The following is a 57,671-nucleotide window of genomic DNA, read 5'->3' on the forward strand; positions in this document are numbered from 1 at the left end:
CCGATGGCAAGAATACGAACAAGGGAACGAAGGATAGCCCGTTTGCGACCCTCAACAAGGCGAATTCCGTGGTGAACGCGGGCGATACCGTGTGGATTCGCGGCGGCACCTACTTGCATACGGATACGTCGTATGTGAAAAACGACAACATGTTCGCGGGTATTCACCTGACCAAGAGCGGTTCAAGCGACAACAAGCGCATTCATTACCTCGCATACCCGGGCGAAAAACCGGTCATTGACTTCAGCAAGATGCCGATTGCCGACGGTTCGAACAACGTAAGGTACACTTCGGGTATCCTTATCCAGGCGCAGTACTTGCACTTGAAGGGGCTCGAAGTCAAGAACGTTCCCATGAAGGGCGAATCGAATGTGGGCGTGTACGTGTCCCGCAGCAAGCATATCTTTTTGGAACTGATTGATAGCCACCACAACGGCGGCTCGGGATTCTTCGTGAACGAGAAGGGCTCGGGAAGCGGTGGCGGGCATTTGTTCTTGAACTGCGACAGTCACGACAACTACGACCCCAACGGACGCCAGGGAGACGGCCAGAATGCCGACGGCTTTGGCGTGCACTACCAGCAGGGTGGCGATACGACGAAGTTCATCGGTTGTCGTGCCTGGTGGAACAGCGACGACGGCTGGGATTTTATTAGCCAGGAGTTCCCGGTGGTTATCGAGAACAGCTGGGCGATGGGCCACGGCTACAGCAACTACGGAACCGGCAAACCGAAGGATGGCAACGGCAACGGTTTCAAGGCGGGGAGCAGCAAGACGGGTGTGCGCCACACCATCCGCAACTGCGTCGCCTGGAAAAACAAGGCGTCGGGCTTTTACGCAAACCACAGCAGCGGCGGTAACGACTGGTTCAACAATACGGCCTATATGAACGGCACGGCGTTCAACATGTGGGCGAGCACCTGGGATGCAAACGACAACCGTACCGACGGCGTCGTGCTCAAGGGGAGCAAGGCTCACGTGATGAAGAACAACATCGCCTTCCCGAACAAGACGGCCTACATCGGCGGCGAATATGCGGCAGGCGAATACAATACCTGGAACCTGAATATTACCCCGAAGGAATCGGATTTTGTGAGTGTCTCTGACCCGAGCATGACCGTGACGGGCAAGGAACTCGGGCCTCTCGGTGGTGCGTTCGGGCCGCGCCAGGCCGACGGTAGCCTTCCGGATATCGACTTCCTGAAGCTTGCGAAAAACAGCCAGATGATTGACAAGGGCGTGAACGTGGGTCTCAAGTACGAGGGCAAGGCTCCGGACCTGGGCGCATACGAATACGGCTATGTGTCGCCTGTTATAGTGCCGGTCGATACCACGCCGAAGGATACTGCTGTAACGCCGATTGTCGTTCCGGTCGATACGTCGGTTGCGCCGGTCGATACGATTGCGGATTCTACGGAAGTTTCTGTGGGTGATTCGACGACGTTTGTGCGCCCGCTTCCGCAACGCAGGCCGAACATGCAGCAGCCGGGCCGCCTGTTCTACGTGAACGGTCGCTCGGTGAATGCGCTGCGTGCAGGTGACCGCAAGGCATCGAGAATCAGGACTTATTCAAAATAACGGGGGTGGTTTATGAAAAAGATGAGTTTATTCAAGATGGCGCTTGCCGGGGGATTGCTTGTTGCATCCCTTGCCGGTATGGCTACGGCGCAGACTATCGTAAATGACCGTTTCTGGAAAGATACGGACGGTAACTTTATCTATTCGCAGGGCGGTGGCGTGCTCCAGGTGGGCGATACGTTCTACTGGTACGGAGTCAAGTACAACGGCGCCGTTACATACGCGGCGAACCCTACCAAGAAAAACGACGATACCGGATTTGCGGGCGTCACCTGCTATTCCTCGAAGGATTTGGTCAACTGGAAATTCGAGGGAATCGTGCTGAAGCCGAGCGAAGCGGGCGGTGGATGGTTCGGGCGCATTGGCGTCGTGTACAACGCGAAGAGTAAGAAGTATGTGCTCGCGGGCCAGGGCGCAAGCCCGAGCTGGGAATTCGGCGAGTATTTTGCCACCAGCGATTCCCCTACGGGGCCGTTCAAGTTTGCGCGCGTGCAGCCCGAAAGCGAGATGACGTTCTTCGTGAACAATAATACTGGCGACCAGACGCTTTTCCAGGATGATGACGGCAAGGCGTACGTGATTGCGTCTAACGTGAAGGGCCGTACTAACTTGTATGTAGCACCGCTCCGTGAATCGGATTTTTTGGCGATTGACGGTTCCAGGACGGTGAATATCCACAAGAGTCGCGTGGGTGGCCGCGAAGGGAATGCCATGTTCAAGCAGAACGGCGTTTACTACTTCTGCTCTTCTGATTTGCACGGCTGGAACACTTCGCAGACGTATTGCATGTCGGCGACAAACATCCTGGGCCCCTACAGCGAAGAGTTCGTACTTGAAGGAACGCAGCACGACTTTAGTCACGTGACTCAGACCGGGTTCTTTGTCATGGTGAAGGGCTCGAAGGGTTCGTTTGTGGTGAACGCGGGTGACCGCTGGAGCGATTTCGCAGGGAATGGACTCGGTTACAACCAGTGGCTGCCTATTTCTTTCGAGACGGGCAAGCCCGTGTTCCATTCCCTGAGCGAGTGGAACATCAACGTGAAGGAAGGCACGTGGAGCGTGGGCGCGGGCAATAACTATTGCCTGAATCCGACATTCGAGGCGGATCGCGTGAGCCAGACGACCTTGACGGGCTGGAAACTGGACAAGGCCGATGCTAACAACATCAATTCCACATCCAAGAAACGCACGGGCCGCTGGGGGCTCTACCTGACGGACAGCAAGACGCTCACGCAGACATTGACAGTGCCCAACGGGAAGTACACCCTGAGCGCCTACGTGCAGAGTAGTGGCGGGCAGAGTTCTGCGAAGATGTTCGCGAAGGATTTCGGCAGCAGCGAGCAGAGCGTGTCTATTGCCGCGGCTGCAGGCAACTGGACGAAGAAGGCAGTGGAAAACATCACCGTGACGAACGGGAAGATTACCATCGGGTTTAGCACGGCGGGCTCTTCTAGCCAGTGGATTGCCGTCGACGATATCGAACTCATCAAGTCGGGCAAAAGCTACAAGGTGGCGCTCGATGCCGGAATTGGCGGGACGATTGCCCAGAATATTGCCGGCACGGAAATTCCCGAGGGCTCGAACGTCACGTTTACCGCGACACCTCTGGAAGGCTGGGAATTTGCAGGCTGGAGCGGAGATGCAAGCGGGCTCGACAAGGAATACGTTGTGGCAAGTCTCGCGAAGGATGTGAATCTTGGAGCCGCGTTCAAGTTCGTGGGCAAGGATTCGCTCAGGTACGAGGCAGAAAATACCGTATTCAAGCAGACGCTTTTCGAGGACAAGCATGAGGGCTTTTCTGGCAAGGGCTATGCGAATCTGGACAATGCGGTGGGTTCCTCGATTACGTTTGCGCTTTGCCTGCCCGAGGGCGATGAACGCAGTGTCAAGCTGATTTATGCAAATGGCGGGAGTGCCAACCGCCCCGTAAGCATTTCGGTAAACGGCAAGGTTCTGGTAGAAAGGCTGGACCTGGAACCGACGGGCGGATGGACCACATGGAACGATGCGGAATTGACGCTCAAGATTCCTGCCGGCGTAAACACCTTGGAAATTGCGTCGCTCACGGAAGACGGTGCCCCGAATATCGACAAGATTGAGTTCGTGCGGGCAGACTCCGGTACGACCGTATTGCGCAAGATTGCCCCTGCGGAAATATCCAAGGCCCGCACAGGCAAGCGGTTCTACGTGAATGGCCGCGCGGTGAATGCCCGGCGTGCTGGCAACCGCAAGGCAATGCAGCCCACATTCGCAAAGTAGTGGCACCGCAGGTGCCCGCCGTAGTCCGCGGACAACTGGAAATTTCTTTTACCCTACCCCCGGAGCAAATCCGAGGGTATTTTTGTGGGCAGAAAGGAGTTTTGTATGGGATGTTTGAACTCTGTTCGCGTATTGGGCCTCTCGGCGGCGCTTGCCTTTGCCGCATCGCCCGTCATCAAGGTCGATTTTGACATGAGCGGCCGCAATTCGAGCGAGGTTACGGAACCGAATTACGTGCCCTGGGTGGTTTCGGGTGTCGCTTCGAAGGACACGACGCTTTCGGGCGTGAAGGTGAATGTCGCCGGAAGCGCGAACCTCAAGGCCAACTGGTACAAGGCCGGGGTGCAGTCCCCGAGCTATGCGCGTCTTGTGTGCGACGGCGTGATGGTCGAAGGCGGTGGGGCGATTACGCTCACCTTCTCGAATCTTGCGGCAGGGACGCACAGCCTCCTTTTGTACCTGAACAATGTCGATGGAATTGCAGCAAGCAACAGCATCGATGTCTACGTGAACAACTCGAAGCAGACGTCGGTCAAGCCCACGAATCGTGCGCTCTCGACAGGCGAGGCGGCGATTGCCTACGTGACTTTTAATGTAAGCGGTACGGGTGCCTCGACCGCGATAAAGTTGAATACGGGAACGGTTACCCTGAACGGCTTTGAGCTGAACGTGCCCAATGCGGCGGCACAGGCGACAGGGCCTTCGCCTGCGGATCTGGATTATCACGCTCCGCACGAAAACGGAGCGCTGACGCTTTCGTGGACGGCGGCGAAGTCAGCCGTAAAGCATCGCGTCTATTTCGGGACGGATTCGGCGGCTGTGCTTGCGGCAACGCCCTCGAGTACTGCGGTTTACAAGGGCGAACAATCTGGAAACTCGTATAAGGTGAGCGGTACGACTCCGCTCCAGACATACTACTGGCGCGTAGATGAGGTCGATGCGAACGGAATGGTCACGGCAGGGAATATCTGGTCGTTCAAGCCGGGCCGCGTCGCGTTCGAGGGTGCCGAAGGTTACGGTCGCAATGCGGTCGGCGGGCGCGGCGGCAAGGTGGTGTACGTGACGAACCTGAACGATGACGGTGCAGGCTCCTTGCGCGAGGCGTGCACAGCAGAAATTGGCCCGCGTACCATCGTGTTCAAGGTGTCGGGAATGATCCAACTGAAATCGCGCCTGGTCTGCAATCAGGATTACGTGACGATTGCTGGGCAGACGGCTCCCGGCAAGGGTATTACCATCAAGAGCGCCCCCATCGGGTTCACGGGCAAGGACATGGTCATCCGCTTCATGCGCGTGCGCCTGGGCTACGGTGCTACCTACGATGGTATGGGGCTCACCGGTGGCGACCACAGCATATTGGACCATGCGAGCATCAGCTGGACGATTGACGAAGCCTTCAGTAGCCGAGGCGGCAAGAACCTTACGCTGCAGCGCACGCTGATTTCGGAAGCGCTGAACATTGCGGACCACCAGAACTATGCAGCGGGAACGGGGCACGGGTACGCGGCGACTATCGGCGGCGATATCGGCAGTTTCCACCACAACCTGCTTGCGCACAATGCAGGCCGCAACTGGAGCCTGGGCGGTGGCCTCGACGGGAACGGCTACTATGCGGGTCGCCTCGACATATTCAACAACGTTGTCTATAACTGGGTGAGCCGCGTGACCGATGGCGGTGCGCACGAGGTGAACTTCGTGGGCAATTACTACAAGGAGGGTGCCGCCACTACCTTGCACGGCTATACATTGCGTGCGCAGTTCGAAGGTACGGGCAAGGGCTCGCAGGCGTATTACTACCACAACAATATTCTTGAGGCTGCGGGCGGCAAGTTCACCTGCGACGGCACCAACGACAATTGCGGTCGCGAGTATTCGCTTTCCGGCGGGCAGGTGCTGGATTGGGAACCCTGGAATAGCAAGCCCTTCTTTGCCTCGTATGCGACTGTCCAGAGCGCGAAGGCCGCCTACAAGGATGTGCTGAGCGATGTGGGCCAGCGCATGCCGGTACTTGACAATCACGACACCCGCGTGATAAACGAGACCAAGAACGGAACCTACAGCATGAAGGGCTCCGTGGGCGGCATGGCGGGCATTCCCGACCGCGAAACCGACGTGAAGGATACGGCGAACATCAAGGGCTGGGAGCCATACCCGAGCGAGATCCGAGCCGACGACTACGACAGCGATTTGGACGGGCTTCCGGACTGGTGGGAAAATATGTACGGGTACAATCCGAAGTCGAAGAGCGGTGACTTTAGCGAAGCGAACAAGGACCGCCTGGGTGACGGCTGGACGGAACTGGAACGCTACCTGGAATGGATGGCACGCGCGCACTACACCTTCGCGAAGGGCGAAACCCAGGTGATAGACCTTTCGCAGTTTACCCGCGGTTACGACGGCGGAACCTACACCGTGTCGGCCCCGAGCGGTGTGACGGCGACCGTGAACGGTTCCAAGTTGACGGTGAAACTCGCCGAAAACTTTGCAGGTGCGGGCTACGTGCAGTTTACGCTGAAGGACAATGCGGGCGACACCTTTAGCCGCTACATCGGCGTGACGCAGGGCCTAGCCTTGAACGCCTCGCAGGGCGAACAAGACGAAAACGATACGACATCTATTGTCGCGGGCGATACGACTGCGACAGGAGATTCTACGACAACATCGTTAAGGCCGCGTGCGCAGAGAAAGCATGTAAATGGCCTTGGACGCATTTACGACACGCAGGGACGCCTCTTGAAGCAGCGAAAACATAGGGGCTTTTACCTAACGCGATAAATTTTTAGTATAATAAGATGAAAGGATGGTCGATTATGGGAATGTTTGGTACAAAAACGACAGTTTCGACGCTTTGCCTAACAGTGTTTGGTTTTATCGGGGCGGGTGCCGAGCCGCTGGCTTTCCCGGAGGCGCTGGGTTTTGGCGCGCAGGTCACGGGTGGCCGTGGCGGCAGCGTTTACCACGTGACGAACCTGAACGATGACGGTGCGGGTTCTTTCCGCGATGCGGTGAGTCAGGGCAATCGCATTGTGGTTTTTGATGTGGGTGGCATCATCAACATCAAGACGGCTGTTTCTATCAAGAGTAACATTACCATCGCGGGGCAGACGGCTCCGGGCGAGGGAATCGCCATTCACGGTGGCAAGCTCAGTACCGGCAAGCAGAGTAATATCATTATCCGCTACCTGCGAATTCGCCCGGGCGAAAATACCGCGTCCGAAAAGGACGATGCGCTGAACCTTTACGATGCGAAGAACGTGATTGTGGACCACTGCTCGGTGGAACTGGCCCCGTGGAACAACTTCGGCGGTTCCTCGGACAACGCAAGCTACCGTGTGACGGGCGTAACGGTGCAGAACTCGCTGATTGCAAACCCTATCGGGCAGCAGTTCGGGGCGCACATCGAATCGGTAGATGGCACTTGGGCGTGGTACTACAACGCCTTCGTGAACACGCACAACCGAAACCCGCTTGACAAGATCAACGACGTGTTCGTGAACAACATCCTCTACAACTTCGAGGCAGGCTACACGACGCATACGAGCACGCATTTCAATCACGACATCGTGAACAATTACTTTGTCTATGGTCCGAAGGGGAGTAACCCGTGGTTCCAGGTGGACAAGAACCAGAGCATCTACGCGAGCGGCAACATGATTGACACGGACCGCGACGGAAAACTGAACGGCGGGCCTTCGAACATTTACTATTATCAGGGCGCGGGCGAGGAACTTGCGAAACCCTGGAGCGAGCTGACGACCTCGGGCCCGATGCTCAGTGCAGCAAGTGCGTGGCGCTATGTGACGTCGCAGAGCGGCGTGCTCCCGTATGACGATATTGATTCCCTGATATGGCGCCAGGTGGGGACACTTGGGAAAGAAGGAGCCTTGGTGAAAAGCGTTGGCGCTATGGGGCTTAAGACCAATAACGGCTGGGGAGAGGTGATTGCGGGGAAGGCCGCGACCGATTCCGACAAGGATGGCATGCCGGATTACTTCGAAGAAGCGATGGGTTATGACAAGTCGAAAGATGACGCGATGACCAAAGAAAGCGATGGCTACGTGCGCATCGAGAAGTATATCAACTGGCTGGGCGCCATGCATGCGACGGTTGCAGGCGGCAAGTCTCTCGATTTCGACCTGCGCACGATTACGCGCGGGTTCAAGGATGTGTCGCCGACTTACAGCGTGTCTGCTGCGGAGAACGGAAGTGTGGAACTTGCGGGTGACGGCTATACGGCAAGGTTTGCGCCCAAGGCGAATTTCAGCGGGCTTGCCTCGTTCAAGTACACCGTGAAGGGCAACGACAATACCGAATATACGGGCCGCGTTGAGGTGCTTGTGGAAAAATCTGCCGGCGCAGATACTTCGACTGTGCAACCGCAGGACACGACTGCGCGCGATACCTCCGCGACCGACACGATGTCCATTGTCGCGGGTGATTCTACGGCGACGGATTCGACAACCCTTATTCGCGATATTCGCCGGACTCGCCCTGCCGACATGCGCGGGACTGTGCATAAGGAATACCGCGACCTGAAGGGACGTCGCTTTGATAGGCAAATCCCCTACAGGGTAATGTTCTAGAAATTCGCTTTTTCTGTCAGATTTGGCGCACGCTGGGCAAAAATCACGCTTTTTTGCGTTGCTGGCGGATTGCCCGGCCCGCGATAACGGCCACTTTTTTATCTTTTGGGCGAAAAAGGGCGCAGGGAAGTCCCCTGCGTTTGAATTTCGTCGTTTAACAAGCAATCGATCTGCGGGTTGCCTTTTGAGGTTTCGCCCGCCGGATCACAAAAAATGAAGGATATATGGCAAATCGTGTTGTAATCGGTTCCCAGTGGGGTGACGAAGGCAAGGCCAAGGTTGTTGATTTTCTGACTCTGGACGCAGACTACATCGTGCGTTTCCAGGGTGGCGCAAACGCTGGCCATACCGTAGAGGTGGGTGACAAGAAGTTTGTGTTCCACCTGATTCCTTCGGGCATTATGCACGACGACAAGATTTGCGTCATCGGTAACGGCGTGGTGCTTGACCCGGTGCAGACTCTGGCCGAAATTGCCGATCTGCACACCAAGGGAATCAATCCGGAAGGTCGTCTGTTCATTGCCGACAACGCACACGTGGTGCTCCCGTACCACTCTACCCTCGACAAGGCCAAGGAAAAGAAGGCTGGCAAGGGTGCTATCGGCACCACGGGCCGTGGCATCGGCCCCTGCTACAGCGACAAGGTGAACCGTATCGGCGTCCGCGTAGGCGACCTCATGGACGAACGCGAACTGCGCCCCCGTGTCGAAGCGATGGCCAAGGTCCACAACGAAGAATTCAAGGTGATGTACGACGTGCCCGAAATTGATCCGGAACAGGTCATCAAGGACTACCTGGAACTCGGCCAGAAAATCAAGCCGTTCGTGCGCGACGTGAGCGCTATGCTTTATGCCGCCGTGAAGGCCGGCAAGCGCTTGGTGTTCGAAGGCGCCCAGGGTACCATCCTCGACGTGGACCAGGGAACTTACCCGTTCGTGACCTCCAGCAACACGGTTGCAGGTTACGCAAGCTGCGGTGCAGGCATTGGCCCCACGGCGATTGACCAGGTTGTGGGTGTGGTGAAGGCTTACACGACCCGCGTGGGTAACGGTCCCTTCCCGACTGAGCTTCTGGACGAAACGGGCGACACGCTCCGTAAGATTGGTAACGAATACGGTGCAACCACGGGCCGCAACCGCCGCTGCGGTTGGTTCGATGCGACCGTGGTCCGCAAGGCTGCCGTGGTGAACGGCCTCACTCACTTGGCCATCACCAAGCTCGACGTGCTCGATACCTTCGATACCATCAAGATTTGCACCCATTACGAATGTGACGGTGAAAAGATTGAGAACTTCCCGAACCAGCTTTCGAAGGTTGGCCGCTGCGTGCCGGTCTACGAAGAAATGCCGGGTTGGAAGTGCGACACCACCAAGTGCCGCAAGCTCGAAGAATTGCCGGAAAATGCCCGCAAGTACCTGAACCGCATGGCAGAACTCGTGGGCGTGAAGATCGGCATGATCTCCATCGGTGCGAAGCGCGACCAGAGCATTATCGTTGATTTGGACTAGGATGGCGTAATCGCCAAAGAAAAGTGAGGTAGACATGGACAATACTGATGTTTGCGGCCTGCTGAAGGGCGTAGATCTTTTTTCTGAATTGACGGAAGAACAACTTGGCTTGCTTGCCAATTTGGTTGTTGTCCAGGACTTCAACCGCGACGAGACTGTGGTGCTCGAAGGCGACTGTTCGATGAAGGCTCTGTACCTGATTGCATCGGGGACGGTGCAGGTCTACATGACCGGCGTCGATGGGCGCGAGACGATTCTCAGTTTCTTGGAACGCGGGGATTTCTTTGGTGAAATGTCGCTCATCGACGGCGAACCGAGGTCTGCCTCGGTGCGCACCGTCACCGATGCGCAGCTGATGATCATTCACCGAGAGCCGTTCCTGACGCTGATTCGCCAGACCCCTGAAATTGCGATGTCGCTTTTGTCTGAAATGAGCAAGAGACTCCGTAAGGCGAACAAGCAGATCGGTTCCTTGTCGACTATGTCCGTAAGTGGCCGCGTGGCAGGCACTCTCCTGAACCTCATGGAAGAACGCGGCATGCGCATTCATACCGATAATGGTCAGATGGTGACGGTGATCCACAACCGCCCGACCCAGCAGCAGCTCGCAGATATGTCTGGTACCACCCGCGAAACGGTGAGCCGCATCTGCTCGATGCTTGTGAAGGCGAATGCGATTGCTATGACCGGCAAGGATATCGTAATCTTTGATGAAAACGCCCTGCAAGAAAAGGCTGCAAAGGGGTAGGTGAATCCTACACTACTATGAATAAACTAAAGACTATTGCGAACAAACTTTTGTCGTGGTTCAAGACGGCGCCCGTTGTCAAGGCGGTCGCAGTTTGGATCGTTGTTCTGATTGTGCTTGCCTTTGCGATGGACAAGCTGGTGATGCCGATTTTTTCGGGGCACTTCACTTCGACGGGTGAAGTCCCTAACCTAGAAGGTATGACGCAGGATGCCGCTGAAAAGGCTTTGGAAGACGCTGGTTTCAAGTACGAATGGCTTGAAGAAGGTCGCTACAGCGCGCAGGTCCCGGAAGGCCTGGTGCTGGTTCAGATGCCTGCCGCCGGGCGTACGGCCAAACTTGGCCGCACGGTCAAGCTCACCAAGAGCTTGGGACTTCGCGAAGTGGAAATCCCCGATTTGCGAGGAAAGAGCCAGAAACAGGCTTCTATTTCCCTGAGCCGAGCGGGCCTTGTACAGGGAGCCATTGTGAAAGGAGCGCACCAGAGCATTCCGCGTGGCGTCGTGATTCGTACGATTCCCTTTGCGGGCCAGAAGGTACGCGTGGGTGATACGGTGAAGGTCGTGATATCTGCAGGTGTGACGTCGGGCAATACGCTGCTTCCCGATTTTAGCGGAGAACTCATTGACAATGTTTACGCCAAAATGGATAAGCTCGGCTTCAAGGTCGGTAAGATCAAGCGTCAGAAGGACGAAGAAAATCGCCCCTCGGGTACGGTTATTGAGACTTCTCCCAAACATGGCGACTATTTGCCGCCGGACACCAAAATCGACTTTATAATCGCTGACTAGGAACGAACGCATGAAGTCCCTGCTCTTTTCGCTTGCGGTTGCGGTAGCGCTCTTTACGGCGGCGCTTTCGTGCGGCGGCTGCGCCTCGTCGGCGAAGAAGGGCGGAACTTTGACTGCAGCCGACTCGGCTGCAATCGCGATGGCTGTAAACGCAAAGCTGGACTCCATGCAGAAGGCGGCTGCCGAAGAGCCTGCCTTGCCACAAAACATCGACGCTGCGCACGAATCCTTCATCCGCGCCCAGGAAATGGAGCTCCGTGGCGAGAAGGCCCTGGCAAACGTGTTCTGGCAGCATGCGGCGGAATCGGATCCGTACAACCGCTACCTTGCCTTTAAACTTGCTGAAATTATTGCTGCACAGGGGGCGGATTCCCTGGCGCTAATCCAGGCACAGCATGCAGGAAGGCTCAAGGGCCGAGCGACGGCATCTCAGCTTGGACTTCTCGCTCACCTGTATGTTAAGGATGGATCGGCAGATTCTGCACGAAAGTATTTTAACGCGGCTCTCGATTCATCACGCTATCAGGACATGACGCTCCTGTATGACTACAGCCTGTTCCTTGAAGCGGTGCAGGACGGCAAGGAACTGGTCCGCGTCTATGACTTGCTTTTGCCGCAGGTAAATTACATGCCGACGCTTTTCCAGCGCCAGCTCAAGCTGCTGCTGGACCAGGGGAAGGATTCCGCCGTCGTGGAACTTTTCGAAAAGGGTCATGAGGCGACGGGTGATAAGAAGATGCTCTTGCAGATGGTGCAGGGCCTTGTTTTCCAGAAACGCCTGAAGGAAGCTCAGGCTATTGTCGACACGCTCACGGAATCGACGAAGGAAGACGAGTCGATGGTCGTGCTTTTGATGAGCGCACTTTCCGACACCGACCTTGCTGCCGCCTATGCGATGCTCAAGAAGAAGTACATCGAAGATGGCGTTCGTACACCTATCCTTGCAAGTTACCTTGGTTTCTACGAGCACAAGTTTGGCAACACGGATAGCGCCAAGGTGCATCTAAAGTATGCTGCCGAGAATATGGGGGATCAGCGCGTCCATGTGACGAATGCCTACCGCGCCTTGTCTTCCATTGCGTTGACGGAGAACAAGCCGAAGGATGCCGTGCGCTATGCTGAAATGGCAGATTCGGTCGCATTGGGTGGCGACAAGATCATGCTTGCGCTGACGTATGGCGCGGCGAAAATGTATCCGAAGGCCTACAAGATGCTGGATTCGCTGATCGCCGTGTGGGACAAGTGGACTCCGATGGAAGGCATCGCGGATTCCGTTTCGATGCAGCGCATGGAAACGGATGTGGAACGCAATAGGCGCCAATTCCGCAATGTGTACGCTCGCATCTTGGGTATGAATGCGCAGGAACTCCAGGAAAAAGATATCACCGATTCTGCAAAAATAAAGAAGGCGTTTGCCTTGCGTGAAAAGGCCGATTCCCTTTATAAGCTGTTGGCTGCCAAGGATTCCTCGGATATGGAACTTCTAAACCTGATGGCGATGAATCTGGAACGGATGGGAAAATTTGACGATGCTTTCAAACTGTTCGAAAAGCTCCTTTTACCGGAGAACGCCGCAAAGGTCGACTTGCCAGAAGTGCTCAATTACTATGGGTACACGCTGATTGAATTGAACCGCAGTCCCGAAGAACTCGACAAGGGAATTGCTTTGGTGAACGAAGCTCTTGCAAAGGATAAATCCCCTAAACCTACGGAAGCGTATCTGGATTCCAAGGCGTGGGGGCTTTACCGCAAGGGGCTCTTTGCCGAGGCGCTCGAAGTGATGAAGCTCATCAAGAGTCCCCGCTTTGACGAGGACTATGTCTATTGGGAACACCTGGCCGCTATCCAGGAAGCCTTGGGCATGAAGGCCGAGGCGACGGCTTCGTACAAGAGACTTTTGAAATTGCAGCCAAGGCATCCCGCTGCCAAGCGATTCCTGAAGAAGTAAGGTGACGGATTGGGAATGGGCGCTAGGTTGAAAATCAAGATTGTGTTTTTGCTTGCCGTGGTGGCCGTTCTGTTTGGCTGTGCGGGTCAAAAACCCGCAGTGGATTCTGGCGCATCGCCTGCTGGTATGGCTGCGGTCGAAGCTCCGCGCGACAGTCTGCGCGCAAAGTTCTTGCTCACGATTGTCCAGCAGGACAGCGCAACGGGAAAAGATGTCGCCCAGGAACTGGATGCGGTTATTTTCTCGGTTCCAGGCAAACGCTACCGCATGGAACTCACCGGCCCTCTCGGAATAGGTGTGGCGTCTCTCTTGTGGCAGGAAGACGGCTGGCAGATGACATTCCCGACGGAAAAGCTCTACATGAAGGGGGTGGGATACATGGTGGGGCTCCTGAACAACGATGAGCTTCCGCTGGTGCATATCCACCAGGTGGCAGACATCTTCGATGGGCGTCTGTTGCCCGAAGGCTACGAGGAAGTTTCACCCCCGAACGATTCGACGATGGTCGAGGGCGCCACTTATGCCCGCGAAAAACTGGGTCGCTCCTTTACATTCCAGAAAGAAGGCAGCCATGTCACGTGGCTATCTCGCATGGGTCGCGGCGGCAAGACTGAAACCATCCGATTCTATGATTTCAAGGAATTCGAAGGGGTCGAAACTCCATCGAGAATTATATTCGATCTAGATGGGGTTCGCTTTTTGGAAATACGTATCAAGAAGGTGACCCGCAACAAGTCATTCAGTTCGGGAACTTGGCGGTTGAACATTCCGAAAAGTTTCAAACGCGTTGGGGAATAAATTTTAGTGGCGAGGAGGTTGAATGAAAAAAGTTCTGTTTCTTGGCGCATTGATGGCGCTGCTTGTATCGTGTTCTGACGAAACCACGTATGTGGAGTACGATGCCGACCCCGTCATGGTGGAATCGTACAAGGAATTGTCCGACCTGGACGCCTCTGATTTCAAGAGCGGTACGCGCATCTTTGTCCGCGACGAAGACCGTTTCTATTCCTGGGATGGAAAATCCTGGAGCGAAATCGAAGAAGATCGTTCGTCTTCGAGCAGGTCGCCCTCCAGCAACGATGATTCCGACGATGAATCGTCCGATTCAAACGGCGACATCGAAAGCTCGGACGACGAAGAAGGTTACTCCAGTTCCCGCGAAGATGATGTGATGGTGCGCTCCAGTTCCTCCGAACAGCTGGTCGAGTCCAGTTCTTCTGCGGAAGAGTCCTCCAGCTCGGTTCGGGAATGTTGGCGTGAGATGAATAAGAATTACTCCTATGGCGAGTATGTTGACGAACGCGATGGATACCTGTATAGAACCATAGAGATTGAAGGACGAACATGGCTTGCCGAAAACCTGAATTACGATATTCCTGACCTTGGTGATACCGCAGATGCCTGCTTTGCTTATAACGATACGTTATACTGTGGAAAATATGGACGGTATTACACATGGTATGCCATGATGAATATTAGACCGGAAGAGTGTAGCGGTAATGGCGGATGTCCTGGATTGTACAGCTACCCCTATCGCGGCGTTTGCCCCGCTGGCTGGCATTTGCCCGATTCCATTGAAGTGGCGGAACTGATTGAACTGTTCGGCGGAATGAAGGCGGCGGGTGGAACCTTGATCGCCCATAGCTTTGGTTTTAATTTTCTGGGAGGAGGATATCAAAATGTCAAGAGCAATGGCGAACGCTATTGGTCAAATGAATTTGCTGGATACCCGAAGGGCTACCTTTATTTTGTAAGTGAAAGTGGCTTTACTAAAACTTTGAGTCCGGTGTATTATGTCGAATTTTACTACCGAGACCTGCAATTGACTTCAATAGGTCGAAATACGGCGATTCCGGTGAGATGCGTCAAAGACGATCCCGATGAAATTGAGCGTCGTAAAAATTTGGTGGTGGAGGAATAAATGCAAATGTTGCCGAAAAGTTTGATCGTCTTAGGGTCGCTTATCCTGTTGAATGCTTGTGGCGATGAAAAGACCGTTTATTATCCAAGCTCTGCAGTTTCTGAAATTGTAGACAGTCGTGATGACTTGAAAAAATGTACCGAAAAAAACAACGGCGATATTGTCTATGTCAGGGATGAATACACCGCCTATATTTGTGACATGGAAAAATGGGGAATCTACGAGGAATACGACGAACCGCATATAGGTGGTTCCGATGAAGATGAATTGTCTAGTTCTTCGGAAAAGTCCGATGGAAAATCCAGTTCGTCGCAATCTTCGAAGGATGGGTCTTCTTCAGGAAACGCTTCTTCTGATTCAGATGAAGACTCGTCAAGCTCCGAAGAGTCTAGTGTTTCATCGTCTTCTGAAGTTGAGTTGTCCAGTTCATCTGCCTTTGATTGTGCTGATGACTGGTATTGCCGCCATGTTGAAGAAAAGTGCGACGAATCGACAATTGACAGTTTTGCTGTCCTCCCTTATAATGACGAGGTCTATTACTATCATTGCAAGGCGGGAGGATGGATGCCTTCGGACCTGGTGGAGTATGACACGTTTGGAAAGCCCTGCACCTCGGATGCCGATACCGCTTGGGGAACCCATGACTTTTATGACCTTAAAGATTCCCTGAATCCCTATCGGAAGTTTTATGTGTGCAAAAAAGGTTCTTATAAGACTTACTATTCATTTGAAGAATCCAATTCAACCGTGTTGACGTTCTTTGATGGCATTGTATGCGATGATTTTCATCAGAATGTTGTGGTGCAAAAGAAGTATTCTTCGTTTGCGTGTCATGGAACTTCTTGGTATCTGGAAGACCAGTATACGGGAACGATGGTGGACGATCGCGATGGAAAAGTGTACAAGACGGTTGGAATTGGTGACCATATCTGGATGCAGGAGAATCTGATGTATAAGGATGTTCCGGCTGTGGAATATGGAACCTACACTGTTAAACAGGGGCCGCAATACAATTGGTACACGGCCGCAAATGTGTCTGAAAAGGAATGGAACAATAACCCGCTCAAAATCAAGGCTCCCATCCAAGGAATTTGCCCGGATGGCTGGCATTTGCCGACCTACAGAAATTTTTTGGAGTTGTCCGATGCAATCCATGGAATGGTAGACGATTATTATCACTCCAATAATATTTCTAGCGTCAAAAACAGTGTAAAAGCCTGCTATGTTGGCAAAAACTGGAGCTTGTTTACGAATAATTCTTTCGAAGGAAAGGATTGTATGAACATGAAATTTCTAACTGTTCCAAGGTTGGAGTCTAATGGACGTGTCGCGAAAAATGATTCTAACCATACCACTGCCATGTGGCGAAGTGATACATACGACGATTTTTATGCGGGATCTCTAAATTTGTCGAATGCGATGTACAACGAAACGTCGATGGCATTCAATGAAAATGCTTACGTCAGAATGGAAGCTTTCGAAGTGATTCGTTGTGTTAAGGACGAAGAAGGGGAACATATTTACAAGTCCCCCTACGACATTCCGCAGTAAGTATTGGCGAATATTTGCGAGCTGCGCTATTTATCCATCAGACAACGGATGGACATCTTATAGTTGCCTTTTTTGGACAGAAGCTCCATTTTCGTAGTGTCTGGGTAAAGCGTCAGAGCCCAAGCTTGGCTTTCATCGCGTTCTGACGCGCTCCAGTAGCAGGCGGCATTGTTCTGGTCGCTGCCTACGATGTTTCTTTGATGGGTGGCGGTTGCCCCAAAACCGAAAATGTCGGATCCGTAACGACGATAGGGCCATTCCTTGATGGATCTCAGGTCTTTGTTGAAGTCGGTGCCGTTTTCCCGAACATAGCTGAGTAGGGTTTCGAATTCTTCTTTTGTAGGAAGGTGCCATCCTTTGGGGCAAATACCTTGCCTTGGGAAAGCGTCGGGCGGAAGGCCGCAAATGTAACCTGACCGGCATGTCGCTTCAAGGGTATCAATGGCTTGATACCAGTGCTCGTAAAAGAAACCGACTTTAGGATCGGCCTCTCTAGGAGTACTCCACATGTTATACCTTAAATTTTCGGCCATCCAGGTTTGATCCCCGATGTCGACGGTCTTGTAGATATTTCCGTCTCGCTCGTCGGTAAACTCGCCATATTCGCCCTGGTAGCCGTACGGCTGTAGGGTGTCGTTGATGCAGCGGACAGGGAATGCGTACCTTGTCCATACCTTGCTAATTCTTGATCCGTAATCGGAGTCCTTGCTGATATAGAGCGCAAGTCCTGTTGTACCGTCGTCGTGTGTGCTCGAATCGCTTCCCCAGAGTTCTACGCCGTATTCAGATGCTCCGTCAAATTTTCCATCGTAGTAGCTGTAGGCAGTCGGCAGTGAAAATCCGTATAGGTCTTCGTAACCCCATTCTGCATTTGAAAGCAGATAGTACTTTGCCAGTGCCTTGCCCATGGACATTTCCAGGAGTTCCTTGAACTCGGCTGAGTCGGGCAGGTGGTACCCCGCAGGGCAGGCGGTCAAGGCGTCGTGCCAGGAGTAGCAGCGGCCCACGTCTTCACAGTGGTGGCAAAAGGAAGAATCTGTTTCATAATTCAGATTCTGCGCCATCCACTTCTGGTAACCGATGACGACGGTCTTGTAGGTTTGTCCGTCGCGGCTGTCGGTAAATTCCCCATAAGAAATGTCCGGATTCAAAAAGTCGTCGCGGGTGGGCCTGGAAGACGAACTGTAACTTTCTTCATAGTAGTAGCTGCTGGAAGAGTACTGCGTCTCGTATGAAGACGAGTAGCTGTCGGAATCGGAAGACGAGCCTTCGGACGAAGAGGATTCTTTGGACTTGGAGTCGCTAGAGGATTTGCCCTTACTGTCAGAGGAGGGATCTTCCTTGGCAATCCATTCGTAGCCATCGCATTCGTATTCGATGTCTTCGTCCTTTACGTAGACGTAGTCGCCCCTGTTGCCGCTGCTGCAAGCGATGACTTGGAGTTCTTTGGCCGATTGGATCTCGGCAAGGTGAATGTTGATGTCATCATCGCTGCAGGCGCAAAGAACCAACAGGGAAAATGCAAATGCTGCTTTGGACTTATTCATCGTTGTTCTCCTCGGGGTTCTTTATGCAGCGGACTGCAAATTGGCCGGTTTTTGAGTATTCGTCAAAGCTAACGCTGCCAGAGTATAGGCTTGCCACATAGGATTTGGAGACGCTTTCTTCTCCCGAGGTCCAGTAGGAAGAAGGTGAGGAATAGAGACTCCAGAAGGAACCTTGGTCTCCGCCGGATTTATATCCATGTTCCGTTGCCGAGAATCCAAAGAAATCGCCTTTGCCGGAACGGTCCCATGTGATATAGGATGAGTCGGTCATAAGAGCGTTGATGACTCTATATTTGTAGAGAGAATCGATCGTGATATTTGCAGAATTGTATCCTACGTTCTCCCAAAGGATTTGCCAATCTTTTATAGAGGGAATATGCCACCCCTCAGGGCAGATTCCCTGAGTGCTTGCTAGGGAACAGTACGCCGCATCCTGACAACGGTTCTTGTCGTAATCCATGGCGCCAGGCCAAGTGTAGAGTTTTCCGAAGCGTAAACATAATGTAGGCTCGTTACCGTAACAGGATTGTCGTCGGTTGTCTTCTATGTCGTAATTCAGGTTCTGCGCCATCCAGGTCTGTTCGCCAATGACGATGGTCTTGTAAGTTTTTCCGTCGCGTTCATCTTCGAGAACGCCGTATTGGCAGGTGTCGATTTCTGAATTGCGGCAGGGCTTGACGGGAGAAATCAGGTTGTATCCCGTGGCGCTGGAAGCGGGCATTTCGCTGGAAGAGCTTTCTTCGACATCCTCTTCACTTGAAGAACTCTCTTCTACCACTTCTTTGCTAGATGACGATTCCTCGATTTCTTCTTCGCTAGAGGAACTCTCCTCGTCGATGTCGAAGTAAGAGCTGCTCGAAGGGGGAGCGATGATGTCTAGGTCTTCGCTGGAAGAACTTTCTTCGTCATCGTCTAAATAGGAACTGCTCGAAGATTTTTCGGAAGACGACGAAACGAACAGTTCGACCCATTCCTTATTGTCGCACTCAAAAATCTGTTCGGTCTCGATGACATAGACAAATTCACCTTCAAGCGCGTTGTTGCACTTGAGAGTCTTGAATTTTGCTTCGCTGATATCGTTAGGACGATCCACATTCAGGGTGTAGAAGTCCTGTTCGTCGTCGGAACATCCTGTGAAAAGGATTCCTGCTGATAATGCAAGAACCACCGGAACAAGCAAGTTCAGGTTTTTGTGCATAAAATGATGGCCTTGGAAAAATTTGTATCTCATAACCCTTGGCGCAAATATATTAAATAATGTGGGGGTGTTTTGTGGTTTGTTCGACTTTGCGGTCTCGACTTTTGTAAATTAGGGGTATGAAGTTTAATGCTAAGTTTTTTGCATTGGTTTTTGGGCTTTTCTCTTTTGTGCCGGCTTTAGCGGTCGATACCCTGCAGGTGTATGCGATCCGCGTGCAGTTTGCCGAAGAATCCCCCGACAACAGCTTGACCACGGGAACGGGACTTTTTGATTCGGACAAGAACAAGAAGGGCGACTACAAACTGGATCCGGTGGGCAAGCGGAACAGCGTGCCCTACTGGAAAAAGCACTTTGAATTTGCGAATGCCTACTTCAACAAGGCAAGTGGCGGAAGTGTCGTTATCACGTCGAAGATTTTCCCTGAAGCGTCGAGCGCCTACAAGCTGAAAAAGCAGATTATCGACTACAACCGCACAAGCAAGATGAAGGGCGAAAAGACGGCCGAGTTTGACGAGGCCCGCAGCCGGGACTACCTGCAGTTCGTCTACGATGCGGTGATGGCTGCACACAAGGGGGACGATTCTCCGTTCAGTGAGCCCCTTCCGAAAAATCCGAATGTGAAACGCGCCTACATGATTATCCATGCGGGGGCGAGCCGACTCGTTGATGGTGGCAGCATGGGGACGCGCGGTGCCGATACGCCGGGCGACTTTATGGATGTGTATATCGAAAAGGACTATTGGCAGTATCTGCCCGATACGCTCGAAGGTACGGTCGTCCGCAAGGTGAGCGACGATTCGTCGGTCGTGGAAGGCCTGGTCTTGAAGGGCGCATCCGTCGATACGCTTCGTTCAATCATGGTCACGAGCGAGACCGCTTCGCAAGATGGTCTGAACTGGGGCGTGAACGGAATTATCGTGAACCAGATTGCCCGTGAGCTTGGACTCCCGAACACCCACGACGTGGTGAAGGGCATCAGCCGCCTGGGTTATTACGACATGATGGACTTTGCAGGCTACAATGCGGGCAATGGTTTTTTGCCTTCGCTACCAGCGGCGTGGGAACGCGCTTACATGGGCTGGACGCAGGTGAAGGAAGTGCGCCCTGTGGCAGGCAAGCCTGTGACAGTAGACATTGCCGCGGCGGGAACGGGTAAGGGTTCCGAGATCGTGAAGGTGCCGCTTTCTGCGAGCGAATACCTGCTGATTGAAAATCGCCAGCGCAGCTGGGACAAGAATGGCGAAGTATCCGTGACGCTTGGCGACCCCGACGAAAGTTCCGACACGATTGTCAAGACGGTTCCAATTGATAGCTTGAACCTGGTGTTCGAAGACAGCGTGTGTACTGATGGCAAGTGTAAGAAGAACAACAAGAAGGCTAGTGGCATTATTCTGGACATGAGCAGCTTTGACGCGGGACTTCCGGCGAGCGGCATTGTGGTGTGGCGCGTGAACGACTGGTACTTGCGTGAAACTTTACAGTACGGTGTTGCGAACTTCTGGGGTGGCGACACCCTGCGTGACCACCAGTTCGGGATTGCGATGGTCGAGGCCGACGGTATCTTGAGCATCGGCAAGACGTTCAAGAATGCGATTGGCGAAGATACCTACGATTACGGCTCGGGTACGGACTTGTTGCCGCACCTGCGCAAGCCCGCCAAGGATTCAAAACAGAAGTTCGACACGGTAAAGACAATCGGTGCTACGGGCTATGCGAACACCATGACGACGCAGGGTGGCTACACTGGCATCAAGATTTCTGTCAATGTGCCGAAGAAGGCTCGCGTAGAGAAGACGGCGAATGCGTTCATGGGCGATAGCGTGGTGAACTTTGGCGCTCAGACTATTAGCGTGACGATAAGCATTGACGATGGAAGCATCGATGGTGCCGAATTCCCGCGCAACATTGGCCTTGCCTCTGCCGTGCGTGGCGCCGTGTTTGTGGATGACCCTGAAAACGAAGGTGAAAAGCTTCTGGTAGTGGGTGCCATGGATGGAACGCTGCAGGTGTTTAGTGCCTTGGGCGATACGCTGTTCCCGGCAGATACGGTGGTCAAGCAGAAGACGCTTTCCCGTGACAAAGCCGAGCGCGAAGTGCCGCTGTACCGCGTGGGCGCAAGCTTTGGCCCGCTAGTCGGCATGGCCAGCGATGGCAAGGATGTTTACAGCCTACACAGGAATAAACTGGTAAGGACCCGCTTTGTGGGCGGCCTCCCCATACAAGATGAAATGCCGGTGGATTCCGCGACGGCAGGGCCCGTGATTCGCGATGGACAAATCTGGATTGCCAGTCGCGAAGGCATGGTGACGTACGATGCAGTCAAGTTTGAAAAGAAAGTGGCAGTAAACATTCGTGAATCCAATTCGTCTGCGTCAAAAATCTATACCGATATGGCCTATTGCGGTAAATTGTCCAAGACCGGCAACGACTCGTTTGCCTACGTGTCTGACGACGGCTCTGTGTTTACCTCTCGCGGGTCCAAGAAACTGGACGGCAAGTCCGGCGAAAGGTTTCGCATTGCCTGTACCGACATGGACCGGGACGGCGCAAGCGAAATCATTGCCGTGGGCAGTCGCGGGACGGTGGCGGCTATAAATTTTGACGAGGGCAAGGACTTTCTCAAAGCCCTCTGGACCAAGAGTTACAAGCGCGGTGCTGCAGGCACAAGTGGCCTGAAGGATGAAACTTCCGGCATCGCCATCGGCGATATCAACAATGACGGCTACCCCGAAGTGGTGTTCCTGGGAGACAACCTGGTGTATGCCCTGGACCGTTCGGGGCTTCCTGTTGCCGGTTTCCCGGTGAAAATTTCCCGCGGATCTCCCGTCTTTGGCTTCTTCAGCGACCCTGTGATTGTTGATGTAACCGGTGATGATGTTCCTGAAATTTTGGTGCCGAGCAGCGATGGCCTTGTCTATGCGGTGAACGGCAAGGGCAAGCTCCTGACCGATGGGTTCCCCATGGCGGCGGGCAGCTTTGAATACATCGACTCGACAAACATTATTCAGCCCATGAGCATCTTTGTGGCAAACGCCGTGTCTGACAAGAAGTCTGCGGGTCCCGAACTTTACGCTCTGCACCGCAATAGCCTTTCCGCATCTCGCCTGCGCAGGGCTTCTGCCGATGCGACTTTGTCGAATGCGGCGTGGACTCTTCCCGCGGGTGGCAACGAACGCACCGGCTTCTTTGACGCATCCAAGTTGAGTGATGTGAAGAAGGTCTCTGCCAAGGACGAAATTTCGGAATTTTTCATGTTCCCGAATCCGGTGCGTGGCGGCGAGGCAAAGGCTCGCTTCGAAATTGGCGCTGCGGCAAAGAACGCAACGCTCGAACTCTACGACATCACGGGTCTTTGCGTGTTCAAGCAGAAAATGTCCGATGTAAAGCAAGGCCGCAACCAGTTCGAGCATCTCGACCTGAAGCACCTGGGTTCCGATGTCTATACCGCGCGACTCAGGGTGAAGTTCGAAAGCGGCAAGACCAAGCAGAAACTCTACCGCGTGGGCGTGGTGAAATAGGGGGTGAAAATGAATCTTTTAAAAATTGGTTTTGCGTCGGTAGTTTTTTTGGCTTTGCAATTGACTGCCTGTACGGCAACGGGGGAATCCGAAGAGCTGCCCCACACCTATCTGCCCGATGAAATATCCAATGTCAGCGGGAATAGCAAGGATTCGACAGGAACTTCTGAAATAACGGGAGAGGATTCGACAAAATCCCTTCGGGATTATGTCGATATGGTCGATATCTCTGCAAGCCTCTTCACTCGCGGTAGCATGGAATACAAGGTGTCGGCTTATTCCATAAGCAAAACAGAAGTGACGCAGGGACTGTATCGTGAGATAATGGGAAGTATTGCGAAGGAAGATTCGCTTGGTGACAATTATCCCGTCTTTAATGTCAGCTGGTACGATGCGGTTCTTTTTTGCAATGCGTTGTCCAAGAAGGCTGGACTTGATACGGCCTACATTTATGAACCTGATGCTAAAAGTGAAATACTAAAGAATTTGTCTGTAAAGTATGATGCCGACGCCGTGCGCCTTCCGACTGAAATGGAATGGGAAATTGCTGCCCGCGCAGGGACTTCGACGACCTATTATTGGGATACGGATGTTGCTTCGAAGTATGCGTATTACGCACAACATACGGGTCCGGTTGCGGTGGCGGGCTATGAGCCCAATGCAGGTGGTCTGTACGATATGGCAGGCAATGTGGCCGAATGGGTGGGCGACTGGTTTGGGGCGTACCCGACGGAGTCCAGGGACAATTATACGGGACCTGCCGAAGGGACCTACAAGTGCGTCCGTGGCGGAGGATGGTCGGATAAGGCTCCCGCACTCGCTTCTTCTGAACGCGAAAAGAAGGTCCCTGAATATCGAAGTCAAACGCTCGGATTTAGAATTGTATATTCTGTCGGTTTTTAGAGCGCTTTTGTCTCGTTTCTGATCCCCTAAAACGAACAACCTTTTCTTTTTTGCTAAATTGAAAATATGACGAAAACAAACGCTGTATTTTCTTTTATTGCATTGTGGACTTTGCCTCTTCTTGCCACGGTTTCTTTTGTGGCCTGTGGTTCCGAAGAAAAGTCCGAACCCCTTCCGGACCTTCCTCCGATTGAAATCCCGAAGGATGTGTATGGCCTCTATTCGGGGCGGCTCCCCTGCGACGATTGCACTAGCCGCATGGTGCGCATGACCCTTGGCGAAGACAATACCGTCGAGGCAGTGCAGGTTATCCTGCGCGATACGATGACTACCGATACGCTCAAGGGAACGTATGTAGTGACCGACAGTACCATCAAGGTCTCGCTTTCCGAAGACAAAATGCATTGGAATTTCAAGCGAGCCAAGTTTGGCAACCTGACTTATTTGACTGCCGCCGGAACTGTCTATGAAGACGAAGATGGAATGACGGCCGACTTGATTCACATCTTTAAGGCGAAACAGCCGACGCTCAAGGCGATTCCGGATTCTTCAAAGTCCGAAACAGCTGATTCCGTTGCAGCATCAAAGGAGTAGTATGCAGTGTAGCGCCCTTGTCATTGACGATGAACCGCTTGCCCGCAAGCGGATGGTCTCGCTTTTGGAACCGTATTCTTCTGAGATAGAAATTCTCGGCGAAGCGGGCTCCGGTGCCCAGGCCGTCAAGATGATTCATGAAATGCTCCCCGATGTGGTGTTTCTGGATATTCAGATGCCCGACATGGACGCTTTCGAAGTGCTCCATTCGCTTTCGGCTGATGATGTGCCGCTTGTGGTTTTCACGACGGCCTACGACAACTTTGCTCTCAAGGCTTTTGACGAAAATACGGTCGACTATTTGCTGAAACCCGTGGATCCCGAACGCCTGGCCGTTGCCATCGAAAAACTGCGCCGGCAGATTCCACAGGTGGACGACACGACGGTTCCGCCGGGCTTTAGCTGGGAAAAACTTTGCAACTTGGTTGATATGAGCGCGCTCTATTTGCAACGTTTGCAGGTCAAGGTGGGTGACCGCATCGTGTTCGTGAACCTCGACGAAGTTATCCGCTTCCATAGCGAAGAAAAGTATACGACGGTCTATACGGTGAATGGCCAGTATGTGATAGACACTCCGCTGGTGGAACTCGAAAAGAAACTGGACCCGAGACACTTTACGCGTGTTCACCGTTCGCACATCGTGGCAATCGACTACATTGCCGAATGCCGCAAGGGCGATGCCGGCCGAATGATTATGGTGCTTCGCGACAAGGCGGCGACCCAGCTTGTTGTGAGCCGCTCGCTGGTGAAAAAAATCAGAAGCCTGTAAAGTATAAGTTTGGTGTGGCACCGGTTCGCTTGGCCATGGACAACGAATGAGGGCAAATTTTCTAAATTACTGCTGAATTTCTTGTCTTTAATTGCGGATTTGTATGGAAAAGGAAAGCAGGTCGTTTTCGTGGAAAAAGTTTGTGAAAGGGCTCCTTCGGGAAATCATTGTCCCGGTGGCGCTCGCGCTGATTGTGATCCAGTATGTGATTCAGGCGTTCCAGATTCCGAGTGGGTCGATGGAAGATACGCTGCATACGGGCGACTTTCTGCTGGGTCTCAAGTTCACCTATGGTTCTCCGATTCCGTTTAGCAACCAGAAGTTTCCCGGTTATACATACCCTGCGAAGGGTGACGTGGTGATTTTCCGCTATCCGGGTGAGCCTGAATACCCCGATGGCAATCCAGAACGCTACACGCACTTGTTCAATGCGCTCATGTTCGGCAACCTCTACTGGGACCACCAGCCGCTCGATGGACAGCCGCACTTGATTCATTACGCAGATGGCCCAAAGGACTACATTAAACGTTGCGTGGCGGTGAGCGGTGATACGGTGGCCGTTCATAAGGGGCGTCTCTATGTGAATGGGAAACTACAAGACCCCTTGCCGGGTCGTGGCAAGTATACAGCCGCTGCGCGTACCTATTCTCCGCGGGATGAACTCGAATCCTTCGTGGTGCCTTCGGTCGGGGACACCTTCGATGTGGCAAGCCTTCCGCTAGAAAAGCTGTGGTGGCTGCGTTCGCTCGTGGCTCAGGAAAATCCTGATGAACCGGTGGAACTTGAAATTTCTCTGTGGAAGGATTCCGTCGAGGTCAACAACTACGATTTCGAAGACTTCAAGGTGCCTGTCGAGAACGACCGCGGCTTAGCCCTCAACGAATTGTTCCGCCGTAGCCGCACCGTGATTCAGCAGCGTCTGACTCAGGGAGACACGGTTTCGGGCGTGATGTCGTTTGCCTACTTTAGGGAACTTGCCCGCATTGGCTACTTGCCGATGATAGACCCGAACCTTCGCGGAGGTTTTTTGCGCCCGGTCAGCTACATGGCGTTCGAAGGCTCGCTCCTGCGCGACCTGGAAGGCAACGTGGCGCTTCTGAACAAGGCCGAAGAAGATAGCGCCGGCACGGTGGAGACAATTGAAGTCGACGCCCCGCAAGATGGCGGCTCTACGGTCGAAGGCATGGCGGGCGATACGCTCGATGCGCAGGCATTGTCTAAGTTTGAAATTCGCCGCAGGTTGCTTCTGGGAGGCCGTCCGATCGAAACCTATGTGGTCAAGACGCCTCAGTTCTTTATGATGGGCGACAATCGCGACAATTCTGCCGATAGCCGCTACTGGGGCTTTGTCTCGCTCAGGAACATCCGCGCGAAGGCCTTTGTCATTTACTTCTCGTTTGAAAACGATGACGAAGCGTTCTCCCTTAAAAATCCGTTTACCTGGTGGCGACTTCCGTTCCGCATTCGCTGGGGGCGCCTGGGCAAGATTATCCAGATGATTGACTGATGCGTTCAATGGGAGAAAAGAGAGGCTTGGCTTCGCGCATGCGTTTGGCATCGCTGGTGCTGGTTACGGCACTGGTGTCACTTGCCTTTCTTTCGTGCGCAACGCAGGTGGCACCAGGGGGTGGCCCCGAGGACAAGCTTCCGCCGCGCGTGGCAGGTGTCTACCCTGCGCCGAACACGACGAACCATCCGAACGAGCTCATGGTAAAGCTTGAATTCGACGAGTGGATCAATGCGTCTATTCCGCGCGGAGCCGTATCGATTTCTCCACCGATCGACAAGAAGTTGCGCTTTGAAGTGAGCGGAAAGACCTTGGTGCTTTCTTCGCGGGCGGTACTCGATACGGGCACGACCTATACGGTGACCTTTGCGGGGGGCATCAAGGACTTGCATGGCAATGCTTTGGCGAAACCCTTTCAGATCGTTTTTTCGACAGGATCCATTATCGATTCGCTCTCGGTGTCTGGCCGCGTACTCGTGAATCAGGCGATGATGCGCAAGAAGGAATATCCGAGTATCGGCCTTTTCTTGCTGGGCGAAGATCGAGGCTCCAGGCATTACCTGGAAAAATACCGCGACACGACAACCAAGGAAATCAGCAAGGAACCGCTCCTGCTGAAGGAGCCGCCGCTGTATGTGACGCGCGCCGACAGTGCGGGGCATTTTACTCTCACTGGTCTAAAGGCGGGGCAGTACCGTGTGGTTGCCTTTGTTGACGGAAATGGAAACCAGAAGATCGAACTTTCTACAGAGCAGGTAGGGCTTTGGATCAAGGACCTGACCTTAACTCCTGAAACGATGGATACGCTCTGGCTTGCCGTGGCCGACATGGATACGACCAAGCTCGAACTTGAATCGGTGACCCAACCGTTTGCCAATGTGCTTGAGGCGACCTTTACCCGCAACGTGTATTTTGACTCCGCCTTTGCCGATACGGCCAACTGTCACTTGACATCGCCTGAAAACAAGAAACTTTATCCGAAGCTTGTCTATTTGGGCTCGACATCCAATAAGCCGCAGTTCTATTTTGACCCGGCACCGAAAGGCGATGTGCTCTACAAGTTCACCTGCGCTGCCGCGAGGGATTCCGCCTTCCGTCCGCTCGACACGCTGCGCAACGAAGCTGAATGGGAATGGAAAAAGATGGAGTCCGACACGCTTTCGCCGAAGGTGGCTGGCGTGAAGTCCAATTCGAAGGCGAAGGTCTTATTCCCCGACGATTCCCTGGTGGTGTACTTTAACAAGCCAAAACTCGATTCGCTTACGCAGACGTTCTATGTGCAGATCAACAAGGACACAACGCAGGTGCAGGTGAAGCAGCTTGACCCGGTGCGCTTTGCCGTCGAAAAGACTGCGCCTTGGCAGACCGACATTTCGGTGAATCTGCTGATGGGCTACATGGATACGACGCTTGCTGCCGCAGACAGCAACGGAAAGCGCGACACGGTGATTGAACTCAAGTACCAGAAGCTCCAGAAGTTCGAGACGGTGAGCAAGCTCAAGCTTGCCAAGCTGCAGGGCAAGATTCCGAACGCCACGACCAAGGCGCTTGTGCGCTTGCTTTCTGCGGAGACCAACCAATATTACTTGGAACATTGCAAGGCCGATGGAAGTTTCATTTTCAACGACCTTGTCGAAGGCGCTTATCTGATGGACTATTATTATCCCGAAGAAGGCAAGGACTTGCCGGATGGCGGTTCTGTGGAACCGCTGCGTTACGGTTCGCCCTGGCGCGCCATTAGCGACACGCTCAAGTTGAAGAACGGCGAAAACAAGCTGGACGACCTTGTTCCGCTTGTGCCTTCGCTGTAGCGGACTGGAAAATGGTGGCGGCATTCATGTTGCGTTTAATTGAGGAATCAGATGGAAAATAAATCTTTTGTTGCGCTTGACCTTGAAACGACGGGCCTCGACTTCGAAAAGGATGAAATCATCGAGGTGGCTCTCGTTCGTTTTGAAAACGGGGTCGAGAGCGAATCGGTCGATTACCTGGTGAAGCCTGTCAACGCGCAGCTTCGTCCTTTTATCGAAAACTTGACCGGTATCTACAATGCCGACATTGAAAATGCGGAACCCTTTGCTGCCGTAGCTCAAAAAATCTATTCGTTCATAGGCGACTTGCCTATCGTCGCGCACAATGCGATGTTTGACTCCAAGTTCCTGAAGCAGACTTTTGCCAAGGTGGGCATCTCGTTTGAGAACCATCCGGTGTGGGATTCCTTGACGGTTTCGCGCATCGCTTATCAGAATGTGCCGAACCACCGCCTGGATACCTTGGTGCAGGAACTCGGCATTGAACGGAGCCGCGCGCACAGGGCTCTCCCCGATGCGATTGCGTGTGGCGAGCTGTTCGTCATGGCGATCGACAAGATTCAGAATTCGGACCCGTGGCTTGTGGATGCCCTTGCTCGGATTGCCAGGGGTTCGGACTGGTCGCTGCTCTGGAAGGAGTCGGAGCCTGCTTCCGAGTTGCCCGCCTACAGGCTTCCGGATGTACCGCTCGAAGATGTCCCTGTCAAGGAGAGGGCGCCCCGCGTAAGCGAGTTTTTTAAGGAAGGCGGCCTCCTTTCAACAAAAATTGAAAATTACCAGGTGCGCCACAACCAGCAGGATTTCGCCTCGGTGGTGGAGCGCAACATGCACAAGGGCGGCCTTTGCGTGCTCGAAGCCCCGACGGGCTCTGGCAAGTCGCTTGCTTACTTGGCTTCTGCGGCCTGCAAGGCGGTGTCGGGCGAGCGTGTGGTGATAAGCACCGCGACCCGGGCACTGCAGGAACAATTGTGGAAAAAGGACATTCCGCTGGTAAAAGGACTGTTCGATGGAAAACTGAAACCTGCCGTGCTGAAGGGCCGTGAAAACTATCTGTGCCTTCGCAAGTTCGAGGAAGTCCTGAATGCCCCGGCAAACCTGCTACTCCCAGATGAAAGGGATTCCTTCATGGCGATCGTGCCGTGGGTGTTTTCTACAGAAACCGGTGACGTGAATGAGTGCAACTCGTTCAGCCAGGTCCGCAATCGTGTGCTCTGGTCAAAGATCTCGAGTTCTGCAAAGTCGTGCCTTGGTGAAAAATGCCCCCATTACATCAAGTGCCCTGCGATGGCCGCCAAGCGTCGTGCCATGAACTCCAACCTGCTCCTGGTGAACCATTCGCTGTTCCTTGCAGACATGTCGGTGGATTTTGCACTGCTTCCGCTTTACGAGCACATCGTCTTCGACGAAGCCCACAAGCTTCCGCAGGTGAGCCGTCAGGCTTTCGGTCGCACCGTTTCTTTCTTTGCCTTGAGAAATATCGTCAAGACTCTTGTGCCTTCGCGTGGCCCAAGCGGCTTGAACTCCGATGGCCTCCTTTCTGAAATTCAGGTGCGGATCCCCGCCACCGAAACGGAACTCCTTGCCCTTTGCGTGAACCTGTCCGAAACCTTGATGGAAACGGAGAAGGCACTGCACCGGTTCTTCATGAAGATTGGCAAGAAGCTTGCCAAGCAGAAGAATCAGCGCAACGGCTTTACCTATGTCTCGGGAATCATGGCTGAATACGATGCTGATCCGGCGGCGTTTTTGGAACAGGGGCAAAATGCGCTCAAGCTTTCGGAAAATCTTGGGGCATCCCTTGCCGCACAGAAGCCGCTCGCGGGTCTGCTCTCCGACTTGAATGGCCGCATGACGGAACTTTCTCGGTTCTTGCAAGACTTCGAGTTCTTGGTGAAGGCTGGCCGCGAAGACTGGACCTTCTTTATGGAAGATCCCTTCAATCCGCATACGATCAAGTTGCATGCCTGCCCACTTGAGGCGAGCAGCCCTTGGAAGGAAAAGTTCTATCCGTGGATCAAGTCGGCGACGTTCACTTCGGCGACGCTCTCGGTGCAGGGAGACCTGACCTACTATGTCCAAAAGATGGGTATGCCACTAGATGGCAAGAAAGCGCCGTTCCTGCGCGTCTACAGCGATTCTACGAGCAAGGATGACCGCTGCTCGATGATTGTCGCCAAGTATCTGCCGAAACCCTCGGTGCCTGAATACAACGATGCTGTCAACGAAACCCTTTGCGCGGTACTCCCGGAAGTGGAAGAAAATACGATGGTCCTCTTCACGAGTATTTCGGCGATGATGAAGGCGCAGGCGGCCCTTGCCCCGATTTTTGCAGAAAGGAACAAGTTGCTCCTTTGCCAGCATGTCGATGGAGCCCTCGATGGCCTTGTCGCCATGTTCCGTAAGTCCCGCGGAGCCTGCCTGCTTGGCTGCCAGAGTCTCTGGGAGGGGGTTGATTTCCCCGGGGATGCCCTGAAGCTGCTCGTTATCCCTAAGCTTCCGTTCCCGAATCCGGTGGATCCGCTGGTGGCTGGAATCGTGAACAAGCTGAAGGCCGAGGGCAAGAACGCCTTCAAGGAATTCTTTGTTCCTGAAGCCTACATGGAACTGCGCCAGGGACTGGGTCGCCTGATTCGTTCCGATGAAGATTCGGGTAAGGTGCTTATCCTGGACAACCGTGTTGTTTTGGAACACTACGGCAAGACTTTTGTCCGCATCTGGAACAATCGCCAGACCGTTGTGAATTCTGTCGAAGAGATAATGTCTGCTCTTAAGTAGCGGGCTAGTGTTCCATTTCGTCGCGGCGGTTGTACTGCAGCTGCGTGTAGTACCGGGTCTTCTCTTCCTGCATGGATCTGGTGATTTCGTCGATGAAGTCGTCCATGCTTTTTTGCGGGTTGTAGCTTTGGCTGCAGATGCAGGCGGAAAGCTTGTACGAAGTGCTGAAGGTGTTGACTTCGGTAAGGCTCGACTTGATGCGGGTAATGCACATGCTTACCGCCATTTCGTTCTGCGTGTTGATGAACACGATGAATTCGTCGCTAGAGTACCGCAGGATAATTCCCATTTCGCCGACGACGCGGCTCAAGATCTTGGACATCTTGGCTAGGACCTTGTTGCCTGTGAAGCGTCCGTAGTTCTGGTTGATGTTTTTGAAACCGTTGATGTTGATGAGAAGTCCCGTGACCTGCAGGTCCTTCTTTTTCTTGTAATCTTTGGCAAGTACGTCCAGGTAGGCGTAGTTGTAGGCGCCGGTAAGCTTATCCCTGAAAATCCGTTCACTGTGTAACGAAGCCAACACACCTGCAATAGAAATGGTAGCGCAGGGCGAAATGGCTGAAATTCCATAGACGAAGGATTGGGTGAGTGTCCCTGCAATCAGGGGGAAGAAGTAGATCCAGATGGGGAATGTCTTAAGGACGCCGCCCTTTCTCTTACAGATTAAGTAGATAATCAGACTGTCCAGCAGGAACCCGTAGGCGATGGCGATGTATAGCCAGTAGCCGCCTTTGCGGGAGTAAATGTTGGCGGCGGACACGTCAAAGACGATCGGTACAAAGTTGTTCAGGATGACGATGACGATGCCTGCGATCACGGCAATGCCAAGGATGTTCCTATGGATAATCGAGAAGCGGTAGCTGAGGTGGTCGGCGAGGAAAAGCAGCCAGAAAAACGGGCTGAACAGGTTGCTCATGTAAAGCAGGGCGTTGCTGCCGTAAACGACGATGCGTGCCCATGTCCCTGGATGTCCGTCTGCCGTGTAGGCGATGGGGTCAAGGACGCAGCTGCAGAATGCAAAGAACAATATGAGCTGAAGATATGCGTTTTCCGCCCCTTTTTCACGAAAGCGCCAAAGGTTCCCAATCATCAACACGACAATCAGGACAATGCCAAATATATTGGTCGCATAGACGGCTGCTAGTTCAAAAGTCTGCTGCATATTCACCCCATCTTTAATATAAATCAAAAAAAAGAAAAAATCAATATAATTTGTATAGGAAACGTTCTAAAACGGCTTTTTGGGAGAAGTAAACGAAGAGTGGGTTCCATTTTTTGTATTTTATGGTAAAATTGGAGATTTCTATGTCAAAGCTCATGCGTTCTATTTCGGGTATTCGCGGAATCGTGGGAGATACCCTTACGCCCCAGGTCCTTAAGAGTCATGTCAGTGCCTTTTTGCAGATAACCAAGGCGAAGCGCGTGGTCATCGGTCGCGATAGCCGCCCGACGGGCGACGCTATCAGCCAGTTTGTCGCGGGCATCTGTCGTCTGTCGGGCGTCGATGTTGTAGAAGTCGGTCTTTCGACGACTCCTTCCGTTGAAATCCTCACGACCGAGCTCAAGGCCGATGCGGGCATCATCATTACCGCAAGCCATAACCCGCTTGAATGGAACGCCCTCAAGTTCCTGAACAACAAGGGACTGTTCTTGGGACCCGACGATGTCAAGAAACTGTTTGAACTGGCCGATGCCGACAATTTCAAGTATCCCGATTACCGTGGCATGGGCAAGTACGAATTCATGAAGGATGCCGACGGCGTCCACGTGGACGGTACCCTCAAGATTCCCTTCGTGGATGTCGAGGCCATTCGCGCAAAGAAATTCAAGGTGGCGGTAGATGCCGTGAACGGTGCGGGCAGCTATATTGTGCCGCGTCTTTTGGAACAGCTCGGCTGCGAAGTGGTGCGTGTGCATTGCGAACCCGACGGAACTTTCCCGCGTGGCGCCGAACCGATTCCTGAAAACCTGGGCGACCTTCGCAAGGCCGTCAAGGATAACGGCTGTGCCGTCGGCTTTGCCGTGGACCCCGACGCGGACCGCTGTGCCCTGGTTGATGGACTTGGCAGAAGCATTGGCGAAGAGTACACGCTTGCCATTGCGACCGAAGAAGTGCTCAGCCAGAAGAAGGGAAGCGTTTGCGTTAACTTGTCTACAAGTCGCATGAACCAGGATGTCGCCAAAAAGTACGGCTGCGAATTTAGCCGCGCAAAAGTCGGCGAAATCAATGTGAGCTTGCAGATGATCGAAAAGGGTTGCGTCATTGGTGGCGAAGGCAACGGCGGCGTGATTCTCCCGGCGCTCCACTACGGCCGCGATTCCTTGGTGGCGGCAGCCCTTGTGCTCAGCTGGATGGCTCATCATAATGGCGGCCCCGAAAAGTTTGTCGCCGAAAACCCATCCTACGCGATGCCCAAGAAGAAGTTCGAACTGGGCGACAAGAAGGTGGCCGACATCCTCCCGAAAGTCAAGGCGGAATTTGCCGGCTGGGAAATGGACGAACGCGACGGACTGTGGCTTGGTCACGAGAAGTCCTGGGTGCATGTGCGCGCGAGCAATACTGAACCTGTCATCCGCGTGATTGCCGAAGCTCCGACGGCTGAAGAGGCCGAGTCGCTCTGCTCCCGTGTCGAAAAACTTATATAAGATAAGACCGCTCGCGCCCAATCGGACTAAGTACGTCCCCCGAGCGCTCGCTCTCGCCAATACGCCTCGTTAATACGAGGCATTTATGGCTCACATAAGACCGCTCGCGCCCAATCTTTGCAATATTGCATTCTACAAAAGGGCTCGCCGTGATGGCGAACCCTTTTGGTTGGAGTGTGTGTAGGTAACTTTAGAACTGTTCGAAGAATTCGTGAACAAGTGCCGGAACCCAAGACTTGGAGTTGTCCCCGTTGTCCGTTGCAGACCACTGGTGGTCGGCTCCGTGGCTACAGAACTTCACGGGGAAACGCGGGTCAACCGTCGTGAAGTCGTAACAGACGTGCTGGCCGTTGGTGTATTCCTTGAGCTGGGACTTTTCAGCGCTTGCATCGGTGAAGTTGCCGTTTGCGTCAGCCTTTCCGTTGTGCCTGAGGATTTCTACAAGGGCACTATCTCTTGCGCTGTTGTAATTGCACATGTTGTCTTGCTTGCCGTGGACCGCCATCCAGGCAATTGGCAGGTTCTGCTTCGGATATGCGCCTTTCCCATAATTAGGCAGCCAAATGTTATAGGCGGCGACCGCATAGACGGCGACTGCGCGAAGTCTGTTCTGCATTTCCCAAGAGAGAGAATTGGTGAACATGGCGCCGAAGCTGAATCCTGTTGCAAAGACGCGGGTCGTGTCAATGCAGTAGTTGTCTTCTAGGTGAGTAAGCAACTGGTGAATGAATTTGTGGTCTTCTTCACCGTTCCATGTACCGTTGTCATTGCCCTGCGGAGCGACAAAGATGTAGTTGCCTTCGGTGTCCTGCGCTTTCTGTGCGTAGTACGGAGAAATGTGGTCACGGTCTGCGCTAACCCAGGTAGCCATGTGGTTTGCTGAACTGCCCATGCAGTGGTTTGCGAAAAGGAGCTTGTAGGGCTTGTTCTTATCGTAATTTTGGGGGAAGGTCACGTAGTATTCGCGTCCGTTGATTTCGAACAATTGGGCGCTGCAGTCCACCGATGCGTTGGGCCACGGGTTGTCCCAAGTCTTCTTTTGGCACTGGTACTGCTTGGTTCCCTTGAGTACGGGATCCTTGCCGCAACCCTTACTCTTGCGCGGGGCGTTCTTGAGCGCATAGCCGAAGGTAAACTGTTCTTCGGTTGGTGCACTCTTGGTGAGCTTGATTTCGACATTCGTGTCGAGGCTCGAAAGCTTTACGACCAAGGTGTCAAAGCCGTCTGCGGTGACCTGGAGCGGTTCGCCGCCCGGAGCGACTTCCTTGAGAAGGGCCCTCGAACTAGCCGCACCGAAGGAACCGGAATAGTTGCCGCTTGCGTTGAAGCGGATGGTCTGTTGCGTACTTCCGAGCTTGACGCGGGCGAGATAGGTACCCTGCGCTTCGACTACGGCGCTCAAGTCGATGGAACCGGAACCTTGCAGAACCTTGTTGAAAACCTGGTTGCCCATCATGTCGAAAACCTTTACCTGCACCGGGCTGCTGCTGCCCTGCGTAAAGCTCAGGACGCCGCTATTCAGGCTGAAGTTCCCGGGCTTCTGTGCAGCGCGGATCGCCATGTCCTCTTCGTCTTCGTGAATCGTGAACTTTCCGTTATCGTCGGTTGTTGTGCTCTGATTCAGGTTTGTCAAGGAAACCTTGGCTCCAACGATAGGGGCCCTGTCTGAATCGCTCACGGTGCCTGTCAATGTGTAGGCTGAGGCAGTGCCGCAAAGTGCTGCGAAAAATGCTGTTGTGCACAGCTTGGAAATATGTTTACCCATTTTTAACTCCTTTATCCCCAAAAATATCTTCTACGGGCTTGTTTAATCTAAATAGAAATAGGACAACTGTTGACTAATTATCAATAAAAAATTGTTTACACGCTAAATCTTGAAAAATACGCAAAAAGGGCTCTGCAGAGCCCTTTTTGTTGTTTAAGGAGTGCTATGATTGGAAAATTTTTACACGATTTTCGCGTTTTGGCCCCGTTTTAGGGCTTAGTCGACCGTCAATTTACGGGCGGCTGCCTGCTGCTTTTTGGCAAGCTGGAATGACAACACGCCGTTTTCAAGGGAGACCTTGATATTTTCGGTGTCGATGTCGTCGGTCAGGCGGAAGCTGCGCTCGTAAGTGCACTTGCTTTCCTTGCGGGCACGGGTTGCCTTGACGGTGATGATGTTCTTTTCGACCTGGACATCCAAGTCTTCCTTTTTCACACCCGGGAGCTCGACTTCGAGCATGAAGCCATTGTCGACTTCGTAGTAGTCGGCCTTGGGCGTGTAGCTGCATTCGTTCTGGGCGTTGCAGGCGTTCAAGTTGTCAAGGAAGTTCTGGATGCCGTAGAAAGTGCTCGGAATAAACTGTGTCATAATTTTAACCTCTTTGGATGTGGGTCCAATCTTTGGCGGTTTGCCTCGGCTTGGAGCCCTGTTTTTGTCTTCACACCCCTAATAGCAAAAGGCGTGCCAACTTTGAATTTTGGGCCCTTTGCGGCTTAAGAGGGCCGTTTGTGCTAAGGCTGCACAAAAAGAAACGCCCCTTGTTTCAGGGGCGCAACATCTGTTGTTTATTTTTGATTAATCCAGCTTTCCCTGGTAAAGTTCCAGGAGCTTGCGCGACAGAAGGCTCGTGTACTTCGCGTTCGTGAGCGTAATCTGAGCCTTTTCTAGGTTGTTCTTCTGGGTGAGGAAGTCGGTGTAGGTGAGGGCGCCTGCGTTTCTCTGCTCTTCGGCGACGGTCAATGCTTCGGTCTCCGCTTGCACCTGGAGAATGGCCGCTTTCCATTGCATGTCGGCGCTGACGGCGTTCAGGTAGAGCTTTTCGATGCTGTTTTCGAGTGTCTTCATGTCTTCTTTAAGGCTCACCTGCGATTCCGTTTCGCTCACTTGGGCCTGCAGCACCTTGTTCGCGGTGGCGCCCCCGTCGATAATTGGAATGTTAATGCCGAGAGTGATCGAGTTCTGCCAGCCGTACTTGAGCTGGTCCTTGTAGGCGCCCGATTCCCAAGCCTGTAGCCCGGTGCTGGAGTTTGCACCGAGCGTCACGGTGATGGAGCTGCCCTTGCCGGCGACCTGGGTGTTCTTTTGCGCAGCACGCACGGAGACGCTGTCGGACTTGAGCCCCGGATGGGCGTTCTGTGCGTCATTTTTAATTTGTTCGAAAGCCGGCAGCGGCGGTAGCGAGTCGGGACTGTCGATGCCTGTTTCGGGGGCGCTCACCTGGAACTCGGCGGAGTCGTCCAGTTCCAGCAGCTGCCTAAGGGTTGTCTTGGCGGTGCTTACCGAGAGCTGTGCCGAAAGCTGCGCTACCTGTTTCTGCAGCACGTTGGACTGCGACTGGGTCAGGTCCTTCTTGGTGATGGAACCAGCTTCAAAGAGCTTGCTGTAATGCTCGAATTCCGCCTGGGCAAGTTCTACGGAAGCGTCTGCGGTACGCTGGTTCTCGTTTGCCGCGAGCAGGCTCATGTAGGCGTTGAGTACGCTTTCCTGGATGCTGCGTTCGGTCTGCAAGGTGGCTAGCGCCGTCGCTTCCTTGGAGAGTGTCTTGGATTCCACGTTCAGGCTCTTTGCCCCCCCGTCCCACAAGGTATACGATCCCGAAATGCCTAAGTTCAGGCGGTAGTGGTCTTCATTGTCGATGAAGGGGTGGTCGTAGAGCGTGTTCTGGATGCTTGCGCTTACGGTGGGGTAGTTGCCCGACTTGGCCTGCTTTATGGAGATGTCGGCGGACTGCTCGCGCAACTTTGCGGACTCGAGCTTCAGACTCGACTTCTTTGCCTGCTTGAGGCAGTCCTCGAGCGACCAGGTGCTCTCGGCGAAACCCGCCGTCGTAAGAACGGTCGTCGCCATGAATGCGGAGATGAGAACTCTGGTTATAATCATGCCTTTTAGATGCCTGCAAAAGACGAATCGTTGCGTTGGTGGAGACAAGATAACAAAATAATCTCCCCAACAAAAAAAGACTCCGTCGGGGAGTCTTCTTTTCGTGGACGGTACTGGATTTGAACCAGTGACCTCTGCCGTGTGAAAGCAGCGCTCTAAACCAACTGAGCTAACCGTCCGAGGTGCGAGCAAATATAGAAAAGATATTTGCTCCTGTCAAGGGGCGTTAGAGGTACTTGTCTTCTGCGGCACGGAGAATCGTGAGGAACTCGGCCGGGTCCTTGGATGCGATCAGGTCCTTACGGACGCCTCCGTCGGCCAAAAGGCGGCTCACCGAAGAAAGCGCCTTGAGGTGCGGTCCGACCGTGTTTCCGGGACTTACAATCAGGATGATCAGGTAGACTGGCTCGCCGTCGAACGAGGCAAAATCCAGGCCGTTTTCAATCGTAGCGGCGGCCATGCACATGCGGTCCACGCAGTCGATCTTGGCGTGCGGAACGGCGAGACCGCAACCGATACCGGTGGAACGGCTTTGTTCACGGGTCCAGACTGCATCGAAGATCTCGTCGCGGTGTTCCAATTTGTAGGCACTGCAGAGCGTGTCCACGAGTTCGTTCAGGATGGCTTCCTTGCTCGAACTCTTGGAGTTGATCAGAATGCAATTGTCGACAAACCTTTCGGAAAGACGCATAATGATATCCTTCTATAGTTTTCCGTATAGATATTTAGCAAAAAAAGGAGCCGTTTGGACGAAAAAATCCTTTTTGGAACGAAAAAATATCAAAAAACCTTAAAATTGGTTCAAAAAAGCCAAAATTTCCATCTGGGAGTTCAGGTTGTCGAACTGTTCCAAGGCGCGACTCATGGTGGACACCTCGATCTGTCCGGGAGCTTCGGCATGCCCGATGGACCCGTAAGTGAGGTTCGAACCTTCCTTGAGCGACCACAGGCGGCTTACTCGTCCCGTTTCCCCCATTCCGAAGGCTGCAAACATCTGGAACTTCTTGCCGAACTTCTTTGCGAACTTGTATAGGCGGTCGCAGTCGGTGTCGGAGTTGCTCATGGCGGCGATTTTTAGTCCCTGTGCGCCCACCCGCTTGACGTCGTCTGCAAAAGTGGCAAGTTCGACTTCGCTGGGAATACGAACAAAGTTGTGCTCCGAGACAAGGATGCTTACGCCCCTTGGGCGTGCATCGTCGTTCAACGCCTTGAAGTCCGAGAGGCAGTCGCGTTCCAGGTCGATCCATTCGGGAACCTGTCCTGCTCCAAGGATTTTTTCCCACAGGGCGATTCGCTCGACAGCTCGGGCGTCGGGAAATTTTCCGCCGTCGCGGTGCAGGCGGATGGTTCCGATCTGGAGCTTTCCAGGAGCGACGTTTCTCACCCTTTCGGAGAGTGTGGCCCAAGTCGATTCTTCGAAGAAATCGTAGCGGATTTCAATTGCTCCACAGCTGTCGAGGTCGAGCCTGACCGGATGGAACAGGTCCTTTTCGGCGGCTTCAAGAACATCGGGGCCAACGAGCCCTACTAGGTATTTTGTGGAGTTGGATGCCATGCCAACAAAGATAGTAATTCGTCGAAGTGGGCGAAAACCGTTTGACAATATGGTCGCGCGAGACGATAATATATTGAAATTTCTAAATTGTTACCGAACAAAAGGATTAATTATGGCAGATTGCAACGAAAAGAAAGAGAACGCCCCTTCCGAGATCATGAAGAAGGCTGAAGAATTCCTTGCCTCCAAGCGTAAGATTTTCTTGTGGGGCGGTGTCGACGACGAAAGCGCCGAACGCATCGTGAAGGAACTTTTGTACCTGGATTCCCTGAACCACGATGACATCTATTTCTTCATCAACAGCCCGGGTGGCGTGATTTCCAGTGGCCTTGCCATTTACGACTGCATGAACGCTATCCAGAGCGACGTGGTCACGGTTTGCTGCGGTCAGGCAGCCTCCATGGGTGCGGTACTTTTGACTTCGGGTGCGAAGGGCAAGCGTTACGCTTGGCCGAACGCCCGCATCATGATTCACCAGCCGCTCATTCACGGTGAAATTGTCGCCCCTGCAAGTGACATCCAGATTCAGGCCGAAGAAATGCTGCGCATCCGTAACATTACGGGCAAGATTCTCGCCGAAACTTCTGGCCACACCATGGAAGAAATCGACCGCGACACGGAACGCGACAACTTCATGAGTGCCGAAGAGGCCAAGGCCTACGGCCTGGTCGACAAGGTCGAAAGCATCGTTTAACGATTATACGGAAATTTTCGAATGGGACTTTTTTCTGCCATTAAGAGTGGCCTTGCCAAGACCCGCGACGCCTTGATGGGCGAACTCAAGGGGATTGTCGGTGCAGGCAAAATTACAGACGACACTCTTGAGGAACTCGAAGAACACCTGATCAAGGCCGACGTGGGCGTCGAAGCGGCGTTCCTGTTGACCGATGCGCTTCGTGAACAGGCGCTGGGCAAGTCGCTCACGACCGAACAGGTGCTAGGCATTATGCGAAGCGAAGCGGAACGCCTTTTGAAGGACCCGCCGCCGTTTGAACTCAAGGGCAAGCCGCATGTGGTGCTTGTGATTGGCGTGAACGGCGCCGGCAAAACGACCACGATCGGTAAGCTTGCCGCACGCCTCAAAGGCGAAGGCAAGAAGGTGATGATTGCGGCCTGCGACACGTTCCGCGCTGCAGCCATCGACCAGCTGGAAACCTGGGCCGAGCGTAGCGGTGCCGAATTCGTGAAGCACCAGGAAGGAAGTGACCCCGCGGCAGTGGCGTTCGACGCCTGCAACGCTGCGGTGGCCCGCGGCTGCGACGTGGTCCTCATCGATACCGCCGGCCGTCTGCACAACAAAGACTACTTGATGGAAGAACTCAAGAAGATTGTCCGCGTGATCAAGAAGGTAAGCCCCGACATGCCGCACGACATGTGGCTCGTGATCGACGGCAACACCGGACAGAACACCATCAACCAGACGAAGATTTTCAACCAGAGTTTCCCGCTCACCGGCCTCGTGGTGACCAAGCTCGACGGCACGGCCCGTGGCGGTGCGGTGCTCTCGATTGCAAGTTCGCTACAGATTCCTATCCGCTGGATTGGCATGGGCGAACGCATCGACCAGCTGGTGCCTTTCAGCAAGGCCGAATACGTGGAAGGTCTTTTCGAAAACGCTCTGGAAGAAAGGGAATAGTAACGGGACCTTATGAAGTTTAGCGAAAAAGAAGCAAACATCATAGTGGCCCCCGATCATGTCATGCCGGGCTTGTCCCGGCATCTCCTTTACGTTTTGATTTCTTTTGCGCTTTGTGGAAGTCTCTTCGGCTGTAGCGGCGAGGTTACGGTTGACCAGAAGTTCGTAGACTTGTTTGTCGAACTGCGCGTGGTCGAAATTACTTATGGCAAGGATTCTCCGATGGGTCGCCTGGTGCGCCAAGACGCCTTGAAGGCGGCGGGTTACACTCGCGAACAGTTCCTCGCCAAGACAGACGAAATCCTGAATGACGAACGCCAGTGGGTGCCGTTCCAGAAGGCTGTGACGGCCCGCCTGGATTCGCTGCTCGAGCAGCCTTCGGTAGAAACACCTGCTGCGTCGGGAAAGAAGCCCGTGACCCCGCCCATTAAAAAGCTGAAAACCTCTTCGGAAAAGGGGGGCGACGACTGATGCCTAGTCTGAAGAAGATCCTGCACCTGTCGCTTGTCCTGCTGGCGTTATCTTTTGCCGTTTCGGTGCCTGCCAAGAATGCGCCTGTCGCGCAGAAGGACGAGCCTAAGTCCTTGGTGCAATGGATGGACTACGGTGCCGCCCTTGAAAAGGCAAAAACGGAACCGAGACTGATTTTTGTGGACCTGTATGCGGACTGGTGCGTACCCTGCCGCATCATGGATGCGAATGTCTACAACAATCCGACGGTAGCGTCCATTTTGAATACGAAGTTCTATGCAGTGAAGCTTGACACCGATTCTCAGGACTCCATCGTGTGCGACGGCAAAAAAAATACGGTGCAACGTTGCTATTTTGATGTATGGGAGCTGCATGCCCTCCCGGCATTTGTGCTAGTCGCCCCCAAGGGCATGAGCATCTTGACGGTGACGGATTCCATGTCGCCCGAAGAGTTGCGGTATATGCTGTACCAGTTTCTTGAAAAGGAAAAGGAGTGGATTTCTCGATGAACGAACAGGCTCTGTTTTACATCCAGGTCGCTTTTTGGTTGCTGCTCTTTTTGCTGGTGCACTGCTACCTGCTGTTCCCGATGACGCTCCCGTTCGTGAGTGAAATCTTCAAGCGTCGCAAGTCTCCGGAACAGGGCGATGTGGATCTCCCGACGGTCTCCATTCTGATTTCGGCATACAACGAAGAAGCTGTCATTGAGCGCAAGATTCAAAATATCCTGGAGCTGGATTATCCCAAGGATAAGCTTGAAGTGCTGATTGGCGACGACGGCTCCGCAGATAGGACTGCCGAAATTGTCGCCCGCTATGCGGACCAGGGCATTACGCTGGTGAAGGCCCCGAAGAATGCGGGCAAGGCAGCCATGCTCAACCGCTTAAACAAAATTGCAAAGAACGACATCCTGCTTTTCTGCGATGCAAACACGATGTTTTTCCCGAATGTGGTGCGCAAGCTGGTGATTCCGTTCCAGGACGCTAAGATTGGTTGTGCCTGCGGACACCTGATTCTTTCGGACAAGAGTGGTTCAACGCTTGGCCGCGGTGAAAGTTCCTACTGGGATTTGGAATCGGAAATCAAAAAGTTTGAAGGCGTGCTCGATATGCTCATTGGCGGTAACGGCGCACTGTACGCCATTCGCCGAGAACTGTATACGGAACTGCCTGTCAAGAAGAGTGTGATGGACGACTTCTTTGTGACGACCAAGGTTCTTGAAAAGGGCTACTACTGTACTTTTGTTACAAGTGCCATCGGTACGGAACAGACTTCCAAGGAGTCAAGCGGCGAGTTTCGCCGCAAGGTGCGCATCGGCCGTGCAAACTTCAACTACCTGTTCTCTTACTTGCCCTTACTGAATCCGCTACACCCTCTGCTTGCGTACTTGTTCTTTTCCCATAAGATTCTGCGCTGGTTCTCGCCGCACATTTTGATTCTTTTGTATGTAGCCAATGCTTGTTTGCTCACTAGTGGACTTTTCTACCAGGTATTCTTTGGTGCAATGACGGTCGCTTTCTTGGTCGCTCTCTTCAGGATTGTGCCCAGCGGCTACTACTTCCTTTCAATGAACTATGCGATGCTCAAGGGGTTCTTCATGGCCTTCAAACGCGAAAAGAGCGGTGGCTGGGCTCGCGAGGCAAGGAGCGACGAATGAAAAAGTTTTTCTCGGCCTTCCTGTTTGCGTTAGCGTTTGCCGCCATTCCGGCGAACGCCTTTACCATGGATATACAGGGTGGAGTGGTGAACCATGTCAGCGAAATCAAGAATTTCAACTTGAACGTGTATGGACATTGGTGGTATCCGATCGACCAGATGCTATTCTTTGGCGTGGGATCGGGTTACCAGGAAATTGACAATGTGAGCCTGATTCCTGTTTCGGGAAGCGTCTGGATTAGGCTTCCGATCGGGTCACGCACTCTTCCGGTAGCAACCGGCGACTGGGGGTACCTTTTTGGCTCGAAACACCAGATGTTCTGGCGTGCCGGCGGTGGTTTCGATATCAAGAACGGCGACTATTCGTCAATTATGCTGATGGGCGGCTACCAGTTCCTAGACCACGATGGTTACGGCTATGCCTATGTGCAAGCCGGCATTCTGGTAGAACTATAAAAGATGTGTAATGAGTAGTGTGTAATGTGAAATGAGTGATTATTCGCTTCACACTTCACAAAACTTACTTTCCTAATTCCGTTTCCAGAAACTTCTTGTTCTCTTCGACTTTCTGTTTCTGCGGGTTGTCGGGGAATTCCGTCAGGCATTTTTCCAGCGGCGCGATGGCATCTTTCAGGAGCTGTTTTTTCTTTGCAGCATCTTTTTGTTTTTGAGCTTTGCCGAAGAGTTGACTTGTGACAGTGCGCTGCTTGGTGCAGAAGGCATCGGCGAGCATGTTGAATCTTTCAACCGCTTCCTTGCGCAGCTTGCTGAACTTGAGCTTTCCGAGAATGTCCTTGGCTTCTGCAAATTTTTCTTTTTGCGCCAGGCTGTCTGCCTTGGCAAGCGCCTTTACGGGATCGTTTGATTCCCAGTACTTGGTAGCGGCTTCGTCGGTTGCAAGAGCGAGTTTCTTGATGTAGTCAATGAGTTCCTGGATGTGCAGGGCTTCTTCGAAGTCGCGGTAGCGCATCTGGAAAACCGTCGCCTGTTTTTCCGCTTCGGCAAATTGAGCCTGCTCGTCGGCGAGAGCCTTGATGGTAGCGTATTCCTTTTGCGCCTTTTCGAGCGTGTTCTTGTAGGCGATTTCCTTCTGCGACTTAGCCCACTGGGTTAGCGAATCTCCTGGAACAAGCGCAATCAGGCTGTCGGCTGCTTCGGCGACCATGCTGAAGGCTGCCTTGGCTCTATTCATGTTCTGGATTTCGCGGATGAACGACTCGAATTCCTTTGCCTTCTCGGCGCGGGTCTTGCCGAACTCGTTCAGCATCGAATCCGCCTTGGTTTCCCATTGCGCCCACAGGGGCTTGATGACGCGGAAACGTTCCAGGTAGGCGGAAGCCGAATCGGTATTCCCCGCCTTGTACAGGCTGTCGGCGTGGCTAAAGATGTTTTCGATCAGTAAAGGTACGGCGATGTAGGGGTCCGGTACGGACTCGGGGCTACCTGCGATCGGCTGTGTGCCTTTATGCTCGGTTTCGGCGGAGCTCGCCGATGGAATGTTTTCGGGGGTGCTTAGGCGGTAGCTGTCAAGCGCCTGCGAATTGAAAACAACGGTGCTTCCCTGTTCTTGGGCGGTCTCTTTATTTGCAGCAGTGTTTTCTGCGCCTGTCTGTGTGATTTCTCCACGGCTGGTAGAAACAGGATCCGTTTCGGGTGCAGGTGCGTTACCTGCACATGCGGTGAGCGCCAAGGTACTTGCTGATAACAAATTAAAAATGTGTTTTTTCATCTTCACTCAAATTGGAAAAACTATTCCGCTTCGATAGGCACAAATGCATTTTTGCTGTCAAAGCCCGCAGGAAGGTCCCAATCATCATCCTTCGGCATTTCGGCGGCCTTGGGCTGTGCCGGTTGGGCTGCTGCAGATGGCGTGACTTCAGCGGGAGCATTCGCGATCTGCTCGCTTGCTGGAGAGGTGCTTGGCGCCGCCTGCTCTGCGGCCGGGGCGGCTGCCGCCTGCGTTGTCACATTTGCCGTAGAAGCGGTGTCGGTTGTCGACTCGGCGGGGGCAGCTTCGATGTGTTCCGCGGTCGGCATCGGGAGACTCACCATGATGCCATTTTCGGCGGCGGATTCGGCGGCAACGCTCTGAACCTGCGGTGGAGTGAATCCCGGAACATCGATCCACGGGAGCGGTCTACCCTGTTCTGCGCTTGCACCGGCCATCATCGTTCCTGTCATCGGGTCAACCGTCAGCTGGCCGCGTTCGTTGGGGAGCATGAGCGGGACTTCGCCTGCGGCAAGCATGGAAATGTCGAGAAAGTCAATCTTGCTCGGAATATCCAGAATTTCAATTTCTTGCTTTGCGAAGTCGGCCCATTGCGGAAGGCCGCCGCTTGCACCGGCGATGCGCGTGCGTCCCGATTTCAGGGGCTTGTTGTCGTCGAAGCCCACGTAGCTTCCTATAGCGACGACGGAATCTAGAACGACGGCACCCTTTTCACCTACGAAGGTGGGGAGCGCTCCCAGAAAGGCCACGTTCCTGTAGTCGTTGGTCGTACCGGTCTTTCCAAGCACCGGATAGCGCAGCGTAATCGCCTTGTCCGGGGAGGTCACGGTCATGTTGGTATACTGGCTGCGTGCAGTTCCGTTTACAAAAACGGAGTGTAGCATCACGGCCATCTGCGATGTGATGGAGTCTCCAAGAATTTCCTTGCTCTCGACAGAGTTCTTGAAGATGACCTTGCCGTCCCTGTTCTTGATTTCCTTGATAAAGCAGGGATCTGTCCAGTCTCCGTCGAGGCACTTGAACACCTTGCCGGTGAGCATTGTCTGGTAGGCCGTCGAGATTTCGGCGAGCGTAATATCGTTTACACCGAGCGGCATGCTGAACACCTTCTGCAGTTTCTGGTGGATACCGATTTCCTTGGCGAACCTTGCGTATTCGGCGAAGGCGAGCGAACGGCGGAAATCCGGCCAGTAGCGAATATGGTCTGCGTCTAGGTAATCCGCTTCGCCGTCGACCGGTTCAATCATCGTCGAAAGGCGCTTCATGTCGGCAAGCGTAAAGGCTTCGAACAACACCACGGAATCTAACGGCGGAAGAACTGCCGCGGGGTCTAGTTCCTGTGCCTGGCGTTCCCGTAAAATTTCGGAGTAGCGCTTATAGTTGTGATTGATGAATCCGATAATCTTTGAATCCTTTTTCGCCTGCTTGATGGCCACGTCGTTGAAGGTACCGTAGCGCAGGTTCTGTACTGCGCGCGCCTTGTCGTCCTTGCCTTCGTTCTTGTAGCGTTCTGCCAGGGCGTCCTTTGCCTTGGTGAATTCAATTTCGCGCTTGATTTCTTCTTTCAGGATCAGGCCGAACTTGTCGCGCAGCCTTTCGAAGTAACTCTTCGTTTCTTCGTTTTCTTCGCGGGCAAAACCATTCGCGGCGGCGATTTCCTGAAATTCCTCTGGTGAAACCTTGTCGAGTAGGTGTTCTAGGAGCCAGATGCTTGCAATGTTTTCAGATCTTGTTGTCGCCCAGGCTATACTTACGATGTCGCCCTTGTTCTTGTGGTCGGGGCGTGGAAAGTAGAATTGGTTCACGAACTGGAATACGTTGAAGTCGTTTTCTAGGACATCTAGGTAGTTCCAGTGGTACTTGAGCGCAAGTGCGTACAGAATCGGTTTCCAGCTCGAGCCCAGCTGGCGCACCGCCTTGAAGCTTCGGTCGAATCCCGTGTTGTGGAAGCCTCCCTGGCTTGCCACCACATTTCCGTTCTGGATGGCGAAAAGGGCGCCTTGCAGCACCGGTTCCGTTTCAATCTGGCAGGGCGCAAATCCGTCGACGATCTTGTCGTCCATGATGCTTACCAGAAGAATTGCACCCTTCTTGAGCTGCGGTGCGAGAATCTTGTTGACGTCTCCACCGGCCTTCTTGGCGAAGTCCTTGACGGCGTCTTCGGAAACGAGCCCCTTGAGCTGCCCGAAACCGAGCATGATTGACTTGAGCGAACCCTTGTCGTCGACAATGACGCTGTCGACGGTACCGTAGAGGTAGTCGCCCTTGCGTGCGCTCTGTGCACGGTTCGCAAATTGCGCCTTCGGGAGCACAAAGCCGCCGAGTTGCATCTGGAGGCCGCTGATGTTTGCCTGGAGAGCAGTCTTTGCTGCGTCCTGGCTCTTTGCGTCGATGGTCGTAGTGATGGAAAGCTGCGCCTTACGCCAGTCTTCGATGCCTTCGCTTTCGAATTTTTTCTGGAAGAATTCTCCGTCGAGTTTTTCTTCGATGCGGTCGAGCATGGTGCTCACGCTGAAGCGGAAGTTTCCGTGGTTGAACGCGAGCGGCTTTTCGAGAGCAGCATTCATCTCCTCCTGCGAGATGTACTTTTCTTCGACCATGCGGCCAAGCACGTATTCGAGGCGTTCCTTGCCGCGTGCAAGCGCTTTCTCGCGGCGTTCTGCGTTCCGCTGGATGAACGGGTCGTAGTTGAACGGCCCCTTGACGGACCCTGCGATAAAGGCACATTCGGCAAGCGTCAGGTCCTTGAGTTCCTTATTGAAGAAGTACTGTGCGGCGATGGCGACACCTTTCCCGGTACCCGAAACATGGAACTGGTTCAGGTAGAATTCAAGAATCTCTTCCTTGCTGAAGTGGTTTTCCATGCGCAGCGCATTAATGAGTTCCTTCCATTTTTCCTTGATGCTCCTCTCTTCGCGTCCAAAAATGTTCTTGACGGTCTGCTGGGTCAGGGTGGAGCCGCCCTGGCGCATGTGCCCGCTCTTGATGTTTGATATCATGGCGCGGGTGAATCCGTAGATGCTGAAGCCGTTGTGGTGCCAATATCCGGCATCTTCTGCGGCGATCAATGCGTTCACGATGTTTGTCGGGATGTCTCCGTAGGGCACGTATACGCGGTGGTTTGCATCGAAGAAGGCTCCCAGAAGTTGCTCGCCGTCGTTGTAGTAGACACGGGTTTCTCCCGAAAGCACCTGCAGGATGGTGGTGCGGTTGAATTGGTTGTCGGGATCGTGCGTGGGGAGTATTTTGAATACGACGATGTAGGCGGGGATACAGCAAATCAGGCCGACAAGAGCAAATGCGGCCACGATTTTGAACACTTTAGATAAAAATCGCATACGAAAAATGTAGAAATTTTGATTTTTTGCTTGGGTCTTTGTAAAAAAAAGTGTGTTTTCAGGACTAAATTTAAGGTTTTTGGGCCGTAACCCTTGAAATTTTGCCAAATTTTATCTAAAATTTGTGTCCCCAAGATGGGAAGATGGCCGAGCTGGCCGAAGGCGCGTCCCTGCTAAGGACGTATAGGACTTAATCCTATCGCGAGTTCGAATCTCGCTCTTCCCGCTGCAAGATCCCCTGGAGAAATCCAGGGGATTTTTGCTTTTTTGCGTTTTTTTGGGGCGTTTTCTGTTAATTCTTGCAAAAAAATCCCCCGTGTGGCCATTTTTTACTTGATTTTTCTATTTTCAAAAGTGATATTATAGGAAAAATTTTCCAAGGAGCTTAAAATGAAGACATCTAGCTTTCTTTCTGGACTTGCCATTGGTGCTGTCGCCGCTATTGCCATTACCAAGAAACTGAAGACCCTCTGCGCAGACGAAGACGACTCCTGCGAATGCGACAATGATGCAGCCCTGAAGGATGCCGAGAATACCGTCGAGAGTCTCCGCAGTTCTGCCGATAGCCTGTTGAACGATCTTAAGACCCAGACCGAAGCCAAGCAGACTTATGCCGCCCAGTGCGAAGACCTTAAGGACCAAGTGGCGAAGAAGGATGCTGAAATTACGAACCTGAGAAATATCTGCGACAAGCAGGCTGGCGAAATCAGCAAGCTCGAAGCGGAACAGGCCGCCAAGTAGTCTTTTTTTTGCCCGCGTTGAATGTTCGCGTGAGCAATCGTTTTCTGCCTGGAAATTCCCTGAGACGGAATTTCTGGGCTTTTTGTTTTGTCGTCGTTCAATAGGGCTAATTTGTCGGGATAAGCCCGTAATGGGGCAGGGTGCAAGCTCAAATAAAGCTATATTTAGCAGGCATGGGCAACTTAGAGACCGACAGTAAATTCTTGAAAAAGGCGATGATTGTAAACATCGTGGGGACAATCCTCAAGGTTTGCGGTCCGCTTTTGACTTTCGTGATGGCGCGTATTTTTGGCGCCGCTGAATTTGGAATCTTTGTATCTGCCCAGACCCTCCTTTTGACCATTGCGCATTCAGCAACTCTTGGGCTCGACAAGGGCCTGTACTGGTACTTGCCACAGAACGGCCTACACGGCCGCCCCCGATACGACGGCATCATGGAATCCTTCTGGATTTCGGCAGCTATTGCAATTCTTTGCACGGCGGTCATTTTTGTAGGCTCCTTCACACCCTACATTTCCAAGGAACTCCCCTGGTACGCGCTTTCGCTTTTGTTCTATGTGGGTACCTATGTCTTTAGCACAGCCTCCGAAGGCAACCGCCGTCCACAAAACGCCGTATTCGTGAATTCTTTTTTAACGGTGACTCTTGCACCGGCAACATCGATTGCGCTCCACTTTATGGAAATCCCGCATGCGCTTCCGCTGGGCTTGCTTGTGGGCCAGGTGGTGGGCTTTATCGTGCATTTTGTGCTGGTCCGCAGGCAGTTCCCCGAAATGCCTTTGCGCCCTCACAAGATGGTTTCGTGGGTGCTGTTGCGTTACTCGCTCCCGCTAGGGGTCGATGAATTCGTGTCGTCTTTCCTGATCCGTTCGAGCCTCTGGATGGTCATGTTGTTCCTTGGCCCCGAAAAGGCGGGCGCTTACGGCATCATGGTCACCATTTCCAATGCGCTCCAGACCATTCGCGTCGGGTTCACGCCGATTCTTACACCGGTGGTGGCGGGCATGAACAAGGAACGCCTCAAGACCGACCTAAAGCCGGTTTACAGTTATTGCGTTTTCATGGTCACCTTCATCCAGCTCATGATCGGATTCTTTATCGTGCTGTTCCCGGACTTGATTCTGGGCATTGCGGGCAAGGACTTTATCGTGCAGCCCGAGACCTTGGGAATCCTGTTGCTGGTACACCTGGTGGCGGGTTTTGGCGGGATGTCCCTGGTGGTGCTGAACGGCATGGGCAAGAGTCTCTATTCCTTGATTATGGATATCGTTTCCCTTGGCGTGGCACTCCTGTCGGGCTATTTGTTGATTCCGACCTACGGCCTTGTGGGGGCAGCTCTTTCGATGCTTTGCTACAATGTGGTTGCCATCATTTGTAATAACATTTACCTCTTGAAAATGGGCTTGCAACCGTATTCCTTGCGGCTCTTGTCGCAGGTGGGTTGGATTGTTGCTTTGGTTGCTTTCTATATCGCCATCAATACGCAGGTGATTGTCTTGTCTATGCCTCAAAAGGCGGGTGTTTACGTGTTGATTCTTTTGGCTCTTGGCGCTTATGGCCTTGTGGTCAAGAAAAAGATGGACAAGGATCGTAATGCAATTTCATCGGGAAGTTCGAAATGAAAAAGATTGAACAACAAGAATGTCGCGAAATCCAGATGTCCATTTTGGACGAGATCGACCGCATTTGCAAGGAAAACAACCTGAAGTATAGCCTTGCCTACGGTACGCTGCTCGGCGCGGTGCGCCATAAGGGCTACATTCCCTGGGATGATGACATCGATATCTGCATGTTGCGCGAAGACTACGAGAAACTCATCGCCATCTTGAAAGACAAGAATGCGGCGGGCCACAAGGAATGGCTCACGCTTGTCGACGATACCTGCGACGGCTATTTCTACCCGTTTGCAAAGGCTTACGACAACCGCACTACGGTCAAGATGGAACGCCACAAGGGCGAGATGGGAATCTGGGTCGATATTTTCCCGCTGGACGGACTCCCGAAATCGAGTTTCTTCGAAAAAGCGTTCGTGCTCTACTGTAGTTTTTTGCGCGTGATTACCCTTGCCATTACCACCGACTTTAAGTCGAAGGGTTACGATGCTTGGACGCTTCTGTACAAGCGCTTCTTCTATGCCGTCGCCTGCATCGTGGGCAAAAAACGCTTCTGCCGCTATGTGGAACGGGTAATTCGTCGCTACCCCACAGCCCATTCGGGCCATGTGGCGACCCTTTTCTTCGATACAAAAACTGACCGCATTCTGGACCTGGAAAAGATTGCGGAAACGGTCGACTACCCGTTTGAAAGCCGCAAATTTAGCGGCTACAAGAATTACGACTATTACCTTTCGCTCTTCTACCGTGACTACATGCAGCTTCCGCCGGTCGAAAAACGCTACAATCACGGGCTTGATGTGTGGTGGAAATAAGGAAAAATTTATATTTAAAAAGGTTTTGAATCGGGGTACAAGCCCCACAAAGGTAAAACATGAACTACTTGGACAGAAACGAATTCAACTTCAAGCCTTCGCAGAAGGTGCTCGATGCCGTCAAGAATTTCGACCCGGAACAGCTTTGCTTCTACACCCGCATCTATGACGAGGGCAAAAAGAGCATCTTCTCGGTAAAGCTCAGCGAAATCTACAACGTGCCCGAAGAACAGGTGCTGCTGGGTTACGGTGGCGAAGACATCTTGAAGAACGCAGTCCATTACTACCTCATGAAGGGCGACAACAAGACCATCATGATTCCGGAATTTTCTTGGTGGTATTACAACCGCATCGCTGGTGAATGTGGCGGTTCTTTTGAAATGTATCCGCTCCACGAAAAGGAAGATACCTTCGCTTACGACGTAGACGAGGTCATTGCGCTCACCAACAAGATTCACCCGCGCATGTTGCTTTTGGCCTCGCCGAACAACCCGACAGGCAACTGCCTTACGCCGGTCGAAATCGGCCGCATCATGGAAAATATCCCGAACGATACGATGGTGTTGATTGACGAGGCCTACGCTTCGTTCATTACGACGGATACCGCCTACATCGCTCCGCTCGTGAACAAGTATTCGAACCTGATTATTTCCCGCACGCTTTCCAAGTTCTTCGGACTTCCGGGACTGCGCATGGGCTTTGGCTTTATGGGCAAGGGACACGAATCGTTCCTGAGCTACGCCAACAAGTACCTGGGTTACAACCGCTTTAGCGAAGCGGTGGCCATGGCCGCCATCGAAAGCGAAGATCACTACCGCAAGGTCGCCGACGAAATGGAATGGGACCGCCAGCTGTTCAAGAAGGAACTTGGCAACCTGCCGGGATTCAAGGTTTACAAGAGTGTGGCCAACTTCATCCTTATCAAGTACCCGACCCGCATCAAGGAAGCCTTGCAGAAGGCGATGGCCGAGCAGGATTACAAGATCAAGTTCATGAGCGACAAGGGCCTGGAAGACTGCCTGCGCATTACGCTTGGCCGTAAGGAACAGATTCAGGTGGTGGTGGACACCATCAAGCGTTGTGCTGCCGTATGATTGCCGTAATTCTTGCTGCAGGAATGGCGAAGCGTTTGCGCCCGCTCACCGATAACACGCCCAAGTGCCTTTTGGACGTGAAGGGCCGTTCCCTTTTGGAACGCTCTATGGATGCAATTATGGCGTCTGGCGTTCGCGATTTCGTGATTGTGACGGGTTATCTGAACCACATGATTGAAGATTTCGTGAAAAGCCATTACGGCGATTCCATTCGCGTGACCTTCATTCACAATGCTCTTTACGATTCCACGAATAACATCTATTCGCTGTGGCTTGCAGGCCAGGCGGTTGCCGGTAAGGAATTCCTGCTGCTGGATAGCGACCTGCTTTACGACCCGCAAATTGTAAAGAACGTGCTTGCCTCCAAGGCGGCGAACGTGCTTACGCTCATTCGCCACGAACTCGGCGAAGAAGAGATGAAGGTGGTCCTGGGTGCCGACGGGAACATTTCTGAAATCAGCAAGACGTGTTCCCCGAAGGCTGCCGCAGGCGAAAGCCTCGGTATCGAGAAGATTGGTGCGGCCTATTCTACTGCCCTCTATGCCGAACTCGAAAAGATGATGAATGTGGAACACCTGGAAAACACGTTCTACGAACTCGCCTTTGAGCGCCTGATTCCGCAGGGCCACACTTACACCGTGTGGGATGCGTCGGACTACTTCTCCTGCGAACTCGATACGGTTGAAGATTTTGAAAACGCAAAGTCCACGATTCCGCTGGATTAGCAAACTTTGACGGGGAGTGTTGCCCATGACCAAATACCTTTTTGTTCTGACCAGTTCCCCGAAGGATTTTTTCTGCGAACAGACGCTGGTGGCGATTGCTTCGCTCCGGGTGCATAACCCGGGCGCCTTTGTGACGCTCCTGACTGACGACAAGACGGCGGCGACTCTCACTGGCCCCCGTGCCGTTTTGAAGGACGCGGTGGATGAACTGAAGGTGCTGACCCTCGACGAAAAGTTCACGCCCATGTTGCGTTCCCGCTACCTCAAGACGGTCATGCGCAATGTAATTGATGGCGATTTCCTGTACATGGATTCCGACATTGCGATTGTGGGCGACCTTTCCATTCCCGAAGAATGGAAGGGCGGCATCTATGCGGTGCTGGACTTCCACACGAATCTTTCGAAGGCGATTAACCGCAAGAAGGTTTTGAACAACGCAAAGATGATGGGATTCTCGCCGATTCTGAACGACGAAATCTTTAACGGGGGAGTGATGTTTGCAGCAGACACTCCCGAAGCCCGCAAATTCTTCGAAACCTGGCACGAGCTGTGGCTCTATTGCGTGTCCAAGAACTTCCCCTACGACATGGCGAGCCTCGCCGAGACGAACTTCAAGTTCAACTACATTACGCAAAAAATGCCCGGTGGTTGGAACTGCCAGCTGGCCTACGGCAACCGCTTTCTCCCAACAGCGAAGGTGCTGCACTTTTTCGGTTCGCGAATCATCGATACCCGCGGCCACAAGGTGCCTGCCAGCATGGATTTGTTCCTGCCCAAGATTTTGCGCAAGGACTTCTATACCAACCTGAAGAACATTCCGGTGAAGGTCAATGCCGACAAGAGCATTACCATCAACGAGTATTATGACGACGTGATTGCCCACGCCAAGGAAGAGTTTGAATTCCAGACCCGCAAGGTGGGGGCCGCCGGTGCCTACATTATCCGCAGCTACGCTTTCGCCAAGTCGCTCGCCTGGATTTACAAGAAGATGCCGTTCCTTGTGTTCCCGCTGAGAATTTTGGGAACGCTTCTCGGTGATGATAATCGCGGGGGCCGCAAGTGAACCTGCTTTTCAATCTGGTGGCGGTACAGCCGATTCATAGTGCCAAGTTCCATGGCGGAGGTTCTTACGGAGAAGTGATTTTTTGGGCGCTGGTCAAGCGCGGCGTGCAATTCAGCTGCGCCTATGACAGCAAAAAGTACCTGGACCCGGCGATTCTCGATGCGTGCAAAACGCAGAACATTCCGCTGTTCGATATCAGCGAAAAAACACCGCAGCAGATTATCGACGAAAATCAGATTGATACCTTCTACACGCCGCTCTATTCGCTGGAAAAGAAGTGGGCCATAGACGTGAAGGACTTCGTGTTTACCTGGCATGGCGTGCGTGCGCTGGAAATGCAGTACAGCTGGGCCGGCGTCGGTTTTGCCAAGAAACTCGGACAAAAATTCGAAGCTTTGGTACGCTACCGCGAAAGCTGGAAAAAGCATTACTACAAGCCCAAGTACCAGGCGCTCGCGGCCCGCATGGCGGAGTCGCTGACTTCGGGGCCGGATGGTCGCAAGGTGCGTACCATCACGGTGAGCGAACACAGCCGCGCCTCCATCAAGGCGTTCTTCCCGGAACTCATGGACCTGGAAATCCCGGTATTTTACAGCCCCATGACGGCATACGAACCCGAGGGATTCTTGCCGCCGGGAGTCGCTGCGAAAAAGTATTTCTTGCTCACCAGCGGTGCCCGCTGGGAAAAGAACAACCTGCGTGCGGCCAAGGCTTTCGATGAACTGGTGGGCATGTATCAGTCACAGGGCAAGCCGCTTGACATGAAGATGGTCATTACCGGCGCTACGAATGCGCGTGCCTACTTGCGCCACCTCAAGCACAAGGACTGCTTTGTGCTTCTTGGCTATGTGGAAAGCAAGGAACTGGAATTCTTGCACAAGAATGCATATGCGTTCGTGTTCCCGAGCCTGAACGAGGGTTTCGGCTACCCGCCGGTGCAATCCATGCGCTATGGCGTACCTGTGGCGGCAAGCGGCACGACTTCCATTCCCGAAGTTTGCGGCGATGCGGTGCTGTACTTTGACCCGTATTCCGTGAGCGAAATCAAGACCCGCCTGGTGCAACTGCTCGATTCCAAGATTTACGACGAGTATGCGGCCCGTGCGCCCAAGCGCTATCTTGAAGTGCATACCCGCCAGATTGAAGACCTTGAGCATACCATTGATTTTATTTTAAAGCGTTAACCCAATGTCCTCCCGGCCTTGTGCCGGGATCTCCTTTGTTTGTAAAGATGAGCCTGCTTAATAAATTGAAGAACCTTCTGAAAAATCCCTTCCTCGCAATGGCGCTCATCGCCCTTGTGGTGCAGAGCGTCTTGCTGGTGTTTTTCTACAGCCTGCCCGACCCGCTGGGGCTCTCGATGTCCGAAATGTTCGAGGGCAAGACCCTCTGGCAGATTTTTATGGCCTTCGGCGCAGTGCTTGCCATGGCGGGCCTCTTCGGGTTTGCGCGCGCTCCCCGCGGGCTTGCCGTCTTTTATGCGCTCTACTTCTTTATTGCTGTCGCGGACTACGATGTTTTTCGTTTTTCGCACCAGCGCCTTTCCTATTCCTTCCTGCGCACGTATTTCCACATCTCGAATATCACCGATGCCACTACGGTTTCTACGCTGGGTGGTGACCTGCTCGGGACGGTGCTCTGGGTTTCGATGGTCGTGCTTTGCTTTGCGGGTGGCATCGCCTTTGTAGTCGCCTATACGCTCCGGCTACGTACGCGCCGCCAGACGCTCGTGCTCGATAACCGCAATGGCGCCTGGAAGCCCGCTTCCCGTAAGGTTCCCGGCGTGATGTTTGCCGTAGGTATGGCACTCTCGCTGGTGCCGCTCGTGCTGTTCCTTACGGGCACGCGCGGGTGGATTGAAATCCCGGTGACGCACACGAAGGTGGACATGCGCTTTACGCTGGGCAAGCACACGCTTACGGCGCCCATCCTGCATATTGCCGCTGTTGAAACCTTTGAGTTCATTCACGACAACGCTAAAATCACCGAAGAGCTCGTAAGCGATTTGGATGCCTTCTTGCCGAAGGACTTTGCGGCGGGTCGCAGCGATGCCCTGGAACTCCCGATGTACCGTAGCGCTCCGGCTCATGAATACAGGGCGAAAAAGCCCTACAACATCGTGTTCATCATGGGCGAATCGTTCAAGGGCCGTATCTTCAACAAGATGCTTGAGAGCGATACCGCTGTGGCGCCGAACATCTGGAAGCTTGCCAATGGCGGTTACTTCGAAAAGGATTCTGCCGGCAATGCGCTGGGTGGAGCCCTCTGGTTCAAGAACGCCTTTAGCGGCGGTTACCCGACGGTGCGCGGCACGATGGCGACCTACATGGGGTTCCCCTCGCACCCGAACCGTGACGTGCCCAGTTTCTATGCGGCGAACAAGTTCAAGGGCTGGCCCGAATTCCTGACAAACTATCAGCGGGCGTACGTGACGGTTTCGAACCCGATTTTCGACCATACGCTTCCGTTTATCGAAAAGTTTTTCGAAAAGGAATGGCACCTGATAGGCGAGGAGAAGGTGGAAGGTACTGCGGACAGTCTGGGCGTGGATCTAGCGATTGACGTGCTCAGGAAAATGCCGACCGATAAACCCTGGGAACTTTCGTTTAATACCATTTCTTCGCATATCCCGTTCTACGGCTATCCCGATGCGTATGCCGCAAAACCGGACGATGCAATGACGCGCTACAGGAACGCGGTTCGCTATACCGACCAGCAGCTCGGGCGATTCTTCGAAGCTCTCTCCGCCCGCCCCGATTTCGGGAATACGGTAGTCTTTATCCTGGGAGACCACGATACTCCCGTGGATTCCGTAGATTATATGGTCCCGCAACCGCTCGGGCTTTCCGCATCGCAGATTTTCATCGGGATTTTCTCGGCGGATACCGCGCTCCTTAACGGGCTTGCCGTTCGCGAGGATGTGGCGTCGCAACTGGATTTAGGTCCGACCATCTTTGACCTTGCGCAGGTGCGTGAACCGAATCATTTCTGGGGTTATGACTTGCTCGCTCAAGAGCGCCCTGCAGAACAGCCGTCGGTTTTCTTCTCGCAGAATGCCTACTACCTAGGTTTCCGCGACCACGTTCTTATCGGAGGCCTCGAAAACGAGGACGTTTACCGCGCCGCCTCCGGTGGCGAATCCCCGTATGCGCTCACGACGGATGCAAGCGACCTTGCCTGGAAAAAGAAGGCCGTGGGAGCCGCGAAGGCCGT

At 53.3% G+C, this 57,671-nt stretch carries 43 protein-coding genes, 2 tRNA genes and 1 pseudogene (1 of these 46 running past the window's edge); 34 read left to right on the forward strand and 12 right to left on the reverse strand.

The features are described from left to right. From ACKI61_RS12925 to ACKI61_RS12975, 11 genes are all read left to right on the forward strand, one after another. Window positions 1–1,577, forward strand: a 1,577-nt coding sequence (locus ACKI61_RS12925; protein WP_407458091.1) for a right-handed parallel beta-helix repeat-containing protein, incomplete at its 5' end; no start/stop codon positions are given. A 12-nt stretch (window positions 1,578–1,589) separates the two neighbouring features. Further along, on the forward strand, window positions 1,590–3,836 hold the full coding sequence (locus ACKI61_RS12930; RefSeq protein WP_407458092.1) for a family 43 glycosylhydrolase: 2,247 nt from the start codon (window positions 1,590–1,592) through the stop codon (window positions 3,834–3,836). Window positions 3,837–3,941: 105 nt separating this feature from the next. Then, window positions 3,942–6,611: a hypothetical protein gene (locus tag ACKI61_RS12935; RefSeq protein ID WP_407458093.1), complete on the forward strand. Its 2,670-nt coding sequence runs from the start codon at window positions 3,942–3,944 to the stop codon at window positions 6,609–6,611. Between the two features lie 41 nt (window positions 6,612–6,652). Continuing rightward, window positions 6,653–8,419, forward strand: coding sequence for an Ig-like domain-containing protein (locus tag ACKI61_RS12940; RefSeq protein WP_407458094.1), 1,767 nt, complete (start codon window positions 6,653–6,655; stop codon window positions 8,417–8,419). Window positions 8,420–8,643: 224 nt separating this feature from the next. Continuing rightward, window positions 8,644–9,927, forward strand: a complete 1,284-nt coding sequence (locus ACKI61_RS12945; protein WP_407458095.1) for an adenylosuccinate synthase — start codon at window positions 8,644–8,646, stop codon at window positions 9,925–9,927. Between the two features lie 34 nt (window positions 9,928–9,961). Further along, the gene (locus tag ACKI61_RS12950; protein ID WP_407458096.1) at window positions 9,962–10,675 is read left to right on the forward strand and encodes a Crp/Fnr family transcriptional regulator; all 714 of its coding nucleotides are present in this window, start codon (window positions 9,962–9,964) and stop codon (window positions 10,673–10,675) included. Window positions 10,676–10,692: 17 nt separating this feature from the next. After that, window positions 10,693–11,466: a PASTA domain-containing protein gene (locus tag ACKI61_RS12955; protein ID WP_407458097.1), complete on the forward strand. Its 774-nt coding sequence runs from the start codon at window positions 10,693–10,695 to the stop codon at window positions 11,464–11,466. A 10-nt stretch (window positions 11,467–11,476) separates the two neighbouring features. Beyond that, on the forward strand, window positions 11,477–13,414 hold the full coding sequence (locus tag ACKI61_RS12960; protein WP_407458098.1) for a tetratricopeptide repeat protein: 1,938 nt from the start codon (window positions 11,477–11,479) through the stop codon (window positions 13,412–13,414). Between the two features lie 15 nt (window positions 13,415–13,429). Continuing rightward, window positions 13,430–14,212, forward strand: coding sequence for a hypothetical protein (locus ACKI61_RS12965; protein ID WP_407458099.1), 783 nt, complete (start codon window positions 13,430–13,432; stop codon window positions 14,210–14,212). A 22-nt stretch (window positions 14,213–14,234) separates the two neighbouring features. After that, complete coding sequence (locus ACKI61_RS12970; RefSeq protein WP_407458100.1) at window positions 14,235–15,335, forward strand: FISUMP domain-containing protein; 1,101 nt, start codon at window positions 14,235–14,237, stop codon at window positions 15,333–15,335. After that, window positions 15,336–16,886: an FISUMP domain-containing protein gene (locus ACKI61_RS12975; protein WP_407458101.1), complete on the forward strand. Its 1,551-nt coding sequence runs from the start codon at window positions 15,336–15,338 to the stop codon at window positions 16,884–16,886. A 26-nt stretch (window positions 16,887–16,912) separates the two neighbouring features. Here the strand turns inward: ACKI61_RS12975 and ACKI61_RS12980 are convergent, their stop codons facing one another. The 3 genes and pseudogenes from ACKI61_RS12980 to ACKI61_RS12990 form a co-directional block, all read right to left on the reverse strand. Next, the gene (locus tag ACKI61_RS12980; RefSeq protein WP_407458130.1) at window positions 16,913–17,527 is read right to left on the reverse strand and encodes an FISUMP domain-containing protein; all 615 of its coding nucleotides are present in this window, start codon (window positions 17,525–17,527) and stop codon (window positions 16,913–16,915) included. Between the two features lie 51 nt (window positions 17,528–17,578). After that, window positions 17,579–18,433 (reverse strand): annotated as a pseudogene (locus ACKI61_RS12985) (FISUMP domain-containing protein); the annotation flags it as partial. Next, window positions 18,426–19,664, reverse strand: coding sequence for an FISUMP domain-containing protein (locus ACKI61_RS12990; RefSeq protein WP_407458102.1), 1,239 nt, complete (start codon window positions 19,662–19,664; stop codon window positions 18,426–18,428). The pseudogene ACKI61_RS12985 and the gene ACKI61_RS12990, both read right to left, overlap by 8 nt. Window positions 19,665–19,750: 86 nt before the next feature. On the opposite strand from ACKI61_RS12990, the gene ACKI61_RS12995 reads away from it, so the two are divergent. The 7 genes from ACKI61_RS12995 to ACKI61_RS13025 all read left to right on the forward strand — a co-directional run bounded on the left by ACKI61_RS12995 (window position 19,751) and on the right by ACKI61_RS13025 (window position 31,511). Further along, window positions 19,751–23,152, forward strand: coding sequence for a hypothetical protein (locus tag ACKI61_RS12995; protein WP_407458103.1), 3,402 nt, complete (start codon window positions 19,751–19,753; stop codon window positions 23,150–23,152). Between the two features lie 9 nt (window positions 23,153–23,161). Next, entirely contained in the window at window positions 23,162–24,055 is an 894-nt protein-coding gene (locus tag ACKI61_RS13000) for a formylglycine-generating enzyme family protein (RefSeq protein WP_407458104.1), read from the forward strand. A 66-nt stretch (window positions 24,056–24,121) separates the two neighbouring features. Next, on the forward strand, window positions 24,122–24,649 hold the full coding sequence (locus tag ACKI61_RS13005; protein WP_407458105.1) for a copper resistance protein NlpE N-terminal domain-containing protein: 528 nt from the start codon (window positions 24,122–24,124) through the stop codon (window positions 24,647–24,649). 1 nt (window position 24,650) lies between these two features. Continuing rightward, a complete protein-coding gene (locus tag ACKI61_RS13010; RefSeq protein WP_407458106.1) occupies window positions 24,651–25,418 on the forward strand; it encodes a LytR/AlgR family response regulator transcription factor in 768 nt (255 codons plus the stop codon). A gap of 142 nt (window positions 25,419–25,560) precedes the next feature. After that, window positions 25,561–26,925, forward strand: a complete 1,365-nt coding sequence (lepB, locus tag ACKI61_RS13015; RefSeq protein WP_407458107.1) for a signal peptidase I — start codon at window positions 25,561–25,563, stop codon at window positions 26,923–26,925. Between the two features lie 38 nt (window positions 26,926–26,963). Further along, on the forward strand, window positions 26,964–28,736 hold the full coding sequence (locus tag ACKI61_RS13020; RefSeq protein WP_407458108.1) for an Ig-like domain-containing domain: 1,773 nt from the start codon (window positions 26,964–26,966) through the stop codon (window positions 28,734–28,736). A 51-nt stretch (window positions 28,737–28,787) separates the two neighbouring features. Continuing rightward, window positions 28,788–31,511, forward strand: a complete 2,724-nt coding sequence (locus tag ACKI61_RS13025; RefSeq protein WP_407458109.1) for a helicase C-terminal domain-containing protein — start codon at window positions 28,788–28,790, stop codon at window positions 31,509–31,511. Window positions 31,512–31,515: 4 nt separating this feature from the next. Here the strand turns inward: ACKI61_RS13025 and ACKI61_RS13030 are convergent, their stop codons facing one another. Further along, window positions 31,516–32,673, reverse strand: a complete 1,158-nt coding sequence (locus ACKI61_RS13030; protein WP_407458110.1) for a diguanylate cyclase domain-containing protein — start codon at window positions 32,671–32,673, stop codon at window positions 31,516–31,518. A gap of 143 nt (window positions 32,674–32,816) precedes the next feature. Between ACKI61_RS13030 and glmM the strand changes: the two genes are divergently transcribed. After that, entirely contained in the window at window positions 32,817–34,157 is a 1,341-nt protein-coding gene (gene glmM / locus ACKI61_RS13035) for a phosphoglucosamine mutase (RefSeq protein ID WP_407458111.1), read from the forward strand. A 190-nt stretch (window positions 34,158–34,347) separates the two neighbouring features. Here glmM and ACKI61_RS13040 read toward each other — a convergent pair whose 3' ends face one another. From ACKI61_RS13040 to ACKI61_RS13065, 6 genes are all read right to left on the reverse strand, one after another. After that, window positions 34,348–35,922: a carboxypeptidase regulatory-like domain-containing protein gene (locus ACKI61_RS13040; RefSeq protein ID WP_407458112.1), complete on the reverse strand. Its 1,575-nt coding sequence runs from the start codon at window positions 35,920–35,922 to the stop codon at window positions 34,348–34,350. A gap of 216 nt (window positions 35,923–36,138) precedes the next feature. Beyond that, window positions 36,139–36,510 carry an Hsp20/alpha crystallin family protein gene (locus ACKI61_RS13045; RefSeq protein ID WP_407458113.1) on the reverse strand — a complete coding sequence of 124 codons (372 nt, stop codon included), beginning with the start codon at window positions 36,508–36,510 and terminating at the stop codon, window positions 36,139–36,141. 207 nt (window positions 36,511–36,717) lie between these two features. After that, complete coding sequence (locus ACKI61_RS13050) at window positions 36,718–38,022, reverse strand: TolC family protein (RefSeq protein WP_407458114.1); 1,305 nt, start codon at window positions 38,020–38,022, stop codon at window positions 36,718–36,720. A 104-nt stretch (window positions 38,023–38,126) separates the two neighbouring features. Beyond that, window positions 38,127–38,201: transfer RNA gene (locus ACKI61_RS13055), tRNA-Val, on the reverse strand. Between the two features lie 47 nt (window positions 38,202–38,248). Further along, window positions 38,249–38,713, reverse strand: a complete 465-nt coding sequence (locus ACKI61_RS13060; RefSeq protein ID WP_173566346.1) for a PTS sugar transporter subunit IIA — start codon at window positions 38,711–38,713, stop codon at window positions 38,249–38,251. Window positions 38,714–38,812: 99 nt separating this feature from the next. Beyond that, window positions 38,813–39,577 carry a type I 3-dehydroquinate dehydratase gene (locus tag ACKI61_RS13065; RefSeq protein WP_407458115.1) on the reverse strand — a complete coding sequence of 255 codons (765 nt, stop codon included), beginning with the start codon at window positions 39,575–39,577 and terminating at the stop codon, window positions 38,813–38,815. Between the two features lie 112 nt (window positions 39,578–39,689). Here ACKI61_RS13065 and ACKI61_RS13070 point away from each other — a divergent pair, with 112 nt between their 5' ends. From ACKI61_RS13070 to ACKI61_RS13095, 6 genes are read left to right on the forward strand one after another with little or no spacing between them, the layout of a single operon-like run. Next, window positions 39,690–40,271, forward strand: a complete 582-nt coding sequence (locus ACKI61_RS13070) for an ATP-dependent Clp protease proteolytic subunit (protein ID WP_073056695.1) — start codon at window positions 39,690–39,692, stop codon at window positions 40,269–40,271. Between the two features lie 21 nt (window positions 40,272–40,292). Continuing rightward, on the forward strand, window positions 40,293–41,213 hold the full coding sequence (gene ftsY, locus ACKI61_RS13075; protein WP_407458116.1) for a signal recognition particle-docking protein FtsY: 921 nt from the start codon (window positions 40,293–40,295) through the stop codon (window positions 41,211–41,213). A 12-nt stretch (window positions 41,214–41,225) separates the two neighbouring features. Further along, window positions 41,226–41,684, forward strand: a complete 459-nt coding sequence (locus ACKI61_RS13080; protein WP_407458117.1) for a hypothetical protein — start codon at window positions 41,226–41,228, stop codon at window positions 41,682–41,684. Further along, entirely contained in the window at window positions 41,684–42,193 is a 510-nt protein-coding gene (locus tag ACKI61_RS13085; RefSeq protein WP_407458118.1) for a thioredoxin family protein, read from the forward strand. Before ACKI61_RS13080 ends, ACKI61_RS13085 begins: the two co-directional genes overlap by 1 nt. Continuing rightward, the gene (locus tag ACKI61_RS13090) at window positions 42,190–43,341 is read left to right on the forward strand and encodes a glycosyltransferase family 2 protein (protein ID WP_298768250.1); all 1,152 of its coding nucleotides are present in this window, start codon (window positions 42,190–42,192) and stop codon (window positions 43,339–43,341) included. The genes ACKI61_RS13085 and ACKI61_RS13090 overlap by 4 nt, the downstream gene beginning before the upstream one ends. Next, complete coding sequence (locus ACKI61_RS13095) at window positions 43,338–43,796, forward strand: hypothetical protein (protein WP_407458119.1); 459 nt, start codon at window positions 43,338–43,340, stop codon at window positions 43,794–43,796. The genes ACKI61_RS13090 and ACKI61_RS13095 overlap by 4 nt, the downstream gene beginning before the upstream one ends. A gap of 64 nt (window positions 43,797–43,860) precedes the next feature. Here the strand turns inward: ACKI61_RS13095 and ACKI61_RS13100 are convergent, their stop codons facing one another. Together ACKI61_RS13100 and ACKI61_RS13105 are read right to left on the reverse strand one after the other, a co-directional pair. Further along, window positions 43,861–45,069, reverse strand: a complete 1,209-nt coding sequence (locus ACKI61_RS13100) for a hypothetical protein (protein WP_407458120.1) — start codon at window positions 45,067–45,069, stop codon at window positions 43,861–43,863. A gap of 20 nt (window positions 45,070–45,089) precedes the next feature. Next, window positions 45,090–48,407: a transglycosylase domain-containing protein gene (locus ACKI61_RS13105; protein ID WP_407458121.1), complete on the reverse strand. Its 3,318-nt coding sequence runs from the start codon at window positions 48,405–48,407 to the stop codon at window positions 45,090–45,092. A 137-nt stretch (window positions 48,408–48,544) separates the two neighbouring features. On the opposite strand from ACKI61_RS13105, the gene ACKI61_RS13110 reads away from it, so the two are divergent. The 9 genes from ACKI61_RS13110 to ACKI61_RS13150 all read left to right on the forward strand — a co-directional run. Then, window positions 48,545–48,633, forward strand: a tRNA-Ser gene (locus ACKI61_RS13110). Between the two features lie 164 nt (window positions 48,634–48,797). After that, a complete protein-coding gene (locus ACKI61_RS13115; protein ID WP_407458122.1) occupies window positions 48,798–49,148 on the forward strand; it encodes a hypothetical protein in 351 nt (116 codons plus the stop codon). Between the two features lie 173 nt (window positions 49,149–49,321). Further along, window positions 49,322–50,770: an oligosaccharide flippase family protein gene (locus ACKI61_RS13120; protein WP_407458123.1), complete on the forward strand. Its 1,449-nt coding sequence runs from the start codon at window positions 49,322–49,324 to the stop codon at window positions 50,768–50,770. Next, the gene (locus ACKI61_RS13125; protein WP_407458124.1) at window positions 50,767–51,576 is read left to right on the forward strand and encodes a phosphorylcholine transferase LicD; all 810 of its coding nucleotides are present in this window, start codon (window positions 50,767–50,769) and stop codon (window positions 51,574–51,576) included. The genes ACKI61_RS13120 and ACKI61_RS13125 overlap by 4 nt, the downstream gene beginning before the upstream one ends. Before the next feature lie 59 nt (window positions 51,577–51,635). Beyond that, window positions 51,636–52,670, forward strand: a complete 1,035-nt coding sequence (locus ACKI61_RS13130; protein WP_407458125.1) for a pyridoxal phosphate-dependent aminotransferase — start codon at window positions 51,636–51,638, stop codon at window positions 52,668–52,670. Then, a complete protein-coding gene (locus ACKI61_RS13135; protein ID WP_163440611.1) occupies window positions 52,667–53,395 on the forward strand; it encodes a phosphocholine cytidylyltransferase family protein in 729 nt (242 codons plus the stop codon). Before ACKI61_RS13130 ends, ACKI61_RS13135 begins: the two co-directional genes overlap by 4 nt. 25 nt (window positions 53,396–53,420) lie before the next feature. Beyond that, the gene (locus tag ACKI61_RS13140; RefSeq protein ID WP_407458126.1) at window positions 53,421–54,458 is read left to right on the forward strand and encodes a hypothetical protein; all 1,038 of its coding nucleotides are present in this window, start codon (window positions 53,421–53,423) and stop codon (window positions 54,456–54,458) included. Beyond that, a complete protein-coding gene (locus ACKI61_RS13145; protein ID WP_407458127.1) occupies window positions 54,455–55,642 on the forward strand; it encodes a glycosyltransferase in 1,188 nt (395 codons plus the stop codon). The genes ACKI61_RS13140 and ACKI61_RS13145 overlap by 4 nt, the downstream gene beginning before the upstream one ends. A gap of 47 nt (window positions 55,643–55,689) precedes the next feature. Continuing rightward, window positions 55,690–57,671, forward strand: the 5' portion of a protein-coding gene (locus ACKI61_RS13150) for an LTA synthase family protein (protein ID WP_407458128.1). The gene runs 37 nt beyond the window's last position; the window shows 1,982 of its 2,019 coding nt (coding positions 1–1,982); the start codon lies at window positions 55,690–55,692; its stop codon lies off the right edge, out of view.

The sequence above is a fragment of the Fibrobacter sp. genome, assembly GCF_045601785.1.
GTDB lineage: Bacteria > Fibrobacterota > Fibrobacteria > Fibrobacterales > Fibrobacteraceae > Fibrobacter.

Coding starts and splice junctions, on each gene's coding strand:
- ACKI61_RS12930 (WP_407458092.1), top strand. CDS start 1,590: ATGAAAAAGATGAGTTTATTCAAGATGGCGCTTGCCGGGGGATTGCTT.
- ACKI61_RS12935 (WP_407458093.1), top strand. CDS start 3,942: ATGGGATGTTTGAACTCTGTTCGCGTATTGGGCCTCTCGGCGGCGCTT.
- ACKI61_RS12940 (WP_407458094.1), top strand. CDS start 6,653: ATGTTTGGTACAAAAACGACAGTTTCGACGCTTTGCCTAACAGTGTTT.
- ACKI61_RS12945 (WP_407458095.1), top strand. CDS start 8,644: ATGGCAAATCGTGTTGTAATCGGTTCCCAGTGGGGTGACGAAGGCAAG.
- ACKI61_RS12950 (WP_407458096.1), top strand. CDS start 9,962: ATGGACAATACTGATGTTTGCGGCCTGCTGAAGGGCGTAGATCTTTTT.
- ACKI61_RS12955 (WP_407458097.1), top strand. CDS start 10,693: ATGAATAAACTAAAGACTATTGCGAACAAACTTTTGTCGTGGTTCAAG.
- ACKI61_RS12960 (WP_407458098.1), top strand. CDS start 11,477: ATGAAGTCCCTGCTCTTTTCGCTTGCGGTTGCGGTAGCGCTCTTTACG.
- ACKI61_RS12965 (WP_407458099.1), top strand. CDS start 13,430: ATGGGCGCTAGGTTGAAAATCAAGATTGTGTTTTTGCTTGCCGTGGTG.
- ACKI61_RS12970 (WP_407458100.1), top strand. CDS start 14,235: ATGAAAAAAGTTCTGTTTCTTGGCGCATTGATGGCGCTGCTTGTATCG.
- ACKI61_RS12975 (WP_407458101.1), top strand. CDS start 15,336: ATGCAAATGTTGCCGAAAAGTTTGATCGTCTTAGGGTCGCTTATCCTG.
- ACKI61_RS12990 (WP_407458102.1), bottom strand. CDS start 19,664: ATGAGATACAAATTTTTCCAAGGCCATCATTTTATGCACAAAAACCTG.
- ACKI61_RS12995 (WP_407458103.1), top strand. CDS start 19,751: ATGAAGTTTAATGCTAAGTTTTTTGCATTGGTTTTTGGGCTTTTCTCT.
- ACKI61_RS13000 (WP_407458104.1), top strand. CDS start 23,162: ATGAATCTTTTAAAAATTGGTTTTGCGTCGGTAGTTTTTTTGGCTTTG.
- ACKI61_RS13005 (WP_407458105.1), top strand. CDS start 24,122: ATGACGAAAACAAACGCTGTATTTTCTTTTATTGCATTGTGGACTTTG.
- ACKI61_RS13010 (WP_407458106.1), top strand. CDS start 24,651: ATGCAGTGTAGCGCCCTTGTCATTGACGATGAACCGCTTGCCCGCAAG.
- ACKI61_RS13020 (WP_407458108.1), top strand. CDS start 26,964: ATGCGTTTGGCATCGCTGGTGCTGGTTACGGCACTGGTGTCACTTGCC.
- ACKI61_RS13025 (WP_407458109.1), top strand. CDS start 28,788: ATGGAAAATAAATCTTTTGTTGCGCTTGACCTTGAAACGACGGGCCTC.
- ACKI61_RS13030 (WP_407458110.1), bottom strand. CDS start 32,673: ATGCAGCAGACTTTTGAACTAGCAGCCGTCTATGCGACCAATATATTT.
- glmM (WP_407458111.1), top strand. CDS start 32,817: ATGTCAAAGCTCATGCGTTCTATTTCGGGTATTCGCGGAATCGTGGGA.
- ACKI61_RS13040 (WP_407458112.1), bottom strand. CDS start 35,922: ATGGGTAAACATATTTCCAAGCTGTGCACAACAGCATTTTTCGCAGCA.
- ACKI61_RS13045 (WP_407458113.1), bottom strand. CDS start 36,510: ATGACACAGTTTATTCCGAGCACTTTCTACGGCATCCAGAACTTCCTT.
- ACKI61_RS13050 (WP_407458114.1), bottom strand. CDS start 38,022: ATGATTATAACCAGAGTTCTCATCTCCGCATTCATGGCGACGACCGTT.
- ACKI61_RS13060 (WP_173566346.1), bottom strand. CDS start 38,713: ATGCGTCTTTCCGAAAGGTTTGTCGACAATTGCATTCTGATCAACTCC.
- ACKI61_RS13065 (WP_407458115.1), bottom strand. CDS start 39,577: ATGGCATCCAACTCCACAAAATACCTAGTAGGGCTCGTTGGCCCCGAT.
- ACKI61_RS13070 (WP_073056695.1), top strand. CDS start 39,690: ATGGCAGATTGCAACGAAAAGAAAGAGAACGCCCCTTCCGAGATCATG.
- ftsY (WP_407458116.1), top strand. CDS start 40,293: ATGGGACTTTTTTCTGCCATTAAGAGTGGCCTTGCCAAGACCCGCGAC.
- ACKI61_RS13080 (WP_407458117.1), top strand. CDS start 41,226: ATGAAGTTTAGCGAAAAAGAAGCAAACATCATAGTGGCCCCCGATCAT.
- ACKI61_RS13085 (WP_407458118.1), top strand. CDS start 41,684: ATGCCTAGTCTGAAGAAGATCCTGCACCTGTCGCTTGTCCTGCTGGCG.
- ACKI61_RS13090 (WP_298768250.1), top strand. CDS start 42,190: ATGAACGAACAGGCTCTGTTTTACATCCAGGTCGCTTTTTGGTTGCTG.
- ACKI61_RS13095 (WP_407458119.1), top strand. CDS start 43,338: ATGAAAAAGTTTTTCTCGGCCTTCCTGTTTGCGTTAGCGTTTGCCGCC.
- ACKI61_RS13100 (WP_407458120.1), bottom strand. CDS start 45,069: ATGAAAAAACACATTTTTAATTTGTTATCAGCAAGTACCTTGGCGCTC.
- ACKI61_RS13105 (WP_407458121.1), bottom strand. CDS start 48,407: ATGCGATTTTTATCTAAAGTGTTCAAAATCGTGGCCGCATTTGCTCTT.
- ACKI61_RS13115 (WP_407458122.1), top strand. CDS start 48,798: ATGAAGACATCTAGCTTTCTTTCTGGACTTGCCATTGGTGCTGTCGCC.
- ACKI61_RS13120 (WP_407458123.1), top strand. CDS start 49,322: ATGGGCAACTTAGAGACCGACAGTAAATTCTTGAAAAAGGCGATGATT.
- ACKI61_RS13125 (WP_407458124.1), top strand. CDS start 50,767: ATGAAAAAGATTGAACAACAAGAATGTCGCGAAATCCAGATGTCCATT.
- ACKI61_RS13130 (WP_407458125.1), top strand. CDS start 51,636: ATGAACTACTTGGACAGAAACGAATTCAACTTCAAGCCTTCGCAGAAG.
- ACKI61_RS13135 (WP_163440611.1), top strand. CDS start 52,667: ATGATTGCCGTAATTCTTGCTGCAGGAATGGCGAAGCGTTTGCGCCCG.
- ACKI61_RS13140 (WP_407458126.1), top strand. CDS start 53,421: ATGACCAAATACCTTTTTGTTCTGACCAGTTCCCCGAAGGATTTTTTC.